Origin of the sequence: Cognatiyoonia sp. IB215446 (genome assembly GCF_033963825.1) — a bacterium.
In the GTDB taxonomy this organism is placed as follows: domain Bacteria; phylum Pseudomonadota; class Alphaproteobacteria; order Rhodobacterales; family Rhodobacteraceae; genus Yoonia.
In genome coordinates this window covers 1,394,608-1,449,605 of sequence record NZ_JAXBMD010000001.1, presented here as the reverse complement: position 1 = coordinate 1,449,605, position 54,998 = coordinate 1,394,608, and the positions used below count along the sequence as shown (strand labels likewise).

61 protein-coding genes, 1 tRNA gene, 1 pseudogene and 1 riboswitch (2 of these 64 only partly in view) are annotated in these 54,998 nt (G+C 58.2%); of the genes and pseudogenes, 33 read left to right on the top strand and 30 right to left on the bottom strand.

The window, feature by feature from the left end; translation table 11 throughout:
* Positions 1-971: the 3' portion of an acetate/propionate family kinase gene (locus tag SLH49_RS07320; RefSeq protein WP_320268471.1), read on the top strand. The gene continues 208 nt to the left of window position 1, outside the view; the window shows 971 of its 1,179 coding nt (coding positions 209-1,179); the start codon falls outside the window, past its left edge; its stop codon occupies positions 969-971.
* 493 nt (positions 972-1,464) lie between these two features.
* On the opposite strand, the gene SLH49_RS07315 is transcribed toward SLH49_RS07320, so the two are convergent.
* Positions 1,465-1,540, bottom strand: a tRNA-Thr gene (locus SLH49_RS07315).
* Positions 1,541-1,622: 82 nt separating this feature from the next.
* On the opposite strand from SLH49_RS07315, the gene SLH49_RS07310 reads away from it, so the two are divergent.
* On the top strand, positions 1,623-2,630 hold the full coding sequence (locus SLH49_RS07310; RefSeq protein ID WP_320268470.1) for a hypothetical protein: 1,008 nt from the start codon (positions 1,623-1,625) through the stop codon (positions 2,628-2,630).
* Between the two features lie 2 nt (positions 2,631-2,632).
* Here the strand turns inward: SLH49_RS07310 and SLH49_RS07305 are convergent, their stop codons facing one another.
* Complete coding sequence (locus tag SLH49_RS07305; protein WP_320241772.1) at positions 2,633-2,890, bottom strand: DUF2312 domain-containing protein; 258 nt, start codon at positions 2,888-2,890, stop codon at positions 2,633-2,635.
* A gap of 111 nt (positions 2,891-3,001) precedes the next feature.
* Between SLH49_RS07305 and SLH49_RS07300 the strand changes: the two genes are divergently transcribed.
* Entirely contained in the window at positions 3,002-3,217 is a 216-nt protein-coding gene (locus tag SLH49_RS07300; protein WP_320268469.1) for a hypothetical protein, read from the top strand.
* Here the strand turns inward: SLH49_RS07300 and SLH49_RS07295 are convergent.
* Entirely contained in the window at positions 3,214-4,263 is a 1,050-nt protein-coding gene (locus SLH49_RS07295) for a phosphotransferase (protein ID WP_320268468.1), read from the bottom strand. The two genes, SLH49_RS07300 and SLH49_RS07295, sit on opposite strands and share 4 nt — an antisense overlap.
* Positions 4,264-4,359: 96 nt before the next feature.
* Here SLH49_RS07295 and SLH49_RS07290 point away from each other — a divergent pair, with 96 nt between their 5' ends.
* On the top strand, positions 4,360-5,589 hold the full coding sequence (locus SLH49_RS07290) for an acyl-CoA dehydrogenase family protein (protein ID WP_320268467.1): 1,230 nt from the start codon (positions 4,360-4,362) through the stop codon (positions 5,587-5,589).
* Here the strand turns inward: SLH49_RS07290 and SLH49_RS07285 are convergent.
* Positions 5,562-5,879: a metalloregulator ArsR/SmtB family transcription factor gene (locus SLH49_RS07285; RefSeq protein ID WP_320268466.1), complete on the bottom strand. Its 318-nt coding sequence runs from the start codon at positions 5,877-5,879 to the stop codon at positions 5,562-5,564. The two genes, SLH49_RS07290 and SLH49_RS07285, sit on opposite strands and share 28 nt — an antisense overlap.
* Positions 5,880-5,966: 87 nt before the next feature.
* On the opposite strand from SLH49_RS07285, the gene SLH49_RS07280 reads away from it, so the two are divergent.
* Genes SLH49_RS07280 through SLH49_RS07265 form a run of 4 tightly spaced genes read left to right on the top strand, consistent with a single transcriptional unit; the run spans position 5,967 to position 8,132 of the window.
* Entirely contained in the window at positions 5,967-6,830 is an 864-nt protein-coding gene (locus SLH49_RS07280; protein ID WP_320268465.1) for an MBL fold metallo-hydrolase, read from the top strand.
* Between the two features lie 9 nt (positions 6,831-6,839).
* Positions 6,840-7,265, top strand: a complete 426-nt coding sequence (locus SLH49_RS07275) for a YeeE/YedE family protein (protein WP_320268464.1) — start codon at positions 6,840-6,842, stop codon at positions 7,263-7,265.
* On the top strand, positions 7,265-7,696 hold the full coding sequence (locus SLH49_RS07270) for a DUF6691 family protein (protein WP_320268463.1): 432 nt from the start codon (positions 7,265-7,267) through the stop codon (positions 7,694-7,696). Before SLH49_RS07275 ends, SLH49_RS07270 begins: the two co-directional genes overlap by 1 nt.
* Before the next feature lie 10 nt (positions 7,697-7,706).
* On the top strand, positions 7,707-8,132 hold the full coding sequence (locus SLH49_RS07265) for a TIGR01244 family sulfur transferase (protein ID WP_320268462.1): 426 nt from the start codon (positions 7,707-7,709) through the stop codon (positions 8,130-8,132).
* Positions 8,133-8,292: 160 nt separating this feature from the next.
* Here SLH49_RS07265 and SLH49_RS07260 read toward each other — a convergent pair whose 3' ends face one another.
* The 5 genes from SLH49_RS07260 to SLH49_RS07240 all read right to left on the bottom strand — a co-directional run bounded on the left by SLH49_RS07260 (position 8,293) and on the right by SLH49_RS07240 (position 14,177).
* Positions 8,293-9,417, bottom strand: a complete 1,125-nt coding sequence (locus SLH49_RS07260; protein ID WP_320268461.1) for a FliM/FliN family flagellar motor switch protein — start codon at positions 9,415-9,417, stop codon at positions 8,293-8,295.
* Positions 9,418-9,461: 44 nt separating this feature from the next.
* The gene (locus SLH49_RS07255; protein ID WP_320268460.1) at positions 9,462-12,158 is read right to left on the bottom strand and encodes an ATP-binding protein; all 2,697 of its coding nucleotides are present in this window, start codon (positions 12,156-12,158) and stop codon (positions 9,462-9,464) included.
* Positions 12,158-12,430, bottom strand: coding sequence for a hypothetical protein (locus SLH49_RS07250; RefSeq protein ID WP_320268459.1), 273 nt, complete (start codon positions 12,428-12,430; stop codon positions 12,158-12,160). Before SLH49_RS07250 ends, SLH49_RS07255 begins: the two co-directional genes overlap by 1 nt.
* Positions 12,427-12,795 carry a response regulator gene (locus tag SLH49_RS07245; RefSeq protein ID WP_320268458.1) on the bottom strand — a complete coding sequence of 123 codons (369 nt, stop codon included), beginning with the start codon at positions 12,793-12,795 and terminating at the stop codon, positions 12,427-12,429. The genes SLH49_RS07250 and SLH49_RS07245 overlap by 4 nt, the downstream gene beginning before the upstream one ends.
* A 77-nt stretch (positions 12,796-12,872) precedes the next feature.
* Positions 12,873-14,177: a short-chain fatty acyl-CoA regulator family protein gene (locus tag SLH49_RS07240; protein ID WP_320268457.1), complete on the bottom strand. Its 1,305-nt coding sequence runs from the start codon at positions 14,175-14,177 to the stop codon at positions 12,873-12,875.
* A 220-nt stretch (positions 14,178-14,397) separates the two neighbouring features.
* On the opposite strand from SLH49_RS07240, the gene SLH49_RS07235 reads away from it, so the two are divergent.
* The 10 genes and pseudogenes from SLH49_RS07235 (at position 14,398) to aat (ending at position 23,008) form a co-directional block, all read left to right on the top strand.
* Positions 14,398-15,744, top strand: coding sequence for a substrate-binding protein (locus SLH49_RS07235; RefSeq protein WP_320268456.1), 1,347 nt, complete (start codon positions 14,398-14,400; stop codon positions 15,742-15,744).
* A gap of 122 nt (positions 15,745-15,866) precedes the next feature.
* Positions 15,867-16,898: a branched-chain amino acid ABC transporter permease gene (locus tag SLH49_RS07230; protein ID WP_320268455.1), complete on the top strand. Its 1,032-nt coding sequence runs from the start codon at positions 15,867-15,869 to the stop codon at positions 16,896-16,898.
* Between the two features lie 3 nt (positions 16,899-16,901).
* Positions 16,902-18,101: a branched-chain amino acid ABC transporter permease gene (locus SLH49_RS07225; protein WP_320268454.1), complete on the top strand. Its 1,200-nt coding sequence runs from the start codon at positions 16,902-16,904 to the stop codon at positions 18,099-18,101.
* Between the two features lie 11 nt (positions 18,102-18,112).
* A pseudogene (locus tag SLH49_RS07220) lies at positions 18,113-18,631 on the top strand (ABC transporter ATP-binding protein); the annotation flags it as partial.
* A 15-nt stretch (positions 18,632-18,646) separates the two neighbouring features.
* A complete protein-coding gene (locus SLH49_RS22320; protein ID WP_413785274.1) occupies positions 18,647-18,871 on the top strand; it encodes a hypothetical protein in 225 nt (74 codons plus the stop codon).
* 69 nt (positions 18,872-18,940) lie between these two features.
* Positions 18,941-19,690: an ABC transporter ATP-binding protein gene (locus SLH49_RS07215; RefSeq protein WP_320241740.1), complete on the top strand. Its 750-nt coding sequence runs from the start codon at positions 18,941-18,943 to the stop codon at positions 19,688-19,690.
* Between the two features lie 111 nt (positions 19,691-19,801).
* Positions 19,802-20,248: a hypothetical protein gene (locus SLH49_RS07210; RefSeq protein ID WP_320268452.1), complete on the top strand. Its 447-nt coding sequence runs from the start codon at positions 19,802-19,804 to the stop codon at positions 20,246-20,248.
* 227 nt (positions 20,249-20,475) lie between these two features.
* Entirely contained in the window at positions 20,476-20,985 is a 510-nt protein-coding gene (accB, locus tag SLH49_RS07205) for an acetyl-CoA carboxylase biotin carboxyl carrier protein (protein WP_320268451.1), read from the top strand.
* Positions 20,986-20,996: 11 nt separating this feature from the next.
* Entirely contained in the window at positions 20,997-22,343 is a 1,347-nt protein-coding gene (accC, locus tag SLH49_RS07200) for an acetyl-CoA carboxylase biotin carboxylase subunit (RefSeq protein ID WP_320268450.1), read from the top strand.
* A gap of 5 nt (positions 22,344-22,348) precedes the next feature.
* Positions 22,349-23,008, top strand: a complete 660-nt coding sequence (gene aat, locus SLH49_RS07195) for a leucyl/phenylalanyl-tRNA--protein transferase (RefSeq protein WP_320268449.1) — start codon at positions 22,349-22,351, stop codon at positions 23,006-23,008.
* Here the strand turns inward: aat and SLH49_RS07190 are convergent.
* The 5 genes from SLH49_RS07190 to SLH49_RS07170 all read right to left on the bottom strand — a co-directional run bounded on the left by SLH49_RS07190 (position 22,963) and on the right by SLH49_RS07170 (position 26,199).
* Complete coding sequence (locus tag SLH49_RS07190) at positions 22,963-23,325, bottom strand: DUF2155 domain-containing protein (protein ID WP_320268448.1); 363 nt, start codon at positions 23,323-23,325, stop codon at positions 22,963-22,965. The two genes, aat and SLH49_RS07190, sit on opposite strands and share 46 nt — an antisense overlap.
* A gap of 9 nt (positions 23,326-23,334) precedes the next feature.
* On the bottom strand, positions 23,335-23,718 hold the full coding sequence (locus SLH49_RS07185) for an NADH:ubiquinone oxidoreductase subunit NDUFA12 (RefSeq protein WP_320268447.1): 384 nt from the start codon (positions 23,716-23,718) through the stop codon (positions 23,335-23,337).
* Between the two features lie 62 nt (positions 23,719-23,780).
* The gene (locus tag SLH49_RS07180; protein ID WP_320268446.1) at positions 23,781-24,164 is read right to left on the bottom strand and encodes a RidA family protein; all 384 of its coding nucleotides are present in this window, start codon (positions 24,162-24,164) and stop codon (positions 23,781-23,783) included.
* Between the two features lie 24 nt (positions 24,165-24,188).
* The gene (gene clpX / locus SLH49_RS07175; protein WP_320268445.1) at positions 24,189-25,454 is read right to left on the bottom strand and encodes an ATP-dependent Clp protease ATP-binding subunit ClpX; all 1,266 of its coding nucleotides are present in this window, start codon (positions 25,452-25,454) and stop codon (positions 24,189-24,191) included.
* A 124-nt stretch (positions 25,455-25,578) separates the two neighbouring features.
* Positions 25,579-26,199, bottom strand: coding sequence for an ATP-dependent Clp protease proteolytic subunit (locus SLH49_RS07170; protein ID WP_320268444.1), 621 nt, complete (start codon positions 26,197-26,199; stop codon positions 25,579-25,581).
* A gap of 132 nt (positions 26,200-26,331) precedes the next feature.
* On the opposite strand from SLH49_RS07170, the gene SLH49_RS07165 reads away from it, so the two are divergent.
* The 3 genes from SLH49_RS07165 to SLH49_RS07155 all read left to right on the top strand — a co-directional run bounded on the left by SLH49_RS07165 (position 26,332) and on the right by SLH49_RS07155 (position 27,927).
* Positions 26,332-26,649, top strand: a complete 318-nt coding sequence (locus SLH49_RS07165; RefSeq protein WP_320268443.1) for a metalloregulator ArsR/SmtB family transcription factor — start codon at positions 26,332-26,334, stop codon at positions 26,647-26,649.
* Positions 26,646-27,095 carry an SRPBCC family protein gene (locus SLH49_RS07160; RefSeq protein WP_320268442.1) on the top strand — a complete coding sequence of 150 codons (450 nt, stop codon included), beginning with the start codon at positions 26,646-26,648 and terminating at the stop codon, positions 27,093-27,095. The genes SLH49_RS07165 and SLH49_RS07160 overlap by 4 nt, the downstream gene beginning before the upstream one ends.
* A gap of 70 nt (positions 27,096-27,165) precedes the next feature.
* The gene (locus SLH49_RS07155; protein WP_320268441.1) at positions 27,166-27,927 is read left to right on the top strand and encodes a fumarylacetoacetate hydrolase family protein; all 762 of its coding nucleotides are present in this window, start codon (positions 27,166-27,168) and stop codon (positions 27,925-27,927) included.
* Position 27,928: 1 nt separating this feature from the next.
* On the opposite strand, the gene folE2 is transcribed toward SLH49_RS07155, so the two are convergent.
* Together folE2 and metZ are read right to left on the bottom strand one after the other, a co-directional pair.
* Positions 27,929-29,032, bottom strand: coding sequence for a GTP cyclohydrolase FolE2 (gene folE2 / locus SLH49_RS07150; protein ID WP_320268533.1), 1,104 nt, complete (start codon positions 29,030-29,032; stop codon positions 27,929-27,931).
* Positions 29,033-29,206: 174 nt separating this feature from the next.
* Positions 29,207-30,382 carry an O-succinylhomoserine sulfhydrylase gene (gene metZ / locus SLH49_RS07145; RefSeq protein ID WP_320268440.1) on the bottom strand — a complete coding sequence of 392 codons (1,176 nt, stop codon included), beginning with the start codon at positions 30,380-30,382 and terminating at the stop codon, positions 29,207-29,209.
* A 62-nt stretch (positions 30,383-30,444) separates the two neighbouring features.
* Positions 30,445-30,522: riboswitch (SAM riboswitch) on the bottom strand.
* 84 nt (positions 30,523-30,606) lie between these two features.
* Here metZ and SLH49_RS07140 point away from each other — a divergent pair.
* Together SLH49_RS07140 and SLH49_RS07135 are read left to right on the top strand one after the other, a co-directional pair.
* Positions 30,607-31,314 carry a glutathione S-transferase N-terminal domain-containing protein gene (locus SLH49_RS07140; RefSeq protein ID WP_320268439.1) on the top strand — a complete coding sequence of 236 codons (708 nt, stop codon included), beginning with the start codon at positions 30,607-30,609 and terminating at the stop codon, positions 31,312-31,314.
* A 59-nt stretch (positions 31,315-31,373) separates the two neighbouring features.
* Entirely contained in the window at positions 31,374-31,700 is a 327-nt protein-coding gene (locus SLH49_RS07135) for a PilZ domain-containing protein (RefSeq protein ID WP_320268438.1), read from the top strand.
* Between the two features lie 101 nt (positions 31,701-31,801).
* Here the strand turns inward: SLH49_RS07135 and SLH49_RS07130 are convergent, their stop codons facing one another.
* The 4 genes from SLH49_RS07130 to SLH49_RS07115 all read right to left on the bottom strand — a co-directional run bounded on the left by SLH49_RS07130 (position 31,802) and on the right by SLH49_RS07115 (position 36,403).
* On the bottom strand, positions 31,802-32,431 hold the full coding sequence (locus SLH49_RS07130) for an inner membrane-spanning protein YciB (RefSeq protein WP_413785270.1): 630 nt from the start codon (positions 32,429-32,431) through the stop codon (positions 31,802-31,804).
* A 69-nt stretch (positions 32,432-32,500) separates the two neighbouring features.
* Positions 32,501-33,427: a hypothetical protein gene (locus tag SLH49_RS07125; protein WP_320268437.1), complete on the bottom strand. Its 927-nt coding sequence runs from the start codon at positions 33,425-33,427 to the stop codon at positions 32,501-32,503.
* Positions 33,424-34,638: a signal recognition particle-docking protein FtsY gene (gene ftsY, locus SLH49_RS07120; RefSeq protein WP_320268436.1), complete on the bottom strand. Its 1,215-nt coding sequence runs from the start codon at positions 34,636-34,638 to the stop codon at positions 33,424-33,426. The genes SLH49_RS07125 and ftsY overlap by 4 nt, the downstream gene beginning before the upstream one ends.
* A 79-nt stretch (positions 34,639-34,717) precedes the next feature.
* Complete coding sequence (locus SLH49_RS07115) at positions 34,718-36,403, bottom strand: NAD(P)H-dependent oxidoreductase subunit E (protein ID WP_320268435.1); 1,686 nt, start codon at positions 36,401-36,403, stop codon at positions 34,718-34,720.
* Between the two features lie 153 nt (positions 36,404-36,556).
* Between SLH49_RS07115 and SLH49_RS07110 the strand changes: the two genes are divergently transcribed.
* From SLH49_RS07110 to SLH49_RS07095, 4 genes are read left to right on the top strand one after another with little or no spacing between them, the layout of a single operon-like run.
* The gene (locus SLH49_RS07110) at positions 36,557-37,561 is read left to right on the top strand and encodes an alkane 1-monooxygenase (protein ID WP_320268434.1); all 1,005 of its coding nucleotides are present in this window, start codon (positions 36,557-36,559) and stop codon (positions 37,559-37,561) included.
* A complete protein-coding gene (locus SLH49_RS07105; protein WP_320268433.1) occupies positions 37,554-37,940 on the top strand; it encodes a hypothetical protein in 387 nt (128 codons plus the stop codon). Before SLH49_RS07110 ends, SLH49_RS07105 begins: the two co-directional genes overlap by 8 nt.
* The gene (locus SLH49_RS07100) at positions 37,937-38,329 is read left to right on the top strand and encodes a hypothetical protein (protein WP_320268432.1); all 393 of its coding nucleotides are present in this window, start codon (positions 37,937-37,939) and stop codon (positions 38,327-38,329) included. Before SLH49_RS07105 ends, SLH49_RS07100 begins: the two co-directional genes overlap by 4 nt.
* On the top strand, positions 38,313-39,155 hold the full coding sequence (locus SLH49_RS07095; RefSeq protein WP_320268431.1) for an aminoglycoside phosphotransferase family protein: 843 nt from the start codon (positions 38,313-38,315) through the stop codon (positions 39,153-39,155). Before SLH49_RS07100 ends, SLH49_RS07095 begins: the two co-directional genes overlap by 17 nt.
* Here SLH49_RS07095 and xseA read toward each other — a convergent pair.
* Complete coding sequence (gene xseA, locus SLH49_RS07090; protein ID WP_320268430.1) at positions 39,147-40,649, bottom strand: exodeoxyribonuclease VII large subunit; 1,503 nt, start codon at positions 40,647-40,649, stop codon at positions 39,147-39,149. The genes SLH49_RS07095 and xseA overlap by 9 nt on opposite strands.
* Positions 40,650-41,240 (bottom strand): hypothetical protein, encoded by a 591-nt coding sequence (locus tag SLH49_RS07085; RefSeq protein WP_320241696.1) that lies wholly within the window; start codon positions 41,238-41,240, stop codon positions 40,650-40,652.
* A 144-nt stretch (positions 41,241-41,384) separates the two neighbouring features.
* On the opposite strand from SLH49_RS07085, the gene purD reads away from it, so the two are divergent.
* Entirely contained in the window at positions 41,385-42,647 is a 1,263-nt protein-coding gene (gene purD / locus SLH49_RS07080; protein WP_320268429.1) for a phosphoribosylamine--glycine ligase, read from the top strand.
* 45 nt (positions 42,648-42,692) lie between these two features.
* On the opposite strand, the gene SLH49_RS07075 is transcribed toward purD, so the two are convergent.
* The 3 genes from SLH49_RS07075 to fdxA all read right to left on the bottom strand — a co-directional run bounded on the left by SLH49_RS07075 (position 42,693) and on the right by fdxA (position 44,328).
* Positions 42,693-43,160: a hypothetical protein gene (locus SLH49_RS07075; protein ID WP_320268428.1), complete on the bottom strand. Its 468-nt coding sequence runs from the start codon at positions 43,158-43,160 to the stop codon at positions 42,693-42,695.
* Positions 43,161-43,278: 118 nt separating this feature from the next.
* The gene (locus SLH49_RS07070; RefSeq protein ID WP_320268427.1) at positions 43,279-43,785 is read right to left on the bottom strand and encodes a CarD family transcriptional regulator; all 507 of its coding nucleotides are present in this window, start codon (positions 43,783-43,785) and stop codon (positions 43,279-43,281) included.
* Between the two features lie 207 nt (positions 43,786-43,992).
* Entirely contained in the window at positions 43,993-44,328 is a 336-nt protein-coding gene (fdxA, locus tag SLH49_RS07065; RefSeq protein WP_320241693.1) for a ferredoxin FdxA, read from the bottom strand.
* Positions 44,329-44,537: 209 nt separating this feature from the next.
* On the opposite strand from fdxA, the gene SLH49_RS07060 reads away from it, so the two are divergent.
* From SLH49_RS07060 to SLH49_RS07050, 3 genes are all read left to right on the top strand, one after another.
* A complete protein-coding gene (locus SLH49_RS07060; protein WP_320268426.1) occupies positions 44,538-46,160 on the top strand; it encodes a putative bifunctional diguanylate cyclase/phosphodiesterase in 1,623 nt (540 codons plus the stop codon).
* Between the two features lie 122 nt (positions 46,161-46,282).
* Complete coding sequence (locus SLH49_RS07055) at positions 46,283-47,005, top strand: DUF533 domain-containing protein (RefSeq protein ID WP_320268425.1); 723 nt, start codon at positions 46,283-46,285, stop codon at positions 47,003-47,005.
* Between the two features lie 261 nt (positions 47,006-47,266).
* Positions 47,267-47,680, top strand: coding sequence for a cupin domain-containing protein (locus SLH49_RS07050; RefSeq protein ID WP_320268424.1), 414 nt, complete (start codon positions 47,267-47,269; stop codon positions 47,678-47,680).
* A gap of 40 nt (positions 47,681-47,720) precedes the next feature.
* Here SLH49_RS07050 and SLH49_RS07045 read toward each other — a convergent pair whose 3' ends face one another.
* The 3 genes from SLH49_RS07045 to SLH49_RS07035 are packed head-to-tail and all read right to left on the bottom strand — an operon-like array spanning position 47,721 to position 51,331.
* Positions 47,721-48,092, bottom strand: coding sequence for an RNA-binding S4 domain-containing protein (locus SLH49_RS07045; protein WP_320268423.1), 372 nt, complete (start codon positions 48,090-48,092; stop codon positions 47,721-47,723).
* A complete protein-coding gene (locus SLH49_RS07040) occupies positions 48,089-50,836 on the bottom strand; it encodes a helicase-related protein (RefSeq protein ID WP_320268422.1) in 2,748 nt (915 codons plus the stop codon). The genes SLH49_RS07045 and SLH49_RS07040 overlap by 4 nt, the downstream gene beginning before the upstream one ends.
* A 27-nt stretch (positions 50,837-50,863) precedes the next feature.
* A complete protein-coding gene (locus tag SLH49_RS07035; protein WP_320268421.1) occupies positions 50,864-51,331 on the bottom strand; it encodes a tetratricopeptide repeat protein in 468 nt (155 codons plus the stop codon).
* A 168-nt stretch (positions 51,332-51,499) separates the two neighbouring features.
* Between SLH49_RS07035 and SLH49_RS07030 the strand changes: the two genes are divergently transcribed.
* Positions 51,500-51,790, top strand: a complete 291-nt coding sequence (locus tag SLH49_RS07030; protein ID WP_320268420.1) for an SCP2 sterol-binding domain-containing protein — start codon at positions 51,500-51,502, stop codon at positions 51,788-51,790.
* 6 nt (positions 51,791-51,796) lie between these two features.
* Positions 51,797-52,750, top strand: a complete 954-nt coding sequence (locus tag SLH49_RS07025) for an alpha/beta hydrolase (protein ID WP_320268419.1) — start codon at positions 51,797-51,799, stop codon at positions 52,748-52,750.
* On the opposite strand, the gene SLH49_RS07020 is transcribed toward SLH49_RS07025, so the two are convergent.
* Together SLH49_RS07020 and SLH49_RS07015 are read right to left on the bottom strand one after the other, a co-directional pair.
* A complete protein-coding gene (locus SLH49_RS07020; protein WP_320268418.1) occupies positions 52,747-53,865 on the bottom strand; it encodes an aminotransferase class I/II-fold pyridoxal phosphate-dependent enzyme in 1,119 nt (372 codons plus the stop codon). The two genes, SLH49_RS07025 and SLH49_RS07020, sit on opposite strands and share 4 nt — an antisense overlap.
* A 3-nt stretch (positions 53,866-53,868) precedes the next feature.
* A protein-coding gene (locus SLH49_RS07015) for a threonine ammonia-lyase (protein WP_320268417.1) crosses the window boundary here: on the bottom strand, positions 53,869-54,998 show its 3' portion. Its footprint extends 85 nt past the window's final position; the window shows 1,130 of its 1,215 coding nt (coding positions 86-1,215); its start codon lies beyond the right edge, outside the window; it ends in the stop codon at positions 53,869-53,871.

The following is a 54,998-nucleotide window of genomic DNA, read 5'->3' as shown; positions in this document are numbered from 1 at the left end:
CCTTACGTGCTCTGATGCCGGGCTTGAACATTAGTGGGGTCGGCCACCGCATCGTCCATGGCGGGCCCGATTTTGCCGATCCGATGGTGCTGACCCCCGCAGTGTTGGAGAAACTGCAAGACTTTACGCCGCTCGCCCCATTGCACCAACCACATAACCTTGCGGGTGTGGAAGCCGCTCAGGCAGCATTTCCCGACGCGGTGCAGATCGGTTGTTTTGACACCGCTTTTCACCGTGGCCACCCTTGGGCCAACGATACTTTCGCGATCCCACGTCGCTTCTACGATCAGGGTGTGCGCCGATACGGCTTTCACGGGCTGAGTTACGACTACATCACCGGCGTTGTTGAACGGCTACATCCCGACCTCCATGCCGGCCGGATCGTTATTGCACATCTCGGCAACGGGGCGTCAATGTGTGCGGTTCGGAACGGCAAAAGCGTTGGCTCCAGCATGGGCTTTTCGGCGCTGGACGGTCTGCCCATGGGCACCCGTTGCGGACAGATCGACCCCGGTGTGCTGCTCTATCTGATCGAACAGAAAGGCATGGATCCGCGCGATGTTTTGCACATGCTTTACAAGGATAGCGGGCTCTTGGGCCTTTCGGGCATATCGAGCGATATGCGCAGCCTTCTGGCCTCCGATGCGCCAGAAGCGGCAGAGGCGATTGACTACTACGTCTTTCGCGCACGGCGAGAGGTGGGGGCAATGACGGCCGTCTTGGGGGGCATTGATGCGCTGGTTTTCTGCGGCGGCATCGGCGAAAACGCGGCGCCCATCCGGCAAAGGATTATCGAAGGTCTGGGCTATCTCGGCTTGTCGGTCAACGATAGAGCCAACGAAGCGAATGCTCTGGAGATTGGACAAGGCGCAACCCGTGTCATGGTGGTCCCAACGGACGAGGAAAGGATCATCGCACGGGCGGTCAACCGCGCCCTTGAAAAGCGAGAGCAAACCCGCCGCGCATCATGACGCCAACAACGGCGAAGCACTTCGCTTATAGAAAGTAATTCGTCAATAAAGCACCGGCTTGCCGACGTTGGACGTGGGGGCGAAGTCGACGAGGCTGGTGCCTTCGTGCAAGTCGCGAAGCAAGTCGTCGCGACCATGCACATCTCTTCAGCCGAAGAGTGTCTGTGCGTCTTGCGTTTGATGTCTTTAACCAGCTTGTCAGCAGCATCTTTCGGTGCTCCGGACTTCTTGTTCATCTTCGCTCCATATTGGCTCGAGCTCTGGCATGTCTTCTAGTTCCTCGCTTATCGCTTCGATTTCGTCGAGCGCTGCACGCAGATGCACCATGATTGCCGCAGCTATAGGTCGCCTTAACCGCCGGTTGATTCAATCGACATGCGCTTAGCGTAACATAAGGGCACATGACATCGCGGCAGAAAAGGTGGACTAAACGGGGGTCTGAGAATTTCTTGCCGAATTTTTATGTTTTTTATCAGCATTTTATGGGATTTACTGGTGCCCCCACACGGACTCGAACCGCGGACCTACTGATTACAAATCAGTTGCTCTACCAGCTGAGCTATAGGGGCACTGTGCATTGCTGCAATGCTGACTCGTCAGCTTGGCGGCGTATAGCAGGCGAAGAGTCGTTAGTGCAATGCCGATTGTGGTTTGTCTGAGAAAAAACGCGGCGTCCGCAGTACGTTCAATCCTGATGGCTTGCGCAAATCCGGTTTCGCTGCCGTCGAAACCGATTATGTTGGCGCGACGCTCACGAAGACAGGCCAAGCCCGCATCATGCAGATCGCATTTCATATTGGCGCCAATTGCACCGACGAAGACCGCCTGTTGAAGTCGATCCTCAAGAATGCCGATACGCTTCTGCAACAAGGTATATCGGTTCCAGGGCCGAGCCGTTACCGTCGGCTGCTGAGAGAAACGATCCAAAACCTCGGTGCCGACCGCCCTGCCCCGGATACGCGCGATATCCTGATAGATGCCATTGTTGAAGATGACAGCGTCAGCCGCATCGTGCTGAGCAATGACAATTTCATCTGCATCCCGAAGCGCATTTTCGACCACGGAATGGTTTATCCGCAGGCCGAACATAAGGTGCGCGGGCTGCACCGCCTGTTTCCTGATGACGAGATCGCGCTGTTTCTGAGCATCCGAAATCCGGTCACCTTCCTGCAGGAAACCTTTCAGCGGGCTCAGGCCGCGGATCTCGAAACGTATCTGGGCTTCCAACAACCCAGCGACTTGAACTGGTCAGACGTCATCGCCCGCATCAAGTCGGGCGCACCGGACTCGCCGCTGACTGTCTGGTGCCACGAAGACAGTCCGCTTTTATGGGAGGATCTGATCCGGGCGCAATCAGGCGTCGCTCTCGACACTCAGATGCTCGGCGGACTGGATCAGATTGGGGATTTGCTGAGCCCTGACGGACAGGCGAAATTGCGTGAAGCGCTCAACAATACAGCGACAACTGAGACCCTAACGCGCCAAGAAATTATCGCCAATATCTGGGAGCAGCACGGGCTTGACGATGCCGTGGATTATGAAATCGAGCTACCGGGGTTCACACCGTCCGTCATCACGGCGCTGACCGAGCAATACGAGCGCGATCTTGAAAAGATTGACGCGATGGAGGGCGTCGAACTGCTGCTGCCGTTTCGGTAGCCCTACATGCCCAAAGCCGCTTTATACATGTCCAGAACCGCCTCTTCTTCAGCCAGATCATTGGCGTCGCGCTTGCGTAAAGCCACGACTTTGCGAAGCACTTTCGTGTCGTAGCCACGCCCTTTGGCTTCGGCCATCACCTCTTTCTGGGCGTCGGTGATGTCTTTCTTTTCCGCCTCCAGCCGCTCGAACCGTTCAACAAATTGACGCAACTCCTGTGCTGCAACATTTGTTGGGGCGTCGGTGACGGAATCGGTCATGAAAGCTCTCCTTATTGGGCGTGCCTTTCCCTATCGCCGGACCCTGGGGGCTGCAAGTCTTGCAGTTGCCTCTGTCGCAGGGTACGTCCCCGCGCGAAGTGGAGATATGTGATGGAAAGCGTTGTCTGGATTGGGGCGGGCCTGTCATTTCTGGGCCTGATCGGGATTGTCTACAGTATCGTCGCCGTCTCTCGTGCGAAGCGCGCTAACCTGTCTGATGAAGAATTGCGCGCCCGTATCTCTGCCATTTTGCCGATCAATCTAGGGGCGCTTTTGGTCTCGGTCATCGGATTGATGGCCGTGGTGATTGGCATCATGCTGGGCTAATCGTCCGGGCCTTCCTGAATGACGATCATGGCCATCGCGGCCAAGGCGGGTACGGCCGCGCCGTATTTGCGGGCCATTTGCGGGTTTGATGCGTTCCCGGCAGCCGCGCGTGCGGCGACACCAGCCAGAATGGCCGCTAGCCGGAAGAACGCAAAGACCAGATAGAACGGCCAATGGTCGATCCCAGCAAGGCCGCGTCTGCGCGCATAGTCGGCGATGTAGTCCGCCTCACTCGGCAGCCCGAAATCGGCGCGGTCAATGCCTGCAAGGCCCCGCATATCGCCCTGATTGGGCAGGCGCCATTGCATGCATTGATAGGCCAGATCAGCCATGGGATGGCCCAAGGTGGATAACTCCCAATCAAGCACTCCCGCGATTTCTGGGGCGTGAGGCGCAAAGATCATGTTGTCCAGACGCCAATCGCCGTGAACCAGCGACACGGCCCCATCATCCGGGGGCATCTGTGCACCGAGCCAGTCAATGATCTCAACCATTGCATCCGAGGGGGCATCGACCGAGGCAAGGTATTGCTTGCTCCACCGGTCCAGTTGGCGGGCGAAGTAATTGCCCGGTTTGCCGAAGTCGGACAATCCCACGGCATCGACATCAACATCATGCAAGGCGGCCAGTGCTGCATTCATCGCATCATAGATCGCCGTCCGCTCCTCCGCCTGAAGATCGGGCAAGGCGGGATCCCAAAAGATACGGCCCGGCAGATAGCGCATGACAAAGAAAGCGCGGCGGCTGGGTGAGGTTTGGGGCGCGGCCAGATGCAGGACTTCGGGCACGGGCACATCCGTGCCTGCCAGCGCCTGCATCACCCGAAACTCACGGTCTACCGCATGCGCGGACGGCAGAAGCTTGCCGGGCGGTTTGCTGCGCAAGACGTAGGCCCCGCTTGCAGCCTCCAACCGATATGTCGGGTTGGATTGGCCGGTGCCAAATTTGGTCACGCTGTGCAGTGTCTCAAACTCGGGGATCACATCGCTCAGATATGCCTCGAGCGCTGCGTGGCTGACCCCTATTCCTGTCGCGGCTTCCTTCATGGCGCCATTAGTGGGCAACCACGGACCGGGCGCAAGCCATTGATTGACATCCGACAAAGCCGATGCGCCAATGCGCCAAAATCTGGGAGGCACAAGATGGATCTGGGACAAACCGCGCGGCTGAAACCTGTTCTAGAAGCCGTGAAGACCATGATCGCGGATGAGATCGCACCCCTTGATGACGAATTTCTGGCGGAGGTTGCGGTGGGCGACCGCTGGACCTTTACCGACCGGCAGACAGAGATCCTGGAAGGTCTGAAAGCCAAGGCCAAGGCGCGACAGCTATGGAATTTCTGGGACACGTTTCGTGACGGACCACAGTTCAACACGGTCGAATATGCCTATCTCGCCGAGGAGATGGGCAAAAGCCATCTCGCCGCCGAGGTGTTCAATTGCAACGCGCCGGATACCGGAAATATGGAGGTCTTTGCCCGCTATGGCACCGAGGCGATGCAGAAAGACTGGCTGGCACCGCTAATGGATGGCACCATCCGTTCAGCCTATCTGATGACCGAACCGGACGTGGCGAGTTCCGATGCCACCAACATCGCCATGCGTTGCGAACGCGACGGTGACAGCTATGTGCTCAACGGGCAAAAGTGGTGGGCCACTGGTGCGGGCGACCCGCGCTGTGCGGTACATATCGTGATGGTACGCACTGCCTATGATGGCCCGAAACATGGCCAGCACTCCATGATCGTTGTTCCTGCCGATACGCCCGGTATCCAAAAACTGCGCGCGATGGAGGTCTATGGCCACGACGACGCTCCCCACGGCCATATCCATTTCCGCTATGATAACGTCCGCGTTCCGGCTGAAAACATGTTGCTTGGTGAGGGACGCGGCTTTGAAATTGCGCAAGGTAGGCTGGGGCCAGGCCGCATCCATCATTGTATGCGCGCGATTGGTCAGGCCGAAAAGGCGCTTGAACTGCTCTGTCGGCGTGCTGTCAGCCGCGAAGCGTTCGGCAAACCATTGGCGCAGTTGGGCGAAAACTTCGATCTGATCGCAGCGGCCCGGATGGAGATCGAACAGGCGCGCCTATTGTGCCTGAAAGCGGCCTGGATGATGGATCAGGGCGACAAGCGCGCGGCAGCGCCATGGATCAGCCAGATCAAGGTTGTCGCCCCGCAGGTCGCGCTGAAGGTGACGGATATGGCGATCCAGATGCATGGGGCTGCAGGTGTCTCACAAGACACGCCGCTTGCGCGGCAATGGACGCATCTGCGCACGCTGCGGCTGGCCGATGGGCCCGATGCGGTCCATCGCAGGCAGGTCGCGCGGGCCGAATTGGCGCCCTACATGTCTGGGCAGAACAGCTCGTAAATCCGTTCCAGCAGCGGGCGCACCCGCGGGTCGGCCAACGAATAGCACATGCTGCGCCCTTGCCTGACGCATTGCACCAATCCTTCATTGCGCAAACGCAAAAGCTGACCGGACACGTACGACTGGCTCGCGCCCAGATGCGCCTCAAGCTCACCCACCGTTTTGTCGCCGGGAACGAGCGCGCATAAGAGCCGCAATCGACCGGGGTTCGAGAGTGCCTTGAGCAAGGCCGCCGCCTCGTTCGCGGCGGCATCCATCGGGTCAGGCAGATTTGTTGCTTGGTCAACCATGGCGCCACCATAGCAGGTAGCCAAATACATTCCAATATTGAAATGTATTTCCGACTTCCCTATCTTCGATCGCAGAGGAGATTCGCCATGACACCTGATGTAAATGCGTTCTTTGACCAAGCGACCAACACCGTCTCTTACGTGGTGCGCGAACCGCAGGGCCGCGCCTGTGCAATCATCGACAGCGTGCTTGACTACGATCCGGCTGCTGGGCGTACGGACACTTCATCCGCTGACGCCGTCATGGCCTGGGTCAGGGCCGAAGGTTTGCAAGTGGCCTGGATTCTCGAAAGTCACGTCCATGCAGACCATCTGTCTGCCGCCCCTTATCTGCAAGAGCATCTGGGCGGCAAAATCGGCATCGGGAAGAACATCACGATCGTCCAGAACACTTTCGGCAAGATCTTCAACGAAGGCACAGAGTTTCAACGTGACGGATCGCAGTTCGACGCGCTTTTCGAAGACGGCGACAGCTTTCATATTGGGCAAATGCGCGCTGACGTCCTCCATACACCCGGTCATACGCCCGCCTGCCTGACCTATGTGATCGGCGATGCGGCCTTTGTGGGAGATACACTCTTCATGCCGGATTTTGGGACCGCCCGATGCGATTTCCCCGGTGGATCGGCCGAAGACCTCTATGCCTCGATCCAGAAGATTCTATCCCTGCCGGATGAGACGAGGATTTTCGTCGGTCACGACTACAAGGCACCCGGACGGGATGAATTCGCTTGGGAAACGACCGTGGGTGAGCAAAAGGCCCTGAATATCCACGTTGGCGCCGGACGTCCGATGGAGGATTTTGTCGCGATGCGCGAAAAGCGTGATGAGGGGCTCGGCATGCCGCGCCTGATCTTGCCTTCGCTCCAGACAAACATGCGCGCCGGGCACTTTCCTGCGCCAGAGGATAACGGCCAGCGCTATTTCAAAGTGCCGATCAACGGCCTGTAAGGAACATCTATGCAAAACGATTGGATCATGGGCCTTCTTGGTGGAGGGCTGATTGGGCTGGCCGGAGCGATCCTGCTTCTGGTCAACGGGCGGGTTATGGGCGCGTCAGGCATCATCGGTGGATTGGTTGATGGGTCGGGTCGGCATGACTGGACCGAGCGCGTCGCGTTTCTGGCAGGTTTGGCGCTTCTTCCCGGCTTGGCTGCGTTGATGACAGGGGGTGCGGCGACGCATCTGACGGAAAACTGGATCACCATTGCTTTCGCCGGGCTTCTTGTTGGCGTAGGCACACGGCTGGCAAATGGATGTACGTCGGGCCATGGAGTTTGCGGCATCTCACGTCTTTCGCCACGCGGGATTGTCGCGAGCATCACCTATATTATCGCTGGAGCCGTCACGGTGCTGATCTTCAAACACCTGTTGGGGGCGATCTGATGCGGGTTTTGGTATCATTCCTTGTCGGGTCTCTCTTCGGTTTGGGTCTGTTGATCTCCGGGATGACGGACACCACAAAGGTGCAAGGCTGGCTCGACCTTTTTGGCGACTGGGATCCGACGCTGGCCTTCGTCATGGGCGGTGCAATCGTGCCCATGGCCATCGCGTGGCAGGTGACGCGGGGGCGCAGACCAGTCCTGGCTGCGGCTTTTCCCACGCGACCAGGTTCGAGTCTGGACCGACCTTTGATCATCGGCTCAACTCTTTTCGGCATGGGCTGGGGGCTGTCGGGGCTGTGCCCGGGGCCTGCCATCGCCTCGCTCGGCTTCGGCGGGTTTGGAGGCGCGCTTTTTGTGGTCGCGATGATCAGCGGCATGTTGGTCGCGCCAAAACTCCGGCCCCGTCTGGACCAGCGCACCGTCGCTGTCTAAAAGGTCGGTCATGGACATCAGACAACTTAGCCCGACCCACGCCGTATCGCCGCAGATCGCGGTTGAGGATATTCCCGCGATTGCCGAGGCCGGTTTCACGACCATCATCTGCAACCGCCCCGATGCCGAGGTGCCGCCAAGCCACCAGTCCGCTACGATTGAGACTGCCGCACAGGCCGCCGGGTTGAATTTCGTGGTCAACCCGGTCACGCATCAAAGCCTGAATATGGATATGGTTGCAGCGCAGAAGGCAGCGATCGATGCGGCGGACGGGCCGACGCTTGCCTATTGCGCGTCAGGCACTCGATGCTCGATTGTTTGGTCACTGACGCAGGCCGGTTCGATACCCACCGACGAGATCATCAACGCGACGGCTGCCGCCGGATATGATCTGGGCGGCATGCGCGGACAACTTGACGCGCTGGCTCAAGGTTAAGTGCAGGAGGCAATTCGCCTCGCAACTAAAGTATGGGCCGCCGTCAAAGGCTAACGGACTCGGATTACCACGCTGCATGAGCAACGCGTCCTCGCTTCAACCGTATCGCGCGGGTTCACCATATCTGAACATTGTCTCAGGCGCCGGATAGCAGGTCAGATCACCCCGCGATATCAATCATCGACGCCTCAGCGGGCGCAAAATCCAGTTCATCTCCTTCGTCCAAAGCGGTCATCGCCATCTCTGGCATTTCGGTATCCTCCAACGCATCATCGAGTTCGCTGCCGAGGTCCATTGCGGCGTCCGTGGGTGCGGCAAGCAAGGCATCTTCACTAGCAATATCGGCTGCAAAGTCGGGCGGCTGATCAGCTTGCATACCAACAGATGCGGCAGACAATTCATGCATATCGGACACTGGTGCTGCGGCAATGCGCACCGCCCGCTTGCCATTGGATTGCCCAAGCCGTGCATGGCGGACGGAAACACCGTCAAGCGATCGCAATTTGACCGAAGCCACGGTGCAGCCCGGCAAAGGAATAAGATCACCGATAGCAAGGTTCTCGGCCTGACCGATAGGCATCTGGAACCGGCACAGTTCGGCATCGAACGCCGCGGGCGCATCCGAAACGGTCGCCCGAAACAGCTTGGGCCAATCCGCTACAGGCTCTGCCGTGGCGTGCTGCGCGGCGTCGTCTGTGGCAACGGGCAGTGCCAGTGCAATCATGCCCTCTCGCTCGCCCGTGCCTAGGCTGACCCGCATCCGCACGATCCGATAGCTCTGATCCCGCAACAAAAGCCCTGCCGCGCGCGCCGAGGGCAGCAGATCGCCGGAAGTGGTCCCGTCAAGCCAACCCGAAAACTCCGTGCCGACCACGGCGTGCGGCAACGCTTTCAACAGACTGACCAAAAGCGGATCACACATCCGCTTGTCGGTTTTCGTCGCATTGCGAAACTCAGCCGGTTTTTCGCCGATGATTTGCGCGGTTTGCATTTCCACAACTGCCGCGCGCAACTGCATGTCCACGCCCAAAAGCCCGGCAAGATCGCCACCGCGATGTACGCCAACCAGCATCAATTCGTCCGACAGGCCCGTCAGCAGATCATCAAGTGGCAGCGTCTCTTCCTCAATTGCCTGAACCGTGATGGTAAGGCCAACACTGTCCTGCGCCACCTTGGTAAGCGCAATGCGTACCGCCCGCGATGATGTCAGCGGGCTATCCGCCACGTCCGTTTGCGGCTGCCCCGCCATGCGGCGCAGGATATGCGTATGTTGTTGATCAGCCATTGATCTGTCACCCGAGCTACGGCGCGACTTTAGCGGCAGATTGGTTACGTTTCCGCTAATGCGCGACCGACTGCCGCCTTGGGCAAGGTCACGCGGAAGGCTACGCCACCTTTCTGGCGGAGATAGGTCACGTCACCGCCCAAACGGTGCATGATCTCGCGACAAATCGCCAGGCCCAGCCCCGCACCACCCGCCTTGGCCTGATCGGAGACGCGCGAAAACTTCTCAAAGATCAGCTGCTCATTTTCCGGCGCAATCCCGCTGCCATTGTCCACAAAATCAATGTGACAGGCCCCGCCCTGTTGGCTGACGGAAATACGCAATTCCGGCTCTGGCGCGTCGCAATACTTCCGCGCGTTTGAGATCAGGTTGATAAAGACCTGCACGAGCCGATCCAAATCGGCAAAGAGCGGCACCTCTTCGCTTTCGCGGTCGCGGATGACCTTCAGGCCCGCGTCATGCAAACCGGCCGCGCCAACGGCACGGTCCAACAAATCGCTCAGCTTTCCTTGCTGTTCATTCAGTACGACCTGACCGTTTTCGAGCACGGACAGGTCCAGTAAATCATCGAGCAGCCGGGTCAGCCGCAGCGCCTCCGCATGGATGATCCCGGCATACCGCCCCTGCTCATCACTCGACATATCGCCATCGCGGAGGATTTCCGAGAATGACCGGATTGAGGTCATCGGTGTGCGCAATTCATGGCTGATCTGGCTGAGAAACGCGTCTTTCTGGATCGAAAGCGCGGTCAGTTTCGCATTGGCCTCGCGCAAAGCGCGGGCGGTCCGTTCTTGCTCAGCCGATTTGGCCTTGAGGCGGTTGGAATATTCCAGGATTTGCGCCGCCTCGTCGGCCACGGCGATCAGGTCTTCAACGGACACAACGCTGCCGCCGGTCAATTGGCCTATCATCGCATGTGCAGTGGCGGCACCCACCGACCCGGCGAGTTCCCGTTCCAGCTTTTCGATGAATTGCGGTGTCGCCTCTGGCAAGGCGCCGGGCGAACCCTGCTGTGCCGCCTCGCGTTCAAAGATCGCCTGCGCCTCCCCGCTGCCCAAGATGCGTTGTGACATCACCAACAGATCTTCAGCGCCCGCCGCCGCGCGTGTCCAGGACGGTGCGGCGACCGAACGTTCGAAGACATTCACAAACTGCGCGCCCTGCAAACGCTCCAGCGGTGCGGGAAAGCTGCAAAGCGAGCCGAGGATGAACATGCCCGCGTTCAGGATCATCGACCAAAGGATGCCGTGAACAAGCGGGTCCATCCCCTCAATCCCAAAAAGCGCATGTGGACGCAGCCATGCCGTGCCATAAGGGCCCGCCTCCATCACCGTTTGGCTGATCACGGCTCCTGCACCAAAGCTGGGCAGGAAAAGCGTCCACGTCCAGATCACAAGACCCGTGACAAGGCCACAAGCCGCGCCAATCCGCGTCGCTCCACGCCAGAACATGCCGCCGATCAGTGCCGGCAGAACTTGAACCGTGCCAGTGAACGAGATCAGGCCAATGGCGGCCAGCGCCGTCCCCCCGCCGGACATCCGGTAATAGATAAAGCCTAAGGCAAGCACCCCCGCGATGGATAGGCGCCGCGCAAGCAGGATGACGTGGCGCACATCGCCCGACATCATCGCCCCTTGATCCCCGTTCAATCGCAACCAGATCGGGACAACGATGTGGTTCGATACCATCGTCGCCAAAGCAATTGCGGCGACAATGACCATGGACGTTGCGGACGAAAACCCCCCCAGAAAGGACAAGACCGCCAGTCCGTCCTGCCCTTGGGCAAGGGGCACCGTCAGAACGAAAAGGTCCGGGTTGCTGCCGGGTGGCAGCAGATCAAGGCCCACGACCGCAATCGGTACGACAAAAAGGCTCATCAGAAACAGATAAAGCGGGAAGGCCCAGCTTGCGACGCGCAGGTGCCTTTCATCGGCATTCTCGACAACCAGCACCTGAAACATCCGCGGCAGGCAAAGGAATGCGGCGGCGGACAGGAAAATCAAACTGATCCAGCGCCCGTGATCCTGATCCCATAAGGTGATGTCAGAGCTTTCGATCCGGCTCAGCATCTCGGTCGGGCCCCCGGACACGCCCCAGACGACGAAGACGCCCACCGCAATCAAGGCGAAAAGTTTGACGACCGCCTCAACGGCAATGGCCATGACGATGCCATGATGCCGCTCGTTCACGTCAAGGTTCCGCGTGCCAAAGAGAATAGTAAAGATGGCCAGTCCGACAGCCACCCACATGGCGGTTGCGTTAAAGTCGGATGCATCCCACGCTTGCACCCCGGATTGAGCGAAAACGGCAAAGGACAATGTCACCGACTGCAATTGCAACGCAATGTAAGGTGTCGCCGCAATGACCGAGATGACGGTCACCACGACCCCCAGCAGGGTCGATTTGCCAAAACGCGATGAGATCATGTCGGCGATTGATGTCAGACGTTGGGAGCGCCCGATCCGCACCATCCGCCGCAAGAGCCACCACCAGCCGACCATTACGAGTGTCGGGCCAAGGTAGATCGTCACGAACTCCAGCCCCGATCGTGCCGCATACCCCACTGCGCCATAGAATGTCCAAGCGGTGCAATAGATGCTGAGCGAGAGCGTGTAGATCAGCGGTGATTGCAGCCAATCGGAATGGCCTGCCGCCGCGCGGCGCTCGGCCAGAAACGCCACGGCAAAGAGGATGGCCACATAGCTGAGTGCGGCGAATATCAGGGCGTTGAAGGACAGCATTATTCTGGGTCTTCGACGGGTGGCGCCGCATTCTCACCCCGCAGGCGCGGTACAATCAGCGCGGTCAGGGCAATCAGCGCGACCCACACCCCGAAGACATAAAGCAGTGCGCCCGCATTCGACTTTGGCCCCGCCCCTTCCGCTCCCCACAAAAGCGGGATACCCCACAAGACCAGCCCGAGTACTGGCAAGAGCCTGACCGCATCAGTCAAACGGCGCTGCCGGTAGCTGGCGCGTTCCAGAAAGACCGGGGGCTTTGTTGGGGTATTCATGCCCCGATCAGGCTGCGGACGTGATCACGGACATCCGCGTTTGAGAAAGGTTTGGTGAGAAAATGGTTGGCACCCAGACGACGGGCGAGATCGCGGTCTTTCTCCTGCCCGCGGGCCGTCAGCATCATCACCGGGATATCCTTTGACGCGCTGTTGCTGCGCAAATCCCGCAGGATATCAAAGCCGCTGCGCCCCGGCAGCATCACATCCAGGATGATCATATCCGGCGGCATGCTCGCGATTTTTTCCATGGCAGTTTCACCATCTTCATGGGTGTGCACGGTCCAGCCATCGCGCGACAAGATGAAACTGATCGCCTCGATGATGTTCGGCTCATCCTCGATCAGAAGGACACGCTTGCCCATCTCATCGCCTCCCTTGTCCTTTACCGTTGCGCCAACGGCCTCCCTGCTTCGGACTATCAAGGCAATCTGGCAATCTGTCAAAGTGCCGGTTGCAGCGTGACACCGTCAATCACAGGCTCTCGGCGGCTTGAACAGGTCGTTCGCGGGCAGATGCGACACGAAATGCCGACCTCAACGGGCGGCATATCACCTGGCGGCGGGTCCGGAAGCACAAGCATGGTGCTGCGCAATACCGGTGGCGCTTCAAATCGAGACGTCGCGACCGGAATGGATATGGCGTAGCAGAGAAAGCGCGCGCCAGGGACGTTGGGCAATGCCGCCTCAACGCGTAGCGGCTGGTTCGGTCGTGCCAGAGCCCCATAGACCGGCCACAAAGGACAGGCGCCGCCGGTGCGCGGCAGTGCAAAACCGGGAACCTGTTTGGTCAGCAACATCGCACCCGAACTGTCGCATATCATAAGGCCCAAAGGCGGATGACCGGCATCCGGCGGCAAATGCGCCATGCGGCGCAAGACCGCGTCAAACGGCACCTCGAACCGTTGCGCCAATTGTGCGGGGTCATATTCGCTCGTCTGGCAAGCCATCTCGAATGCCGCCAGCGGCATCGCCTCGGCATCCGCCACATATTGCCGTGCAAAGCCCGCAAGCAACTGCCCCGGCGCACCAACAAGGCCGGACCCGGCAACAAATGCGTCAATATCCGGTGCGGTGTTTTCCAGTGCAGCCACATGGAAACCGGTCTGCGCCAGAAACTTTTCGACCGTTTCATGCGCGGTCAGTCCAACATCATCATCCGCATCCGGTGCCTCAAGATAGGCAATCAATGCTTCGCTGCTTGAGGCGAGCCGCACACTGTCATTGTGGATATTCTGGTGAAAACGCCGCTGCCAATCGTCGTCCAGATCCTCTTGGCCGACGAGGATCGACGATGAAGATCTGATGGCGGTCACAGCCGAGATCACCTCGTGCAGCGCGTTCGACAGCTTCGGATCATGTGCCATACGGTCATTCAGTGCCTGCACACGGTCTTCGAGCGCCGCCAGACGGCGGGCCTGCGCCGCGATCAGATGGCTCCAGCCAGGGTAACGTGCGGCCAGTTCATCCGCGCGCGCGACCTCGGCCATATTGCCCGCAAGCGCCGCGGCCGCACGCATCTGATCCAGAAGGTCACTATCGGCCCCATCGGTCAAAAGCGCCGTCTCAACGCCCAGAACGCGGGCGAGGTCTGATAAGAGTTTTCCGCCGATTCTGCGGCGGTTATGCTCGATCAGGTTAAGATAGGAAGGTGAAATTCCAACTGCTTGCGCAACCGCAGCCTGTCTCAAACCTTGATCAAGTCGCTTTTCACGGATACGCGACCCTGTCAGACGGCGATGGGGCACCTTGAAATCCCTTTGCAGTTTCAATCGCTTTCTGCGAGTGCAAGAAAACTGATTTACACATTCACAACCCAACTTGTGCAGAAATTTACAAATAAGTCCAGCACTCTCAATGGGTTGTTGCTGATTTGCTTACGCGTCTCTGACACTGACCGTGCACTGGAGGGTGCAGGCCAGGCGGACGGAGGAGGTCCAAACGGCACAAACACTAGGGAGGATCATAATGTCCAATTCGAAATTCTCGCGCCGCGGCGTGTTGAAAACTGGCATGGTGGCCAGTGCTGGCCTGGCTTTGCCGCAATATCTGCGCGCGGATGCCCATGCCGGTTTCACAAATGCCCCGGGCGAGAGCGAAGTCATTCTCGGCTTTAACGTGCCGCAGACGGGTCCTTATGCCGATGAAGGTGCGGACGAACTGCGCGCCTATGAGCTGGCCGTTGAGCACCTCAATGGCGCCGGCGATGGCGGCATGATGTCGACATTCTCGTCCAAAGCACTGGATGGCACCGGTATCCTGGGCCGCGAAGTGAAATACGTCACCGGCGACACCCAGACCAAGTCGGATGCCGCACGCGCCTCTGCACGGTCGATGATCGAAAAAGACGGCGCTGTGATGATTACCGGTGGGTCGTCTTCTGGCGTGGCCGTGGCTGTGCAAGCACTCTGCCAGGAGGCTGGCATCATCTTCATGGCGGGCCTAACCCATTCCAACGACACGACCGGCAAGGACAAGCGAGCTAACGGCTTCCGTCACTTCTTCAACTCTTACATGTCAGGTGCTGCATTGGCGCCGGTGCTTGAGGCCAATTACGGCAATGACCGGAAGGCTTATCACCTGACGGCGGACTATAACTGGGGCTACACGACCCAGGAGGCCGTGCAATCCTCGACCGAGGCTATGGGTTGGGAAACCGTCAACACTGTGCTGACGCCGCTGACACAGACAGACTTCTCGTCCTATATCGCCCCCGTTCTGAACTCTGGCGCGGACGTGTTGGTGCTCAACCACTATGGCGGGAACATGGTGAACTCGCTGACAAACGCGGTACAGTTCGGCCTGCGGGATGCCGAAGCCAACGGCAAGAACTTCGAAATCGTCGTGCCGCTTTACTCTCGCCTGATGGCCAAGGGTGCGGGAGCAAACGTGAAGGGTATCTTTGGCTCGACCAACTGGCACTGGTCACTACAGGATGCCGGGTCGCAAGCCTTCGTCCGGTCCTTCGGCACAAAGTATGGCTTCCCGCCATCGCAGGCCGCGCATACCTGCTACGTGCAGACGCTGCTTTATGCGGACGCAGTCACACGCGCCGGGTCGTTCAACCCATGCGCGGTCGTCGAAGCACTCAAAGATTTCGAGTTCGACGGTCTGGGCAACGGTCCAACGCTTTACCGTGGCGACGATCACCAGTGCTTCAAGGACGTGCTGGTCGTGAAGGGCAAGGAAAACCCAGACAACGAATTCGACCTTCTCGAAATCGTTGAAGTCACGCCTGTTGAGCAGGTCACCTACGCACCTGATCATCCGCAATTCGCGGGCGGTGCATTGGGCTCCTGCAACCCGGGCGCCTAAACCAAATCTGGGCCATCGGACATCCCGGTGGCCCTTACTACCATCCGATCATCTGTCGCAGGGGATTTGCGGCATGTGCAATGGGCTGTCTGCCCAGTCTCTAACCGATCAGAGGTCACAACATGGACCAGTTTATTCTGCAAATCCTGAACGGGCTTGATAAGGGCTCGGCCTATGCGCTGATCGCGTTGGGCCTGACACTCATCTTCGGCACGTTGGGTGTTGTGAACTTTGCACACGGAGCTTTGTTCATGCTGGGCGCCTTTGTGGCCGTGACGCTCAGCAACATCCTCACGCTCAGCCACAAGGTAGTGGATGAGACGCGGACAGACTTTCTGGGCAATCCGCTGCAGGTGGATGTGCCTTACGTCTATGATTTCTTCGGTGAGGCGGCAGGCAATGTCATCATAGACTGGGCCGTGCCGCTCGCCATCCTTGTGGCCATCCCGATCATGGTTCTGATCGGCTTTGCGATGGAGCGCGGCCTTATCAAGCACTTCTACAAGCGCCCACATGCTGACCAGATCCTTGTCACCTTTGGCCTTGCCATCGTGATCCAGGAAATCGTGAAGTATTTCTATGGCGCGAACCCGATCCCCACACCGGCACCAGAGGCTTTTGTTGGCAGTTTCGATTTCGGCGTCGCCTTCGGCTTTGATCCCAATGCGATCATTTATCCCTACTGGCGTCTGGTCTACTTCTTCTTTGCCATCACCATCATCGCCGCTGTCTTTGCCTTTTTGCAATTCACCACATTCGGGATGGTCGTGCGGGCCGGCATGGCCGACCGCGAGACGGTTGGTATCCTCGGCATCGATATCGACAAGCGCTTTACGGTCATGTTCGGCATCGCGGCAGCGGTCGCGGGTCTCGCCGGGGTCATGTACGCGCCGATCAGTTCGCCGAACTATCACATGGGGATGGATTTCCTTGTCCTAAGCTTTGTGGTGGTGGTCGTGGGCGGCATGGGATCCCTGCCCGGCGCTGTCGCTGCAGGCTTCCTGCTCGGCATTCTGGAAAGCTTTGCCTCGGTCCCTGCCGTGATCGACCTGCTGCCCGGCATCAACCAAATCATCATTTACCTTGTTGCCATCATCATTCTGTTGACGCGTCCGCGTGGCCTGATGGGCCGCAAAGGCGTGATGGAGGAATAAGCCATGCTCGGACTTGAGAAAAAAGACTTCCGCCTCCTGATAATCGTCATCGGACTGACGCTGTTTGCGCCCTTCATCTTGAATCCCTTCCCCGAAGGATCGGAAATGGCGCAGTTCAATGCGGGTTATCCGGACCTGATGCAGCGTTTTGTGATCTTCGGCATCTTTGCAATCGGGTTCAACATCCTCTTCGGGCTGACGGGTTATCTGTCCTTCGGACATGCCGCTTTCCTTGGCGTCGGATCATACGCCGCCGTCTGGATGTTCAAACTACTCAGCATGAATGTGCTGCCCGCCATCATCCTGAGCGTCATCATCGCGGGGCTCTTCTCGCTCATCATCGGGTTCATCTCGCTGCGGCGGTCGGGCATCTACTTTTCGATCCTAACGCTGGCTTTTGCCCAGATGTCCTTCGCCCTTGCCTATTCGGTCCTAACACCGATCACCGGCGGAGAGACGGGTTTACAACTTGCGCTTGATGATCCGCGCATCCTCGGCGTGTCACAGACCGAGAGCGGAAACATCCCCGTTCCCGCGCTCTTCGGGCTGGAAATGCGGTCAAGCTATGAGTTGGAGGTTGGTGCATGGCTTTTCACCTTCAACGCAGGCTACTACCTTGCCGCCTTCTTTATGATCCTGTCCTTCTATCTGGCGATCCGCATCTTCCGCTCACCTTTCGGGATGATGCTGCGGGCCATCAAATCGAACCAGACGAGGATGAGCTACACAGGCCTCAACGCCAAACCGTACACGTTGGCCGCCTTCGTGATTTCCGGCATGTATGCCGGGTTGGCCGGTGGCCTGATGGCCTCCATGGACCCGTTGGCCGGGGCCGAGCGGATGCAATGGACCGCCTCGGGCGAAGTTGTTCTGATGACCATTCTCGGCGGCGCAGGCACGCTCATTGGGCCGGTTCTGGGCGCAGGTATGATCAAGTATTTTGAGAACATCTTCTCAAAGATCAACGAAACGATCCTGCATGGCTGGTTCGCCTTCCTGCCGGACGGGTTGGAGAATTTCGTGGTCGCCATGATTTACCCCTTCATCGGCAAAGGCTGGCACCTGACCTTGGGGATCGTGTTCATGCTTGTGGTGATCTTCCTGCCCGGCGGCCTTGTCCAAGGTGGGCAGAAAATCATGAGCCTCTTCCGGCGCAAGAAGCCGGAACCCGCCAAACCAAACGCCACCGAACCGGCTGAGTAAGGAGAAACGATATGGGTATCCTTGAAGTCAAAGGCATCAACAAACGGTTCGGCGGGCTGCAAGCGCTGGGGGATGTGAACCTCAGCGTGGCCGAGAACACCACACATGCGATCATCGGGCCAAACGGAGCGGGAAAATCAACTCTGCTGAATGTGCTTGTGGGCAAACTGATCCCTGACAGTGGGTCGGTCATGTTCGACGGCCAATCCGTGCTGGGGCGTAAACCGCATGAGATCAATCAGATGGGTATCAGCCGGGTATTCCAGACGCCCGAGATCTTCGGCGATCTGAGCGTGCTGGAAAACGTCATGATCCCCTGCTTTGCCAAGCGCGACGGCGCGTTCCGCATGCATGCCATTGAGAGCATCTTCGCCGAACGCGGGATCCAGGAACAAGCCAAGACGATCCTGGACGACGTGAATATGCTTGAGAAACAGGACATGATCGCCTCAAGTCTCTCGCGTGGCGACAAACGGCGCTTGGAAATGGCGATGTGTTTGGTGCAAGATCCGCGGCTTTTGCTGTTGGACGAACCCACCGCAGGAATGGCGCGGGCCGACACGCAGAACACGATCAGTCTCTTGAAGGAAATCCGCGAAAAGCGCGGGATTACGATGGCGATCATCGAACATGATATGAACGTGGTCTTCTCGCTTGCCGAACGGATCACGGTGCTGGCCCAGGGCACGCCACTGGTCGAAGACACGCCCGACAATATCAAAGGGCACCCTAAAGTCCGAGAAGCCTATCTGGGCGAAGCGCAAGTCTGACACGCCAATTCTTGGCACAAAAATTGTCCCCAAACTTTCTGCGAAAGTTTGTCACCGCCGGAGGCAAAAATGAACGCACCTTTCAACAAGCACGCCAATAACGCGGCCACCCATCCCGCCTATCTGAGCATCTGGGAAATCGAGGCCTACTATGGCGAAAGCTACATCGTTCAGAACATCAGCTTTAACATCCACGAGGGTGAAATTCTTGCACTTTTGGGGCGCAATGGTGCTGGTAAGACATCTACGTTGCGGACGATCGCGCGGCTTGATGACCCCAACCTGACACATGGCGAGATCTGGCTTGATCACAAACCTCTGCACGAAATGAAGTCTCATGAAGCCGCCCAGAACGGCATAGCGCTGGTGCCCGAAGATCGGCGGATCATCCCCGGCCTGACAGTTGAGGAAAACCTGCAACTCGCGCAAATCGCGCCACCCCATGGCTGGTCGCTCGACCGGCTTTATGATCTGTTCCCGCGCTTGGGTGAACGGCGCAAGCAAGAGGGTGTGACGCTTTCCGGTGGTGAACAGCAGATGCTGTCCATCGCGCGCGCTTTGGCGCGCGACATCAAGGTTTTGCTTCTGGATGAACCCTATGAAGGTCTGGCACCGGTCATCGTACAAGAGATTGCGCAGACCTTGGGCATGATCCGTGACCAAGGCATAACGACGGTCATTGTGGAACAGAACGCTGTCGCCGCGCTCAAATTGGCAGACCGCGCCGTTATCCTGGACACCGGCACTGTCGTGTTCGATGGATCCGCGCAAGAGGTTCTCGATGATGAAGCGCTGCGCGCGCAGTATCTGGCAATCTGACCACCTCGATTTAGCTAAAATCCAAGATGTTTCGCGGATGCGCCTTTACGAACTGTTAGGGCGCATTTGCGATTCTTAATGCAAGTTAATCGTGGATTGGAGCTTGAGCAGATGGATACAACACTCACCTTCGCCCCAAAGACTGTTGCCGGCATGCCTTATGTGGCAGAACGTGAAATTCCGCGGGATACGAAAGTGCCCGTGGTCAAAGGGTTCGAAGGAGCGGCGACCCTACCAGCGAACAAACCCTTCGTGGCGCAGGTTGTAAATGCGCGGCTGTCTGGAACCGATTTTCCTGAACAACCCGCTGAAATTGCACCATCCGAGCGGACATTGCGCCCCTATGGCACACCAATGCTGCCCTCGGAAGAGCGGCCTCAACCCGTCGCGGCGGAAGAGCCCGCTGACGTCGCAGCTGAACGCGTGGCGGCGGCTGAGGCGAGAGAGAAAGCTGACGAAACTGCACAGGCTGATAGGGCTGAAACCCGCGGTTCCGATCAATCCGATGATGAGAGAGTTGTTGACGACAACGAAACTAAGGTGAATGGCGACACCTAGCGTCGTATCGGCCTTGCCTCCACGACAGGTCTTCTCGAGATAGATTGGGGTCGGGCTCTAGCCTGTCATGAAATCTAAATGCCTGAGCCCGCTTTTCAGATTTCGCTCAGGCGTCACTTTTCAATCCCCTGCTGCTTCCCACCCTCGCAGGCTTGCCCTATAAGCGAACGGCGTGTGTGACGTTGCGTCGCAAACGCCAGGCAAAAGGGCAACGGGCCGAGGACAAGATGAGCAAAACCACCCCCCACGACAGTGACGTCAGCTTTATTCAGGCTTTGGCAGAGCTGTTGCGCGAAAACGACCTGACCGAATTGCAGGTCAAGCGGGATTACGGCGAAAACGACAGCTTGAATGTGCGGGTAAGTCGGCAATCTCAGACGGTGGTTCAGACAAGCGTGCCTGCGGTCGCTCCCGTCGCGGCACCGGCGGCTCCAGCAGCAGCCCCAGCACCGGCAGCCACTCCAGCATCTGCGCCCGGCGAACCTTCTGACCCTGCGAACCATCCCGGCGCTGTGACATCGCCGATGGTCGGCACGGTCTACGTGGCACCGGAACCGGGCGCGCCACCCTTCATCACCACGGGTGCCACCGTCAAGGAGGGCGACACGCTGGTGATTATCGAAGCGATGAAAACCATGAACCATATCCCTGCCCCACGCGCTGGCACGATCAAACGGATCATGGTCGAAGACGGTGGCGCCGTCGAATTTGGCGCACCACTTGTGATCATCGAATAGGCGCGGGGCATATGTTCGAGAAGATCCTGATCGCAAACCGGGGCGAAATCGCCCTTCGCGTGGTGCGCGCCTGCCGCGAAATGGGCATCAAATCCGTGGCTGTCCATTCGACCGCCGACGCCGATGCGATGCATGTGCGCATGGCGGATGAGGCGATCTGCATTGGCCCGCCCTCCTCCTCGCAAAGCTATCTGTCATTCCCGTCCATCATCTCGGCTTGTGAAATCACCGGTGCGCAGGCGATCCATCCCGGCTACGGCTTCTTGTCAGAGAACGCGTCCTTCGTGCAGGTGGTCGAGGATCACGACATCACATTCATCGGCCCGACGGCCGAGCATATCCGCATCATGGGTGACAAGATCACCGCCAAGGACACGATGAAGGAACTCGGTGTGCCTTGCGTACCCGGCTCGGACGGTGGCGTGCCGACGTTGGATGACGCCAAACGCATCGGCGAAGAAATCGGCTATCCGGTGATCATCAAGGCCACGGCTGGCGGCGGCGGACGCGGCATGAAAGTGGCACAGACGGCCGAGGATATGGAACAGGCCTTCATGTCTGCCCGGGCGGAGGGCAAAGCCGCGTTTGGCAATGACGAAGTCTATATCGAAAAGTACCTCACCACGCCCCGCCATATCGAAATTCAGGTCTTTGGTGACGGCAAGGGCAATGCCGTGCATCTGGGCGAGCGCGATTGTTCGCTCCAACGGCGCCACCAGAAGGTGTTTGAAGAGGCCCCTGGCCCCTGCATCACGCCCGAACTGCGCGCTAGGATCGGCAAGGTCTGCGCCGATGCCGTCGCCAAGATCAACTATATCGGCGCGGGTACAATCGAATTTCTGTTCGAAAATGATGAGTTCTACTTCATCGAGATGAATACCCGCCTGCAGGTCGAACACCCGGTGACGGAAAGCATCTTTGGCGTCGATCTGGTGCGTGAGCAGTTGCGTGTCGCTGCCGGTATGCCGCTGTCATTAGCTCAGGATGATCTTCAGATCAACGGTCATTCGATTGAGGTGCGCATCAACGCGGAAAAGCTGCCAAATTTCGCGCCCTGCCCCGGCACGATTACGCAATATCACGCACCCGGCGGTTTGGGTGTGCGTATGGATAGCGCGCTTTATGACGGCTACCGCATTCCGCCCTATTACGACAGCCTGATCGGCAAACTGATCGTGCATGGTCGCGACCGACCCGAAGCGCTCGCGCGGCTGGGGCGAGCGCTGGGTGAGTTGATTGTCGATGGTGTGGATACCACCGTGCCTCTTTTTCATGCGCTTTTGGCGGAAGAGGCCGTCCAAACCGGGGACTACAATATTCACTGGCTTGAACACTGGCTGGAACAAAACCTAAGCTAGGTGGCGTGAAAGACCTTGATCCACCGCTGACGCCAGAGCTTTTGTTGCAGGCCTATCAGGTCGGCATCTTCCCCATGTCTGAGGGGCGCAACGACCCGGAAGTGTTCTGGGTCGACCCGAAGATGCGCGGCGTGTTCCCACTTGACGGCTTCCGTATATCGCGCAGCTTGGCGAAAACCATGCGACGGGGCCATTTCACGATCACCGCTGATGCCGCATTTCTTGATGTGATGCGCGGCTGTGCGGATCGTGATGAGACCTGGATCAACGATACGATCATCGGGCTTTACTCGGCGCTTTTTGCCGAAGGATATGCCCATTCGGTTGAGGTCTGGGAGGACGGCGCACTTGTTGGCGGCGTTTACGGTGTGTCGATCAATGCCGCCTTCTTCGGTGAAAGCATGTTCAGCAAGGCGACCGATGCATCAAAAGTGGCGCTAGCCTATCTTGTCGACCGTCTGCGAGTCGGTGGATTTCAGCTGTTTGATACCCAATTCCTGACACCCCATCTTGCCTCGTTGGGCGCGGTTGAGATACCGCGCGCGGCGTTCCAGAAACGTTTGAGTGAGGCATTGTCGGTCGAGGCGTCGTTTTCAGCGCAGGGTCCGACCCCCGCGGCTCAGGATGTCATACAGCGCAATGCCCAGATGTCGTATCGGGGATGATCCATCGCTTCCAGTGCGGGGGATGAGGCCAGCATCCATCCGTTGAAAATCGGCGTGGGCTCATCGCGATAGGTCACCAAAATCTCGACGTAGGCGTCACCAGATGGGTTTACCGCGGGATAGCGACACTGCCGCAAGGTCACCGATAGAAATCCAAGGCGACTGGTTTCCCCGCTTTGCAGTGAAAGATCGGTCACTTCTCCGGTCAATTTGTCGAGCACGCGCAACTCGCCGCCCGGCGCAGTCACGGCCTCGTCTTGAGCCAAAGCGACTGTCGCAGTTCCCAGCGAAAGGATCAGCGCGAAAAAACGCAGCATCACTTGCCCCTATTCAGGTGACCATGCCTCGTAGTCGGACCGTTCGACAGGTGCCGCCTTGCGGATCGAGCCTGCAGGTGCATAGGCCGCCATCGTGCCGGTCAGGTTTTCCTGATGCGGTTGCTCCCAGGACTTACGGCGCAGATTCGCTTCAGTCGGTGGTTCATCCCAGGTGTGGTGCAACCAGCCATGCCATTCCGGGCTCACACGCGAGGCTTCGTTTTCGCCATCATAAATGACCCAGCGGCGTGTGTCGTCGGCATTGCGATAATAGACGTTTCCCTGATCATCCTCGCCCACCTTTTCACCATGGCGGCGGGTCCAGATCTGGGTGCCAAAGGATTGCCCATCCCACCATGTAAAAATGCGTTTGATGTTGTGACCAAGGCCCATGGCACGTCTCCGGTTATCGCTGGTTTATCCATGCACCAATGGATGCGAAAGGTCCAGAGCGGTCACGGGACGACGCGCGCCGTCACCTCAATCTCGATCTTCATTTCGGAGTTTTGCAGGCCCGCCGAAATCATTGTCGCCGCAGGTTTGGCTTTGGCAAAGGCTGTGGACGTGATCGGCCAGCATTTATGCCATTCAGAAGGATCCGGCACGATATAATTCACCCTGACCACATGATCGAGCCCGCTTCCCGCTTCCTCAAGCGCCGCGGCAATCGTTGCTAGGGCGTTCTTGCACTGCGTCTCGATGCTGTCAGGCATGGTCATGGTGGCGTAGTCATAGCCGGTTGTCCCGGCGACAAATACCCAGCCATCTGCCACAACGGCGCGGCTATAGCCGATCTGCTCTTCAAACGGCGAACCGGTTGAGATGTGGCGGACGCTCATGACGAGTTACTCAAGCAACGCATGCTAGCTTGCGGTCGCAGGCTCTTTCTTCTTGCCATCATCGTGGATCATCAGTGGTGCGACGTCCGAGGTCACCGCCTCTTCATTCACGACCACTTCGGTCACAGTATCCATACCCGGCAGATCAAACATCGTATCAAGCAGGATGTCTTCCATGATGGACCGCAGGCCTCGTGCACCGGTCTTGCGCTCAATCGCGCGTTTGGCAATCGCGCCCAATGCGTCATCGGTGAATGTCAGTTTGGTGTCTTCAAGCTCAAACAGGCGCTGATACTGCTTGACCAGCGCATTCTTGGGCTGGGTCAGGATCGTGATCAACGCTTCCTCGTCCAGATCGGTCAAGGTGGCGATCACTGGCAGACGGCCCACAAATTCGGGGATGAGGCCGAATTTCAGCAGGTCCTCAGGCTCAAGATCAGTGAAAATTTCGCCGATACCGCGCTCGTCATCCTCGCGCACATCTGCGCCAAAGCCCATGGCCGAGCCCTTTCCGCGTTGCGCGATGATCTTGTCGAGGCCCGCAAAAGCACCACCGCAAATGAAGAGGATGTTTGTCGTGTCCACCTGCAGGAATTCCTGCTGAGGATGCTTGCGACCACCTTGGGGCGGCACGGAAGCGACGGTGCCTTCCATAATCTTCAAGAGCGCCTGCTGCACGCCTTCGCCCGATACATCGCGTGTGATGGAGGGGTTGTCGGACTTGCGTGTGATCTTGTCGACCTCGTCGATATAGACGATGCCGCGCTGTGCACGTTCAACATTGTATTCTGAGGCCTGTAGAAGCTTGAGGATAATGTTTTCGACATCCTCCCCCACATAGCCAGCTTCGGTCAGGGTCGTCGCGTCGGCCATGGTGAAAGGCACATCAAGGATGCGCGCCAATGTCTGTGCCAGCAGCGTCTTGCCGCAGCCTGTCGGCCCGATCAGCATGATGTTCGATTTCGCCAACTCGATATCGGACTTATCGGCATGGTTCAGGCGCTTGTAATGATTATGCACCGCAACAGAGAGCACGCGCTTGGCATGCAGTTGACCGATCACATAATCGTCAAGCACCTGACAAATCTCGGTTGGGGTCGGCACACCGTCGCCGGATTTCAGGCCAGCGGTCTTTGTCTCTTCCCGTATGATGTCCATACAAAGCTCAACACATTCATCGCAGATGAACACTGTTGGCCCGGCAATGAGCTTGCGCACCTCGTGCTGGCTTTTGCCACAAAAGCTGCAATACAAGGTGTTCTTGCTGTCGTTACCGGATGTATTCGCCATCTAAAACCTCTTCGCCAACTTGGCGGGTCAAACATAATTCGGGCTGCCCTGCCGTAACACTAGGACAGCCCGCCGAGGTCCACAATGTCAAAATGATTATGTGGACGGGGCGTAAATAAACCGTTTACTCATCAGATTTCGGACGATTTTCGACGATTTCGTCGATAAGGCCCCATTCCTTGGCTTCTTCGGGCGACATGAAGTTGTCGCGCTCCAACCCGGCTTCGACCTTTTTGAGGGTATTTCCGGTATGTTTGACGTAGATTTCGTTCAGCCGCGTCTTGAGCTTTTGCGTCTCAGCCGCGTGGATCATGATGTCAGTCGCCTGACCCTGATAGCCGCCGGATGGCTGGTGCACCATCACGCGTGAATTGGGCAACGAAAACCGCATGCCAGGTTCACCGGCAGTCAACAAAAGTGAGCCCATTGAGGCCGCCTGACCAATCACCAGCGTGCTGACCTTCGGCTTGATGTATTGCATCGTGTCATAGATCGACAGGCCCGAAGTTACGACACCACCGGGGCTGTTGATATACATGCTGATCTCTTTCTTCGGATTCTCCGATTCCAGATGCAGCAACTGAGCCACGATCAGCTGGCTCATTCCGTCATGTACGGGGCCATTGACGAACACGATCCGCTCTTTGAGCAGTCTTGAGAAAATATCATATGCCCGCTCACCACGTGCGGTCTGCTCAACCACCATGGGAACAAGGTTCATATAAGTATCAGCGGGATCTTGCATATTTACTGCCTCACATTTGGACGAGTGCCGTCCTACTTCAAATATCCTGACAGAGTCTTAGTGTTGGGGGTCAGGGGCTTCAAGGGGACACGAAACCTTTGACGAATCGTAAGTCACGACTTACGGTAAGTCATGGCTTATCAGGATGCAATCGTCGCACTTGCGGACCCCACACGCCGGGTTATTATCGAAAAACTGCGCCGTGGGCCTTTGCCCGTTGGCGCCATCGCAGCCGGTATGGATGTGAGCCGCCCCGCCGTCAGCCAACATTTGCGTGTCCTGTCGGATGCGGGCCTGCTTGATGTGAAGCCAGAGGGCAACCGGCGGCTTTATGCGATTGCGCCGGATGGCGTTGATGAATTGCGGCGGTATCTCGACACACTTTGGGATGACGCCCTGGCCGCATTCGCCCGCGCGGCCGAGGAAAAAGCGAAAGGAAACGCCAAATGAAAGACCCGATCAAGAAGACCCTGACCGTGCCGCTCAGTGCTGCGGACGCATTCGCACTTTTCACCACCGAGATGGACACCTGGTGGCCGAAAGATCCGTTTTCCGTCAAGGGGGCGAAGTCCACAGTAACTTTCCCTGATCACAAGAACGGCGACATTGTCGAAACGGGCGAAGATGGGTCCAAGAATGTCTGGGGCACGCTCATCGCTTATGAGCCGGGCAAGTACCTCGCCTTCTCATGGCATCCCGGTCGCGCGCCTGAAGAGGCGACGATGGTCACCGTCTCATTCACCGAAACAGAGGATGGCACGCGCTGTGATCTGACCCATGGCGGGTTTAATACTCTGGGCGACACCGCCGATGCCGTCAGTACCAGCTACCTGCGCGGATGGGACATGGTGCTTGGCTGCTATGCCAGCGCGGCCAAGATACCTGCCGTTGCGTAAGCAACAGCCCTTGCGGTGGTTTCGCTAAAGTTGCACGGTCCCGGCCAAAAGCATGGCCGGGAGACAATAAATGGAATGGGCGCGCATTCGGACTGATAATGGCACTGAAATAATAGGTGTTGTTGAGGATGGCATGCTCCATCCTCGCGCGACCTTGGGATCAGACGAAAGCACGGGCAACCCAATCCCGCTGGCAGGTGCAACACTCCTGCCCCCCTGCATTCCCGGCAAATTCATTGGCCTCTGGAACAATTTCAAAGCGGCGGCAGAGCGAAATGGCTGGGACACCCCCGAACACCCGCTCTACTTCCTCAAACCGCTGTCATCGCTTGCAGGGCCGGGGGCAACGGTCACGCTAGTGCCCGATTTGGGCCGAGTCCTGTTCGAGGGTGAATTGGGTATCGTCATCGGCAAAACCTGCAGCAATATCAGCCCGGAAGAGGCCAAGGAGGCTATCTTTGGCTATACATGCGTCAACGACATCACTGCTCTGGATATACTCAACGCCGACCCATCCTTCCCGCAATGGACGCGTGCGAAAGGCTTCGACGGTTTCGGCGTGATCGGTCCGGTGATCCAGACCGATGTGAACTGGGAAGACCTCACCGTCAAAGTCATGGTCGGCGAGCGAGAGCGTCAGTCGTATCCTGCCAATGACATGATCATGTCACCGGCTCAGATCACCAGCAAACTGTCCGCTGACATGACCTTAGAACCTGGTGACGTGATTGCCTGCGGCACATCTATCGGCGCTCGCCCAATTAAGGCCGGGCAGGAAGTCACGGTTGTCATCGACGGGATCGGCGCATTACCGGTCACAATTGCAGACTGACTTATCCGACGTGGAACAGTGACTGGAACAGTCGCGGATCAAGGCTTTCTGCGGCGAAGGTTTCGCCTTCCGTCAGCACCGACACCGCATCGTGGCTGTGCAGGCTTTCCTGATGGCTCGCGATAACACGGAAATCCGATATCCGGGTATCCAGCTGTAGTTGCTCGGTAAACAGACGCGCTGCATCCTCCACAAAGATCGGGTTCGCGGCATTCAGTTCTGCAAAGGCCTGCTCGTCCTCGCGCTTGACCATCACTTGCGTCTCAGTCGGGACAGCGGCCCGGGCACGATCGATCAGGTCCTCGAACCACAAGACCTCAGCACCCTCCTCAAGCAACACCGAAATCCGGGCGACGGAGCGCTGCGAATGCGGCGTAGCCAGCTGGCCGCGGAACTGGCGCGCATGTTCGGACAACTCCAGTGAACACGGGCATGTCGACGAATACACATAGTCGAGGTGCACGATCTTCTTGCGGACGCCCGCACTCTCGACCAGTTCAAGTGCGATGTCATAATACTGGTAGCCTGACAGGCCGGACCGCAGGCTTTCGACTTTCATCGGAAAGCTGAACCGCATCTGAATGCGGGCATCGAAGCTCTCAAGATCAGTCTTGTAGGAATCCAGCGCCTTTTCGATCACCGCAAAGCTGAACGTCTCTTCCGCGTGTTTGTAGAACGTGCGCATGATCCGGGACATGTTGATGCCCTTCTTCTCCGCCTCAAGCGACACCGTCCCGGTCACCGAAGTCTCAAGCGTCAGATCACCGTTGTCGCGCGTGTGAAAGCGGATCGGCAGGCGGAAATTCGAAATGCCGACGTGCTGGATTTGCTGTTGCGCGCCGCGGATCAGGCTTGCAGGTCCGTTCTGCAGATCGGGCATCGACGCTTTGTAAGCGTCATCGACCTCAAAATCCTCTGGGTATGCCCGCGCCAAAGCAGGATAGTTCGACACTTCCTGTCCGGGGATCAAACGGGAGACCAGCGGGGCCAGCGTTGCAACCTCCTCTGCCGTGACATCAACAGCCCAGCGCCGCAGCAGGGCGAGCGCCGCCTCAGCCTCGGCCCGGGTTGGTTCACGGTCCATATCAGGTGCGTGGATATTCATCTCTGGCCCCCCAGTCGGTGCGTTAGAACACGCTAGATGGGGCGCCTCTTCGGTATTTCCAATGATATCTTTGTAAATGCGCAATAATTCGGGCCGTGGGTCGGTCATCTTTACCACCTTCTCCGGGGCTAAGTCACTTTCATTTAACCACTTTCCCGCCCCGAGGTCACCCGGTCAAAGCGCGCTGATAGCTCCGCGCAAGTCTGTCAGCAGGTCATCCGAGTCTTCCAGACCCACGCTCAGGCGGATCAGGCCCGGCGTGATGCCAAGCGTCTCTTTGACGTCATCGGCAAGGCGCTGATGCGTTGTGGTGGCCGGATGGGTGGCAATGGATTTCGCGTCACCAAGATTGTTGGAAATGGTCACGATCTCCAGCGCGTTCAACAGCTTGAACGCAGCCGCTTGCGATCCTGCATCCAGCGCCAAAACAGTGCCGCCGACACCCATTTGACGTGTCGTCAGATCATGCTGCGGGTGGTCAGACAGTCCGGGATAGATCACCTGTTGCAATCGGCCATCGGACTGCAGCGATTGCGCCAAGTGCAACGCCGTTGCCGCCTGCGCCCTCACCCGCAGATCCATCGTCTCGAGCCCCTTGAGCATTATCCACGCGTTAAAGGGCGACATCGCCCCGCCGGTATGCTTCAGGTAAGGCTCAACCGTGCCACGGATGAACTCCCGCGTGCCGAGGATCACCCCGCCCAAGGCACGGCCCTGCCCGTCGATATGCTTGGTTGCTGAATAGACGACGACATCAGCCCCCTGCGCGACCGCATCCGAAAAGACCGGTGTCGCAAAAACGTTGTCCACCACAACTGTCGCACCAACGGCGTGAGCGAGCGTCGAGACTGCCGCGATATCAATCACCTCCAACGTCGGGTTCGAGATGCTTTCGAAGAACACCGCCTTCGTGTCCGGTCTGATCGCCACCTCCCACGCAGCAAGATCAGTGCCGTCGACAAATGTCACCTCAACACCGTAGCGGGTCAGCACCTCTTCCAGGATGTAGAGACAGGACCCGAACAAAGCCCGTGCCGAGACCACATGATCACCCGCCCGTAGCATCGATGTCAGCGCACCATTCACTGCAGCCATGCCGGACGCGGTGGCAAAGCCATCCTCGGTACCTTCAAGCGCTGCAATCCTGTCTTCAAACATCGCAACAGTCGGATTGCCGTAGCGGGCATAGATGAACTCGTCCTGACCTGCGTTGACAAACCGCGCCTCGGCATCCTCGGCAGTGTCGTAGACGAACCCTTGGGTCAGGTAGATCGCCTCGCTGACCTCGTTATACTGACTGCGGCGGGTGCCCGCATGAACGGCCTTGGTGCGCTTGTTCCACGTCTTCATTCTCATTCCCTCGCGCGCCATCGCGCATCAAAAAACCCCGATACCGGGCAAAGGTATCGAGGTTAAAAAACCTACAATCCTCTTTAGCGGCATCTTTAACGTGGCCCGCAATCCGGTAACAAATCGCCACGTTCATTGCATAGGCCCGCCCCGCGACAAGGTCAAGTATTCGGACTTGCGCTTTGGCCGATCATCGCGATGCTGATCTGAAAAAGGAGGCTGGCATGGCACAACCCATTGATCTGTATTTCTGGCCCACACCCAACGGCTGGAAGGTCTCTATCGCGCTCGAAGAGATGGCATTGCCGTATCAACTCCACCTTGTGAACATAGGCGCCGGTGATCAGTTCAAACCGGATTTTCTGAAAATCGCGCCGAACAATCGCATGCCCGCCATCGTCGATCATGATGGCCCGGATGGCGCCCCGATTTCGATCTTTGAATCAGGTGCCATCTTGCAATATCTGGCCCGTAAGACCGGGCGGTTTTATGGTGATACTGAACGAGACCGGGTCAGCGTCGATCAATGGCTGATGTGGCAGATGGGCGGGCTGGGGCCGATGGCAGGACAGGCGCACCATTTCCTGAAATATGCCCCAGCAATGAACCCGCCGAACGACTTGCCCTATGCCAAGGACCGCTATCGCAACGAAACCGCGCGTCTTTACGGGGTGCTGGATCGGCAATTGGCCAATTATGAATGGGTTGCGGGCGATTTCTTTTCGATTGCTGACATGTCGATCTGGGGTTGGGCATCGCTTTGGGAAGGTCAGCAGCAAACGCTTGATGACAAGCCACATATGGCGCGCTGGCTTGAGACGATGGGCGCGCGTCCCGGCGTGCAGCGCGGACGCGCCGTAGCTGCAGAAAAGCGCGGCGACTTTCGCAAAGACAGTGCGGCACAGAACGTCCTCTTTGCCAAAAAATCGTAACGATTTATTAGCGTTGCATCCCTATCCTCTTCCCGTGTAGCACGAGTGAAGGTCTTGAGATGCAGTACCGCCCACACCGTTATCTGACGCAGTATCCGGCAAATCTGCGGACACCTGCGGGACCGCAAAAAGGACACGTCATCGACGTCAACAATGCTGGCGCACGCATGCAGGGCCTACGCGATCTCCGTCGTGGCGATAAGGTGGAAATCGAGATACTGAACTGCCGGGCTGCGGCCGTCGTGCAATGGGCCGCGAATGGCTATATCGGCATCACATTCCGCCCGCAGATCACAGATGATCAGGTCGACACACTGCGCTACCGCCGCGACGCGCGCGCCGGTCGACGCCCATCGCACATGCATGGTTTTGCGGAGATGCAGTAAGCTGCCGGTTACACCGCTCGCGCGCTTGTTGGCTAGACCTTCACAGAGCCCGGATCCGTTTCCACCGCCAGCACAGCGTTTTATGGCTGCTGACGGCAGGGCTAGTCTTTGGCCGTATCTGGCTCTTCGATCAGGTATTTTTGCAAGCCAATGATCTGCACCCACAAGAACACAAAAAGTACCGCCGGAAAGGCGAAGGTTTCCAGCTTTACCCACGTCTCGGTGCTTTGCGTGCGCCAAATGACCTCATTTGCAATCGCGAGACCCGCAAACATCAGAGTCAGCCGCCGAGTGAAGATCATCCAACCTTCGGGCTGCATGGGCAGGAATTCCTCCATCACATATTGCAAGTAACTCTGCCCCCGCACGAGGCCTATGCCCAAGAGCGCCGCCATGAACCCGTAAACGATCGTGGTCTTCATCTTGAAAAACCGCTCGTCGTTGAAATACGCGGTCAATGCCCCGAAAAAGATGACCATGAAGGCAGTAAACACCTGCATCCGGCTGAGTTTGCCGGTCATCATCCATAAGAGCCCCATCGCGACCAGCAGGATCGGCACAAAGATCAGCGCGGCCACAATGAAACCGGTATATTCGGTTCCACCAATCGTGAACGTGTCATCCTTGATCCGCAGGTAGATCAGGAAAAAAGCCAGCGTTGGCCCAAGCTCAAGGACCTGTTTCAGAACCGGACTGATCTGTCTCTCCGCCACGCGGATCTCCTTATACATTGACGGCCACCAAACCGCTCAGTACCCACTGATATAGGCGAAAACTGCCGCAGTACCACGGAAGCCGCCTCACAAGGGCCCCTCCTCGTAATTCAACGCCACTTCAAGATCCGGCAGGGAGTCCCAAAGATCCGACATCATGTTCGGACCGCTGAGCACCGCAAAACCGAAAAGGTTCAATGGACCGATCCCGCTTTCGCTACGCGCGGCCATGCTGATCCGACCTTGGGGATGCGGCATGTCACGGATCAATGCCGCCAGGTTAGCGGCACTTTGCGCATCCAGAATCCGTTCTGGCACAGAGTCGATGATCGCCACGCCCTCTTGCTTGAGCTGTTCGACCGCTGCGGCAGGGTCCGGTGCACCATCAAGCAGGCCAAAGATGATTGCCGGCACCACATATTCTTCGAACAAACCATAAGTCTGGATAGTGGCGTTAACTTCGGTCATCTTTCCGCTGCCCAGCGATTGCGCCAGTGCGACCTCATCACTTATGTCGACGTCTTCAAAGATGCCTGACAAAGCAACCATATTGCCGTGGGCAAACCCCAAACGTGCTTCAATCAATGACATACGCCTCTCAGCGGCATCCCAATAAGCATCAAAGGTGATATCGATTTGTCGGTTCACCGATTGAACCCGCATCAAATACTCAAGAAGTGGGTCACCAATCAGATCCAGATATTGCAGATCTGTGATCTGCATCTGTAGAGCCGTTGGCGGAAGCCCCTCATCCAGGCGCGCATGACCTGCGCTGCGCCAGCGCAATTTTTCAATGCGAATTTCCGTCGAGTTCTCGACCTGAACCTGCAAACCCGTGACTTCGCACCAACCGTCGATGGCTACAGGCCCCTCCTGCAATGCGATGGGCATGATGGAAAATGCCGATGCTGACGCATAACTGGCAGCGCAGGCCACATCATCCATCGCCGGTGCCGGCTGCGCAAATGCGTGAAAAGGCAGTAGGGCCAGCGCGGCGCAACAAAGCCTTATCACGTGTCTATCCCCACCAATGCCGCCGCAAATTCTTCCGGGTCAAACGGGGCCAGATCATCGATTTGCTCGCCCACACCAATCGCGTGGATAGGAAGGCCAAACTTGTCAGCAAGTGCGACCAGAACGCCGCCCTTTGCTGTACCATCCAGCTTGGTCATAACCAGCCCCGACACATCGGCCAATTCCTGAAAGACCTTCACTTGGTTCAGCGCGTTCTGACCTGTCGTCGCGTCTAGTACCAGCAGCGTGTTGTGCGGCGCATCGGGGTCCTTTTTGCGAATGACACGAACGATCTTGGCGAGCTCTTCCATCAAATCAGCACGGTTTTGCAAACGTCCGGCGGTATCAATCATCAAAAGGTCGGCGTTTTCCTCTTGCGCCTGCGTCATCGCGTCAAAGGCAAGGCTCGCCGGATCAGACCCTTCCGGCGCTGTCAAAACGGGTACACCCGCGCGATCACCCCAGACCTGCAATTGTTCCACGGCGGCGGCGCGAAAGGTGTCACCTGCCGCGATCACGACCTTCTTGCCTGCGGCCCGGAACTGGCTGGCGAGCTTGCCAATTGTGGTGGTCTTACCCGCCCCATTCACCCCGACAACCAGCACCACTTGAGGCTTTTTCGCATATAGCGGCATGGGGCGCGCCACAGATTCCATGATCTGTGCAACCTCGCGTGCCATCAGCGCCTTGATCTCTGCCACGGAGAGTTTCCGCCCCAAGCGTCCTTCGGCCATATTGGCCGTCACGCGCAAGGCCGTATCGACGCCCATGTCTGCGGTGATCAGCAGTTCCTCCAACTGTTCGAGCATGTCATCGTCAAGCGTACGGCGCGCGACTGCCTGACCTTCCGAGCGGCCAAACATCCGACCCAGAAGGCCACCCTTTTCAGGTGCCGGAGGGGGCGCCTCTGACAACGGGGCTGTCAAATCGACATCCAGCTTCACCGGTTCAATCGGCGTCAGAGCGGCCTCTTCTGGTGGCTCTTCGTCTGAAAGTGACGTATTCGCCGCCTCGGCCGCATCCTCGCGCATCACCTCCGGGGCGGGTTCGGGCTTCGTCGTCGTTTCAAGCGTCTCGACCGTGTCTTCGACAATGCTACCAAGATGAGTTTCCGCTTCGTCGGCGCCGTCCTGCACAATCGCGTCCAGGCCTTCATCAATTTTGGATGAAGATCGGAACATCCGCTCTTTGAGCTTTTTGAAAAACGCCATATGCGACCGCCTTAGATCATTGTCACAAATGACCTAATCGCTGGTTGGCCAATTGAAAAGGCCGTAGCATGTGTCGCCGTTAAACCTCATCCTTGAAATGCTGCATGACAAGCTTGATGGGATTCGGGGCCGCCTGCCCCAATCCGCAGATCGACGCGTCTGCCATCGCCGTGCACAAATCCTCAAGCAACGGTTGATCCCAACGATCTGCCTGCATCAGCTTCACCGCCTTTTCGCAGCCCACCCGGCATGGCGTACATTGACCGCAGCTTTCATCCTCAAAAAACCGCAACATATTCAGCGCCGCATCCCGCGCGCAGTCTTGATCTGAGAGGACGACAACTGCCGCAGAACCAATAAATGTACCCAAGGGTTGGAGCGTGTCGAAATCAAGCGGGACATCATCAATTGATGCAGGCAACAGACCCGATGAGGGTCCGCCGGGCTGGTAGGCCTTGAATGCATGGCCTTCTGCCATCCCACCTGCGGCGTCAATGATATCCAGAATGTTTGAGCCTGCGGGCAACAGATAGACACCCGGTTGCGCGACCCGCCCTGACACAGAATATGACCGCAGCCCGATCCGACCGTTCTTTTCGGTCGCATTTAGCACCTCCGGCCCCTCGCGACAGACCCGCGCAACCCACAAAAGCGTTTCGACATTGTGCACCAGGGTCGGCTGATCAAAGATACCAACCTGCGCGACGAAGGGTGGGCGGTGTCGCGGCAGGCCGCGCTTGCCCTCGATACTTTCGATCATCGCGGATTCTTCCCCGCAGATGTAAGCACCCGCACCGCGACGCAGATCGACATAACCCTCAGCAACGATATCCGCGTCTTCCAACGCCTTGATTTCACGCCGCAAAATCTCAAGCACTGCTGGATATTCGTCACGCATATAGATGTAACAGGTCTCGGCCTCGACAGCCCAAGCAGCGATCAGCATACCTTCAAGGAACAGATGCGGTGTGCGTTCCAGATAGTAGCGGTCCTTGAACGTGCCGGGCTCCCCCTCATCGCCGTTCACCGCAAGATACCGTGGTCCGGGATTGGCACGCACAAAGCCCCATTTCTTGCCGGACGGGAAGCCCGCACCGCCGAGCCCCCGCAAGCCGGACGCAAGCACCTGCTCCTGCACCGCTTCCCAATCTCCACCCGCACGCAGAGAGGCAAGGGTGGCATAGCCACCTGCCGCCCGATAAGCACCAAGATCCTCATAGTCCGGGATCTGCGCATGGGTCGCACCCGCTGCAATTGCTGCATCGACCTTTTCCGGTGTGGCGTGGTCGATATGATTATGCCCAAGCTCCAAAACAGGCGCGGTATCACACCGCCCCATGCAGGGTGCCCGCAACACACGTACGTGTGCCGGATCGAGCCCCCCTTCCAGTGCGGCCTTCAGTTGTTGCGCGCCCGCGAGTTCGCATGACAGGGAATCACATACCCGGATTGTCAGGGCGGGAGGTGGTGTTTCACCTTCTTTGACCACGTCAAAATGGGCATAGAAGGTTGCCACCTCGTAAACTTCTGCCTGACTCAGCCGCATCTCTTCGGCAAGTGCCCGCAGATGGGCGGCTGACAAACACCCGTACTTGTCCTGGATCAGGTGGAGAAATTCAATCAGCAGATCTCGCCTGCGTGGTGCGTCGCCCAGCAGTGCCTTCACCTCGCCGCAGGCCGCATCCTCCAGCTGACGACCCTTGGGCGTGTGTCGGCCCTTGCCCTTCCCGGATTTCCAGATGCCCTCACGATTGTCCAACGCCATGGTCCGCCCCTATGAAAAACACCGCCAAACTATCGTGCGCGCTGGCGACAAACCAATCAAAAGCGACACGTTGCGCCGCCAATGCGTTTCTGATCGCATTTGGTCTTATCAATCGCGAAACCGATGCTAACTATACGAAACATGAGATCGGGCATGCCACTTTTTGCGGTCGCAACACTCCTGCCAGCCGCGCTGATCGGTATTGGCGCCATGATGGGTGGCGCCTGGATTGCGCTTGCGGTCATTTCGCTGACAATCGTGGTGACTATACTGGACCGCGCCGTTCCAGATGCTCCCGCCGAGAGCGTGGTTTCAAACGAAACCTTGCTCAATATCACATTGGCCATCGTTCATTTGGCCCTCTTGCCCCTGTGCGTCGTAGCCCTGAGCGGCGACTGGTTGGGAACGACCGAAAAAGTCGGACTTTTCTTCGCTGCCGGGCTCTATTTCGGACAGGTGAGTAATGCGAATGCGCATGAACTGATCCATCGTCCTCAACGCGGGCTGCATCGCCTTGGCATGTGGGTTTATATCTCGCTGCTCTTTGGCCATCACACCTCTGCCCATGTGCTCGTGCATCACAGACATGTGGCTACGCGCTCCGATCCAAACACATCGCGCAAGGGCGAGAGCCTTTATCGCTATATCCCCCGCGCATGGATCGGATCTTTCTGCGCAGGCTACAAGGCTGAAGCCGTGCGCCTTGGCAACATCGGTCGACCCGCCTGGCGCAATCCATACGTGGTTTACGTGGGCGGGGCTGCCGCATTGATCACGCTGGCCTTTCTCTTGGGCGGACCAGCGGCAGGCATCGCCTACATAATCCTTGCTGCCTACACCCAGATACAGCTTTTGATGTCGGATTATGTGCAGCATTATGGGCTTGAGAGACCTGCAAGGCCCGGAGGCAAACCGGTCCCTGTAGGGCATGAACACAGCTGGAACAGCCCCCATTTTCTGTCCTCGGCACTGATGCTGAATGCTACACGGCATTCAGATCACCACGCGCATCCGTCTCGGGCTTATCCGGCCCTCAGCCTGCCCGACGATGCACCGATGCTGCCCAAACCATTGCCTTTGATGGCAAGCATCGCGCTCATCCCGCCACTATGGAGACGGATGATGGATCCGCTTGTCGACAGGTGGCACCATGCGTAGCGTGCTGGCCCTATGTTTCATAGCGAGCACCGCGCAGGCGCAAGACGCCATGAACGCAAACGAGTTCGAGGACTACGCCGAAGGCCGCACTTTGGGCTATAGCGTCGGTCGCGCTGCGCCCTATGGCACCGAAAGGTATCTGCCGAACCGCAGAGTGATCTGGACCACCATCGATGGACGTTGCAGCACTGGGTCATGGTACCCGGTCGAAGACCAGATCTGCTTTCTCTACGATGACGATCCGGACGAGAAATGCTGGTACTTCTTTCCGAATGGCGACGACCTTATGGGCATCTTTGAGCAGGAGATCGGGCAACCCTATCGGGTCAGCGTCATTGACCCCAATGATCTGTTTGCCTGCGACCGGTTCACGTCATGACGGCGTGCCTGGCGGCCCTGATCGCCATGATCGGCCTGCCCGCCTTGGCGCAAGAGCCGATGGATGCCGCCGAGTTTGATGCCTATGCCACTGGCCGCACGATCACCTTTCGTACCGAACTCAACCCCACTTACGGCGTTGAACGATACCTGCCCGGCCGCCGAGTGATGTGGTCGGCCTTTGACGGCACCTGCCGATATGGCGTGTGGTTTGAAAGCAAGGGCGACATCTGCTTTCGCTATGACCATGATCCGGAGCACAAATGCTGGACCATCTATCTTGATCCCGAGGGGCTGCGCGGCATCTACACGACTCGCGCGCCACACACCGTTATTTTTGAGGTGCCGGACCGAACCGATCCCTTGATCTGCAATGACCTGTCCTCCTGAGCCCAGCGCTTCGCTGCTGCAGGCCTTTGCTGTTCACCAACCTGTCTTTGTGACCCGAACCACACTTGCAACGGTCTGGAAAGTTACGCGGGAGGACGGACAACCGGCCGCTTTGAAGTGCTACCACGACCCAGCCATCCCGGACGAACGCCCCGGATTTGATCTGCTTGATGCGTGGCAGGGCGAGGGTGCTGCCCGGCTCGATGGCCTCCACCATGGTGCCGCACTTCTAGAATGGTTGGAGGGTCCGACGCTGGGCGATCTCGCGCGGGAGGGCCAATTGGAACAAGCGGACGGGCGGCTTGCGGCGACGGCCGCGCGGCTACACACGGAACCGGTGCGCGTTAATAAAGACATGCGGCATCTGGCCGACTGGTGCCGTGCACTCCGCGAACCTCTGCCCGCAACAGACACCCCCGACGAAACCCGACACAACATAAATCGCGCGCGCGCTCTGGCCGACACACTGATCGCAGGACAGAGGGATATTCGACCTCTTCATGGCGATCTGCATCACGACAATATCATCTGCAGCCCGCGCGGCGATCTGGCCTTTGATGCAAAGGGTATCGTCGGAGACCGGGCCTACGAACTTGCGACCGCTTTTCTCAACCCGGTGGGCGGGCCGCACATCATCAAAAGCCCGGACTACATCAGGCGACGTTCGGCGAAGTGGGGACAAGAATTGGGCGTCTCGCCAGAACGGCTCCTTGATTGGGCAGCGGTGCACGCCGCCCTTTCGGCGGTTTGGCATCTGCGCGATGGCGGTACGCCGAATTTCGCAATGCTCAATGTGCTTTGGGCTGTGCGTGACGCGTCAGAATAGACGACCTTGCGGATCAGCACTGACCGTAATGCGGCCATCAGCAAACTCGATCTGCAGATCCCGCGCCGCCTTGGCCCCAGCCACATCGGTCACCACTGCCTTTTCATCCCGCACCACCGCATAGCCGCGCTTCAGCGTTGCGACATAGCCCAACGTCTCGCGCACGCGATCCAGTGCTGCCAGACGGGCCACGCGGTCTGCTTGGCCACGTAGGGCCTGATCGCTCAGCCGGCGCGAAACTGCTTCGAAGAGCTCACGCTGGCGGTCGGTACGGGCGCGCAGAGCGGTGCTCCGCAAACCACGCGCGGTACTTTCCAGCGCGCGCGCCGCATCGCGCGACCGGCGTTGCAGTGCCGGTGTGAGACGTCCCGCCAAACCGTCGAGACGGCGTCGGTCTTCAGCCAGTTTTCGGGTCAGCATCGTCGGACGCAAAGCGGCTTCTGACAGCTTCAGGCGCTTTTGGGTGGCGGTCGCATGCAGGGCGTTGGGCAAACGCTCACCAAGATAGTCGAGCCGCTGGCGTGGCACCTCAACCAGCGTTTCGGCTTGCGGCAAAGCCCGGCCCAGATCACGCAGGCGCTGCCCACGCTGGGAAATGCCGGACGACAAGGCCCGGCTCAACCGCGCGCCCTGTCCGTCAACCCAGGCCAAAAGCTCCATCCGCACTGGCACGGCCAGTTCTGCCGCAGCCGTGGGTGTCGGCGCACGCTGATCGGCGACGTAATCGATCAGCGTTGTATCCGTCTCATGCCCCACAGCCGAGATCAGCGGGATTTCGGATGCTGCCGCTGCACGCGCAACAATCTCTTCGTTAAATCCCCACAAATCCTCCAGCGAGCCGCCACCCCGCGCCACGATCAAAAGATCAGGTCGCGGCAAGGCACCCCCCGGGGTCAGCTTGTTGAACCCAGAGATAGCTGCAGCCACCTCAGGCGCGCATTTCTGCCCCTGAACCGCAACCGGCCAGACAAGCACCTTGCGCGGGAACCGGTCCCGCAGCCGGTGCAAAATGTCCCGGATCACTGCCCCCGAAGGAGAGGTCACAACCCCGATGATCTCTGGCAGGTAGGGCAGCGGCTTTTTGCGTTCCGGCGCAAAGAGGCCCTCAGCCGCCAACTGCGCCTTGCGCTTTTCCAGCATCGCCATCAAGGCGCCCGCACCCGCAGGCGCGATATCCTCGATCACCATCTGATACTTTGACTGCCCCGGAAATGTGGTCAGCTTGCCGGTGGCGACGACCTCCATCCCCTCTTCCGGGCGGTGGGCGAGGCTTTGCGCACGGCCTTTCCAGATGACACCGGCCAGAACCGCGCGGTCATCTTTCAGATCAAGATAAAGATGACCCGACGCGGGCCGTGATACACGGCCCACTTCACCGCGCACGCGCACATGGGAAAAACCGCCCTCAATCGCCTTTTTGACCGCTCCAGAGATTTCGGCAACCGTGAATTCCGGCGTATTGTCGCTGGGTTCATCCTCAAAAAGGTCGTTCAATCACTCTGCCTCGACTTTCAGGTTTTGCAACGGCAGGGACGAGAATTTCCAACGCAGGAACAGCCCACCGCCGACCACAAATGCCCCAAAAGCCGCAAAAAGGACAGAGCCCATCAGAAACGCCAGCGCAAAGGCGGCCATCCCCACGCTCCACATCATGAATTTCGAGACAGTCACCGCCGAGACATCGGGGTCAGGCCAGAATTGCACGTTCGGGCGACCAAATTCTTGTGCATAGTATTCCAGGGTACGCTCATAGGCCGGATCTTCCTCAACAGGATCAGGCACCGGTGTGTGATGGATCGTACGGCCAATAATACGCGGGCAGAAGTCTTCGAAATAGGCCCGCTCATCCTGAATATGAAGTTGCCAGACCAGATCGACAATGGGCGACGGTGCAAGCGTCTCGCCCGTGCTGCCCACAAGATACATGTAGCGACGATATTCCTCGACCAGCGTATAGCAAACATCCACCGAGTGCCCGGTTTCCTCGCCGAGCCGGTCAACCAAGGAACGGGTCAATGGCCGCTCGTGAAAACTATACCCTTCCAGCCGGTGCCAAAGCCGCCGATCCGTCTTCGTACGTTTCATGCCGTGATCTCGCGTTATCACGCCCCCGCGCGGCAGCTTATGCGGAACTGGCCAAATCACCAAGCACCCCTTGGCAAAAAACACGCGCTTGTGGTCCCTGAACCGCAGGCCTAGAACGCGTGCAATGAATTGGCGGAGGCGGGCATGAACATTCTCATTTTGGGTGGCGGCGGACGGGAACACAGCCTCGCCTGGGCAGTGAAGCAAAACCCAAAATGTGACCGCCTGATCGTGGCCCCCGGCAATGCGGGCATCGCGGCCATCGCTGACTGCGCCGATCTTAACATTCTTGATGGCGGTGCTGTTGCCACCTTTGCCGAGGAAAACGCCATTGATTTCGTCATCATAGGGCCAGAGGCGCCTTTGGCAGCAGGCGTTGCGGATCGTCTTCGCGCATCGGGTCTTTTGGTTCTGGGGCCAAGCCAGGCGGCAGCGGAGCTTGAGGCGTCAAAGTCCTTTACCAAAGCGATTTGCGATGCCGCCGGTGCTCCTACGGCATCCTATGCCCGCTTTACCGATGCAGACGAAGCGCGCGCATATATCCGCACCGAAGGTGCACCCATCGTTGTGAAGGCTGATGGATTGGCCGCAGGCAAAGGCGTGACGGTCGCCATGACCGAGGCCGAGGCGCTGGCGGCGATTGACCAGATGTTTGCCTCTGACGCTGGCAACGGCGAAACCATTGTTGTCATTGAAGAATACATGGATGGTGAGGAAGCCTCATTCTTTGTGCTCTGCGACGGTAAGACACTGTTGCCCATCGGAACCGCACAGGATCACAAACGCGCTTTTGACGGCGATACCGGGCCAAATACCGGCGGTATGGGCGCCTATTCCCCCGCCCCCGTCATGAGTGAAGCCGTCACGCAAAAGGCGCTGGATGAGATCATTGCCCCCACCATGGAAGAGATGTCCAAGCGTGGAACGCCATTTCAGGGTGTGTTGTTCTGCGGGTTGATGATCAAAGAGGGGCAACCACGGCTTGTGGAATACAACGTCCGCTTTGGCGACCCGGAATGCCAGTGTCTGATGATGCGCTTGGGCGGACAGATCCTCGACCTCATGCAGGCTTGCGCCGAAGAACGTCTGGATGAGATCCAGGTCAATTGGGCCGATGACCATGCGCTGACCATTGTCATGGCGGCCAATGGCTATCCGGCCGCCTACGAGAAAGGCAGCGTGATCAGAGGGTTGGACAGCCAGCCCGAGGACAGCTTTCACATGGTCTTTCACGCTGGGACCACCGAAAAGAACGGCCAGATCACCGCAACCGGCGGCCGTGTTCTCAACATCACCGCGCGGGGTGCCACCTTGGTCGAGGCGCACGAAAAGGCCTATGCGATGGCGCAAGGTGTCGATTGGGATGAAGGCTTTTACCGATCCGACATCGGCTGGCGAGCGTTGTAGAACCAATTACAGTTCAACAGGCCAAACTGAGGCGACTGACGCGGTTTAGCAATCCAGGAAGCTGATCACCTGAATGTCCGTTCCGTTAGAACGGACTGCTGCATCGCCTGACCAAGAGCAGCCCGCACGCGCAGCAATTGCGGGACTCATTTCGCCTGCACGCTCCGGTGTTACGGGACCGATGTTCGACAAGAAATTGTCCGCCAGGTCAAACACAGAAATCGATCCCGACTTCCCATCGATGCGATACAGATCCCCATAGAGCCCGGATGCTACAAACGGAACACTTGGCTGCGTTCCAACAACTTGTGTACGCGGATTATCAAGGTAGTCCGGTATTGTAAGCCGGGCATAAAGTATACTGTCCCGTTCGTTGACCGCCTCGGAGCTGCTTTGAAATACTGGCACTGGCTGGTTCGCAGCTGACTGCAAAGCAGCACTACGAGCTTCGGCGGAGTTGCTGTCATCACAGCCAATCAGCAGCACCAAAACAGACATCATCGCATAGCGCATATCGTCACCCCAAGGTTGAACCTATCAGCTAGCTAACTGTCGCCTGAAAAAAGAACAACTCATAAAAAAGGGCCACGCCGAATGCGACGCAGCCCTATCGTCTCTGGTTCGGGTCGGCTTAAGCCGCCCGGCTCACCAACACGCTGTCAATCTCCGCTGCAGCCGCGGTTTCGTCGTTACCGGCGACGGCCGCAATTTCGCGGGTCAGCCGCTCCAACGCGGCTTCGTAAAGCTGGCGTTCGGAATAGCTCTGCTCGCGCTGGTCGTCCTGACGGTGCAGGTCGCGGACCACCTCGGCAATCGCGATCAGATCGCCAGAATTGATCTTTTGCTCATATTCTTGCGCCCGGCGCGACCACATGGCCTTTTTCACCTTGGCCTTGCCACGCAGCGTCTTCATCGCGTGGCTCACCACGTCAGGTGTGGCCAGCGCGCGCATGCCCACCTCGGCAGCCTTGTGCGTTGGCACGCGGAGCGTCATCTTGTCTTTCTCAAAAGCGATGACAAACAGCTCCAACTCAAAACCTGCTACTTCCTGTGTCTCAACCGAGACGATCTTGCCCACACCATGTGCCGGGTAGACAACAAACTGCTCTGGGCTGAATTCGTTCTTCTTCTTACTCATGATTGTCCTTTCATCGCGACCCTTCTCCAAGCGACAAAAAACCGGCGGCAACAAATGTCACCGTCGGGCCGAAGCTGTAATGGACTAGGTCAACTCGTTCGCGTCATTGGTGACAGTATATCATAAAACTGTCATGCCCGAAACCCGGCCTCTGCGTTGCAGCAAGCGCCTGAAATTATTTCTCTTTTCGCCCCAGGACCAGACGAATCAACCGCCCTCGCCGGGCGCCTCGGAGAACAGCTCCATCTTGCCCTCTTTGCCGTCCATCTCTTCAGCGGTTGGCAGCGGGTCCTTCTTGGTGATGATAACCGGCCACATCTCCGAATACTTGCGGTTGAACTCAACCCATTTTTCCATGTCCGGTTCGGTGTCGGGACGAATAGCGTCAGCGGGGCATTCCGGCTCACAGACACCACAATCGATGCATTCATCGGGATGGATGACCAACATATTCTCGCCCTCGTAAAAGCAATCGACTGGGCAGACCTCAACACAATCGGTATATTTGCACGCAATACAGTTATCGTTGACGATATAGGTCATAAGGGCATCCGGCTGTTGAACGACCGTTAGCTATGACAGAGATCGCAAACGTTCAAGGTCGAATGGGTCACTGTGACGCAAGTGCGGCAACGTTACCGAAAGGCGCCTCATGAGGCGTCATTTGCCAGAGCTGACAAATCCCTCAGCCTCGTTCACGTTTTCTAAGGCCTTTGTCTACAGATTTGGGCGCGATCGCGACAAGGGGCTGCATGATGGGACGTATCTGGAAAACATTGCGCAGTCGCGTCTCGGCCACTTGGGTCATTCACATCAGCTTCTTTCTTTCGGCGTTTATCGCCTGGCCCATCATGGCCGAGATGGAGCTCTTTGAGCGTTTCTACGACTATAGCCGTGCCCATGAAGATTGGGATCTCGACGAATTCGCCTTGCTCATCGTGAACCTGACGGTTGCCTTGCTTTTTTCGGCATTTTTTCAAAGCGGGCGGCTACGCAAGCTCGTCCGCCAGCGTGATTTCGAACGCGACCGCGCGGAAAAGAACGCAAGGCACGATCCGTTGACCGGATTGATGAACCGGCGGGCCTTCGGGAGCGTGCTGGAACAGACTGCCGAGACGGTGACAGCAGACAAGCCACGCTACATCGCGATGCTCGACCTCGACAGGTTCAAGCCCGTAAACGATATCCACGGGCATGCGGCGGGCGACGCGGCGATCCGCAAGGTGGCGCAGCGGATTGAAGCAGAGGTGGGTGAATTTGCGCAGGTTGGCCGTCTTGGCGGCGATGAGTTTGCAGTCATTTTCAAAGCAGACACAGATGTCCAACAGATTGAGCGCTGCGCGCGGCGTCTGATCCACGCAATCGAACAACCGGTCATTTATCACGGGACGCCGATGCATATCAGCTGCAGCATCGGTTTGACGCAATGGGGCGACGATATCGGCACAACCGAAGCACTGCGTCGTGCAGATAAGTCACTTTATGCCGCCAAGGATGGCGGTCGCGCCCGATTTGCCTGGTACGATGCCGAGCTTGATCAGAAATCGCATGAGCGTGCCCAGCTGGAGGTTGAACTGACCAAAGCCATTGCGGACCGGGCGATAGAGGCATGGTTCCAGCCGATTGTGAATATTGAGACCCAAGGCCTCATCGGCTTTGAGGTACTGGCCCGCTGGACCCATCCGACACGCGGTGCCATTGCGCCAAGTGTTTTCATTGAAATTGCCGAAGATTGCGGGCAGATCGGCAGCCTGGGCTTGAGCATCTTGCGGCAGGCCTGTGAGGCTGCGGCGTCATGGGACCCAACACTAACAATCGCCTTCAACGTCTCGCCCCTGCAGTTTCACGACAGCAAACTTGTCGAGCACATCAAAGACGTTCTGAACGATTGCAAGTTTGATGCAAGACGCCTGACAATTGAAGTCACTGAAAGCTCTATCATCCATGATTTTGCAATTGCCCGCGCAAAGCTTGACGCACTGAAGGAGCTCGGTGTCGCCGTCGCGCTGGATGATTTCGGTACCGGATATTCTAGCCTGGCCAGCCTGCGCCAACTTCCCTTTGATCGCATCAAGATCGACCGCAGCTTCGTGACGAACATCGCAGATGAGCCGCAGAACCAGAAAATCGTCGCAGGTATCATGGCGCTTGCAAAAGGGTTGGATCTTGATGTGACCGCCGAAGGGATCGAAACCAAAGACGATCTGTCTTACTTGCAGGAACTAAGCTGTTCGCTGGGCCAGGGCTTCCTCTTTGAACGCGCGGTGCCGGAGAAGCATGTGCCCTGGTTGATGGAAAGCCAGTCGAATGAATGGCCGCTCAATGCGCAAGAGGCCGAAGACCTGCAAAGGAAGTCGATCAAGGCGGCCTCCTGACACTTTGGCGCGACTGACGGATTGCGAGCTAACGCGGCATCAAACGCTGGACTGCTTGTATTCGATCCCCCATCATCGCTGATATATGTGCGAGCATGACCGGCACTTGTGGGGGAAAGACAATGTCACTGATGAATACCGTAACCAAGATGGCGATGGGTTTTGCCCTGGCCAAAGGGATGGACGCGATCCAAAAGAATGGCGGTCTGGACAACATGCTGTCAGGTTTGACTGGCAGCGCGAGCGGCACTCAACAGACCGGTCTGGGTGGATTGGGCGATATGCTGGGCCAATTGTCGGCACCCGGTGCGGCTGGTGGCGGTCTGGGTGGCATGCTGGGGCAATTGTCGAGCGGCAGCGGCATGGCCACAGCGGGCGGTCTAGGCGGACTTGGCGCGCTTTTGGGCGGCCTCGCTGGCGCGCGCGGCGGTGCGGCAGGAGGAGGCTTGGAGGCGCTGCTCAACCAGGACAATCCCGCCGATGAGCCCGATGAGGATGACGTGGCGCGCCTCATGTTGCGCGCCATGACCCAGGCAGCACGCGCCGATGGTGATCTTGATCAAGGCGAGAAGGCCAAGTTAGTCGAGCTCGTACGCGAGGGCGACCCCGGAACAATGGAGACGTTGCAAGCCATTTTGGACGAACCCGTCGACGCCGCCGCACTGGCCGCAGACACGCCAAAAGGACTGGAAACCCAAGTTTACACGATGTCCGTCAACGCGATCACACCCGACAATCAAGCGGAAGCGCAATTTCTGCACCAACTGGCAACCGGCCTCGGCCTGCCACCAGAGACGGCAAATACCATCCACGATAGCCTGGGCGCGCCGCGCCTATATGCCTAGTGCCGCAGCCGCGTCGTGCCCAATTGGCTCCGTGCAGCGCTTGCCGGAACTCACCGGAACATTCGAGTTAATCGTCGGATGCGCCACAGAATGAATGGGCCGCGACCTCTGTGGGAAACGGGTGAATGTCACGCACGACTACGCTCACACGTACGGCGTCACCGCTTCGGGCAAGACAAAAGGATCAAAACATGAAGCGCACAAGCGAATGGGCCAATGCCTAAAATACCGGCAAAATCCTGGCGAGAGCACACTAGCGGGTTGAATAGGATCACGGGGGAGGATGACGGCCCCTATGCCGATATCTCGCTAGGTGATGCGGTGGGCCTGTCGCAATTTGGTGTCCATCTTGAACGCCTTCCGCCCGGTTCACGCTCATCGCATCGGCATTGGCACGAGGCTGAGGATGAATTCATCTACGTGATCTCGGGCGAATTGATCCTGATCGAGGATGCCGAATCCAAGCTCAGAACAGGCGAAGCGGCAGGCTGGAAGGCGGGCGAACCGATTGCCCATTGCCTCGAAAACCGCTCGGGCGAAGATGCCGTGATCCTCGTTGTCGGGACACGTCTTGATCAGGATGTGGTGCATTATCCCGATCATAACATGATCCTGCATCGCAATGTACATGGCAGGGTCTTTACCCGCGTGGATGGATCGCCGATTGATACGTGATCCTTCGGCGCCCTAAGCGCAGGCGGCTCAACCACAAGACCTAATTCGGCCCCATATCGCGCCGATCTTTTTTGGTCGGGCGACCGCCTTTTTCGTATCTTGGATTGGCACCGCGCGCCTCTGTCGGGCGCGCTTTTGGTGCGGGAGTGAGGTCTTCATAAAGCGCTTGCGCTTCCGCCGCTGGTCCGCGCCTTTCGCCACAGGCAAGGATGCGAACGACCTTCGTCTCGCGGGCCTGAATGAATGTGAGCACATCACCCGGCCCGACCGCACGCGCGGGCTTACTGACCGGCTGGCTGTCCACCCGCACCTTGCCCGCTGTCACCACGCCCGCTGCTATACTGCGCGACTTGAAGAACCGCGCATGCCACAACCACTTATCCAGGCGAATTGTCGGGCGCGGTTCAGTCAATCCTTCTTGAACCCGGCCAAGGCGGCGGCGAAGGGATTGTCAGGATCAATCGGCTTATCTTTCCTGGGTTTCGCGTGATAGCTTTGCAGCTTGTTGCGATCACCCTGCGGCTTGCCGCGCGCTTTCGGCTTGCCCTTACCGCGCGGTTTCTGCTGACCTTGCGGGCGTTGGTTCTGGCGCGCACCGCGCCCGCCCCAGGTAAAGGTGTAGAAAACCTCTGTCTCCGGTCCCATATCCGGCGCCTCAAGCGCAGATTCCTGCGGTGCGGCGTCAGTGAGAGGAGGGACCTCAACAGGGGTTTCGGAAGGCGCTTCGACGGGCGTTGTTTCGGTCGTCACCTCGGTGAGTACGGCCTCCGTCGCCACGGCGCGGACTTTCTCGCGTTCACCTTTTTCAGCCTTGTAGCCCAGACCGGTCATTAGGTCGGCAAACTGCTCCAGCGTCATGCCCGTGATAGAGAGCATGTCTGCAGTCGCCTCAAATCCAGCCCGACTGTCTTTGTCGCGCAACATGTCTGCAAGCCGTTCGAGCATGTCGATCCGGATCGCGCGTTCGCCAGCCGCACGGTAACCAGCCATCGCGTAATAGCCCGGTAACGCATCTTTCGCAGCGGGGACGGTCACAAGGCCCGGCGGCGGGCTTTCAGGAAATTCCTGCAAGCCTTTTGCAAGTGCCCAAAGCACCAATCGCAGCCGTGTGGGTGCGGGTTTCAGCAGCAGGGGTTGAAAGATCGTGAACTGGCCAAACCGCACGCCATGTTTGCGCAGTGACCCGCGCGCATCCTGATCCAGCGCTTTGACAGTATCCGCGACTTCGCCGCGCGGCAGAATGCCAAACCCTTCGGCAAGCTGGTAGGCAAAGCCCTTTGCGGCCCCCGTTAAAGTCTCATCATTCTTGAGCGCGAGCAGGCCCTCAAAACCTGTTGCGATCTTGCGGTCGATGAAGTGTTGCAGGCGGCGCTGCACCTTCGCGGCGACATCCGGTCCGGCTTCCTCATCGACAAATGCTTCAACCCCGGGCTTGAACGGATCCGCGCCAGAGGTTAGCTTACCCACCGCCTGATCACCCCACATCAGCCCGCCTTGTTCGGTGAAATCGATTTCTGGATCCGGTGCGTTGTAAAACCGATCAGCCAGCAGGTGAAAATGTGGAACCAGTGCCGCGACCGAAGCCTGGCGCAGCGTCTTCGCCTCATCGGGGCTTCCGGCCTTGTCCATGCGAAACCGGAAGCCTTCCAGCCGCCCTACAAATTCGCCTTCGACGGTCACTTCGCCCTTGTCATTCACCTCGGCCACAAGGCTCTCCTTCTGTTTGAGCCGGCGAAGCAGAATGCTGGTCCGCCGGTCCACAAATCTTTGCGTCAATGCGCCATGCAGCGCATCTGATAATCGGTCTTCTACAGCGCGCGTTTCCTCGCGCCAACGAGATTCGTCAACCAGCCAACCCTTGCGTTGCGCCACATATGTCCACGTGCGGATATAGGCGAGCCGTTTTGATAGCGTATCAATATCGCCATCATCACGGTCAATGCGTTTCACCTGCAAGGCGAACCAATTGGCATCAACATGCCCAAATTGGTGCAGATCCGTATAAATATGCGTCAGAAGCGATGCATGTTCTGCCGGTGAAATCCCGCGAAAATCGGGTACGCGGCATACATCCCACAAGAGCTTCACCGACGGCCCATCGGTTGCGCGGGCGGTTACTTCTGCGTCATCGGCCAGTGTCTTGAGCGCACGCAGGTCGTCGCTTTCGCGCACCCGCGTCAGCCATTGATCTTCGGTCCGCTGTTCAAGCCCGGCAATCAGACGCTTGAGCGATCCGAATTGCAGATCGCTATTTCGCCATTGCAATTTCTTGACCGGGGCAAACCGATGCGCACAGATCGCCTCGGCCACATGCTCATCAAGCGGTTCGGCCTCGCCAGTCACCCCGAATGTGCCGTTGTCCTTGTACCGCCCTGCCCTGCCCGCAATCTGTGCGAGTTCCTGCGGCTGCAAGTGACGCATGCGGCGCCCGTCGAACTTGCTGAGCGATGAGAATGCGACATGCGAGATATCGAGGTTCAATCCCATCCCAATCGCATCGGTGGCAACCAGATAATCCACATCTCCGTTTTGGTACATCGCCACCTGCGCATTGCGCGTCCGCGGGCTGAGCGCGCCCATGACCACGGCAGCACCCCCTTTGGTTCGCCGCAAAAGCTCTGCAATCGCATAGACATTTTCAACCGAGAACCCCACGATGGCTGATCTTGCGGGCATCCGGCTTATCTTTTTCGAACCTGAATAGGTCAGCTGCGACATCCGCTCGCGACGCAAGAACTGTGCCTCTGGGACCATCGCTGCAATGGCGCCGCGCATTGTCTCGGCGCCCAGAAACAACGTCTCATGCGTACCGCGCGCGTGCAGCAGCCTGTCAGTGAAAACATGGCCACGTTCTGGATCGGCGCAAAGCTGTATCTCATCAATAGCCAGAAAATCGCAACCCATGCCGTCGGGCATTGCCTCGACAGTGCAGACCCAGTAGGCCGCGCGGGGCGGCACGATGCGCTCCTCGCCCGTCACCAATGCCACGACCGATGGGCCGCGTATCGCCACGATCCTGTCATAAACCTCGCGCGCCAACAAACGCAGTGGCAGCCCGATCACACCGGTACGATAGGACAACATACGCTCAATCGCGTAATGCGTCTTACCGGTATTGGTCGGGCCCAATACAGCCGTAATCCGGGCGGGTGTCATAGCGGTCCCCGATCAGAGCAGAAACGCCTAGAGCGCTTGCCCTTCAAGCTGCATTTCCAGAACATTCAGCGCCTCTTGCGCCTCGATCGCATGCGGATTGATTGTCAGGATCAATTCATAAAGCGTGCGTGCATCCTCATCGCGCTCCAACTCCAGCATAATGGTCGCCAAGCCACGCATCGCCTCGAAATGGCGCGGGTTCAGGCGCAGGGTTTGCTGGATATCATCCAGGGCGGGCCCGGTCTTGCCCAGAAGGTAATACGCCGACGCCCGGCCATAATACCCTTCGGCAAATTCCGGCGCATGGTCCACGAGCGCCGTAAAATGCTCGGCCGCAACATCCGGTTGACCTTCCTCCAACGCCTCTTTGCCGCGACGCAAGAGCAGATCCATCGCTGGAGAGCCGCTGCGCTCCCACTCGGTCACAATCTGGCGCTCAATCCGGGCATAGTCTTGCGCATCCGCATCCAAAAGCTGTTGATATAAATCGTCCAAGCGGCTTTCCTGCGCAAAAGCAGGTAGGGAAATCCCCACTGCCACAAAAAGTGCCGCAACGATATATTTGATGGGATGTCTCAACGTAACCATATTCAGCAATGTAGCGCACTGTGCAGCCAACACCAACAGGCGGCACAGTCACATCACTGACAAAGGACGAAAAACATGAGTAACGTTGTGACCGAGGCCGTAGCTGCCCTGAACGCAAAAATGGATGGGGCAGGCTTTGACGGCTCTGCCAAATTCGACATTGAGGGCGAAGGCGCGATCATTATTGACGCAGACGGCGCGCGCGCGGGTGATGACGAAGCTGACGTCACGCTGACCGCCAGCACCGAGACGTTCAAGGCGATCCTTGACGGCGAGCTGAACCCGACAACCGCATTCATGACCGGCAAGCTGACCGTCGATGGCGATATGGGCCAGGCGATGAAGCTGTCAGGCGTACTGGGCTAAGCATTGATGGAGCCCGCACCCTTTCATAGCGATATCGCCGGCGGGCCCGACGGGGGTGCGGCCTATTGGTTGAAAACGGCAGATGGCCTGCGCATTCGCGTGGGCCATTGGACCATTCCTGATGCCAAGGGAACAATCCTGATCTTTCCCGGTCGCACGGAATTTATCGAAAAATATGGTCGCGCCGCCAAGGCCTTTGCCGAGCGCGGCTATGCAAGCCTTGCGATTGATTGGCGCGGTCAGGGGATCGCCGACCGGATGATGGCAAATCGCGCCATTGGCCATGTGGGGCATTTTGATGATTATCAGCGGGACGTTGAGGCGACGCTGGCCCATGCCGCCGCGCTTGACCTTCCTAGACCCTATTTCCTTATAGGACATTCCATGGGTGGCTGTATCGGTCTGCGGTCGCTGATGAACGGGCTCGACGTAAACGCAGCGATGTTCTCGGCACCGATGTGGGGTGTACAGATGAACCCCGCGCTGCGGCCTGTCGCCTGGGGGCTATCGGCGGTGAGCAAACCGTTTGGATTTGACCAGACACTGGCACCTGGCCAATCAGAAGAATCCTATGTTCTGCGCACAACGCTTGAGGAAAACGCGCTGACCGGCGACGCCGAGATGTTCGACATGCTGCAAGAACAGCTGGCGAAACATCCTGATCTTGGCCTTGGCGGGCCATCCTTGCGCTGGCTGAACATGTCACTGCGCGAGATGTTCCAGCTGAGCACCCTGCCCTCACCCGCTGTTCCCTGTCTCACTTTTCTCGGCACCGACGAGGCGATTGTGGACCCGGGCCGCATTCGTGATCGTATGCGCAAGTGGCCGGGCGGCCAATTGCGGGTCATTGATGGTGGACGGCACGAGATGCTGATGGACGCGCCTCAGATGCGCACGGCGATCATCGACGAAACGGTAGCGCTTTTTGACGCTAACAAGACGCTGACCAACGCGGCCTAAGCGCGCGCCAGAAACGCGGACACCTCTGCCAGACCTGCCTGTAAGTCAGCCTTTGGGTTGGCAAAACCGATCCGCACCGTGCCCTCCACCTCAAACACCGCGCCGGGTGCAAGCAGCACGCCCGTCTCTGTCATAAGGCGGGTGCAAAGCTCTTCGGATCCCAGCGGCAGATCGTAATCAAGCAAGGTTACCGTCCCCGATTGCGGCTGCACCCAGCTAATGCCGTGCGTTTGAGACACCCAATCGGCCAAGTACGTCAGGTTTTCCTGCGTAATCTGTCGCGACCGAGCAAGAACGCGGCCCTTGTTTTCCAACGCAAGCGTCGCAAAGTGATCATCCAGTTTGCCGACCGAGATCGTGTCGTAGTCGCGATGATGGGCGACGGCCGAGATAACGTCTTCAGGACCGGCCACCCACCCAAGCCGCAGACCAGCGAGGGCAAATGCCTTGGACATGCCGGCAGTCGAGATACCCTTTTCGTAGATATCGGCAATTGACGCAGTTGTGCCGTCACCCTCCTGATCGGTGCCCCGATAGACCTCATCACACAGGATGTAGGCGCCCACCTCGCGGGCGATTGCGGCAATGCCCTCCAGCACACTGCGATCCATCAAAGCGCCTGTTGGATTGTTTGGATTGGTCAGGGCTATCATCTTCGTGCCCGGTGTCACCGCATCGCGCAGGGCGTCTAGGTCAAGCTGATAATCATCCGCGCGCCGCAGCGGCAGCTTGACGACTTCAGCACCAAGGCTTGCAGGGATTGCGAAATGCTGCTGATAGGTCGGCACAACCGTCACAACCCGGTCACCAGCGCCAATCAGCGCCTTGTACACCAGCATGTTGGCACCGATTGTGCCATGGGTCACGATAATATTCGCGGGATCCTGCCGCTCATAAAGCGCTGAAATCGCATGTAAAAGCCGCGCAGAGCCGCGAATATCGCCATAGGTCATCTTTATCTGCGACAACGCCAAAAGATCGCCGGGCTCCTGACCGGCCAACGCAAGCAAATCGGCAATTGTCAGGCTTTCCACGCACGTCTCGGCCAGGTTGTAGGTGCAGCGTGTCTCCCACGCATCCATCCACAATTCGATCCCGAAAGGTTCAATATACATCGCCTATCCCAGTTCACTGTCGGCGCGGACCTTGAAACCGGCATCGCGCAATTCCTGCACTGTTGCGGCCACATGTGCCTTGTCGCGCGCCTCGATCACGATCTCCAGTTCCGCCTGTTTGAGTGAGACCGATTGCATCATGCGTTGATGGATCACCTCAACCACGTTGGCGCCAGCCTCCCCGATGATGCGCGAGATCTCAGATAGTTGGCCGGGCGTGTCGTCAATCTCAAAAGTCAGGCGCGTGATCCGCCCGTCCCGCACCAGCCCGCGCAGGATCAGGGTGGAGAGCAAGCGCGAGTCGATGTTTCCGCCGCAGATGACGAGGCCGACCTTCCGGCCCTTCAACTCCGGCGCCAGCTTTTCGATCACCGCAAGACCTGCGCCCGGTGCCCCTTCGGCCACGATCTTCTCGTAAGACAAGAGGTCAAAGACCGCGGCTTCGATCTCCTGTTCACTCGCTGTCTCAACGCGATCCACAAATTCCTTGATGACCGCCATATTGGTCGGTGAGGGTTCACGCACTGCAATACCCTCGGCCAGTGTCGCGCCGCCGAAATTGGTGGCCACTGCGTCAAATTGGGCTTTGACCGCGTCGAACCGTTCAGCCTGTGCGCCGATGATTTCGACGGTAGGTTTGGCGGATTTCGCCGCCACCGCCATCCCCGCGATCAACCCGCCGCCACCGATTGGGATGACGATGCAGTCCAGATCCGGCTGATCCTCCAGCATCTCAAGCGCGACGCTCCCCTGCCCCGCAGCCACGACCGGATCGTCAAACGGGTGGATAAAGGTCAGGCCTTTCTCAGCCGCCAAATCGAGCGTGAATTGCACGCTTTCATCAAAACCCTGCCCGTGCAGAACAACCTCCGCGCCGAAATCCTGTGTGCGCTTGATTTTGTTGAACGGCGTTCCTTCAGGCATCACAATCGTAGCGGGGATGCCCAAGCGGCTGGCGTGATACGCCACGCCTTGCGCGTGGTTGCCGGCGCTACAAGCGATGACCCCAGCGGACCTTTCAGCATCAGACAAGGTCAGCAACTTCGCCAGCGCACCGCGCGCCTTGAAGGCGTTGGTATGCTGCAGGTTTTCCAATTTCAGATAGAGATCAATGCCGAGATGCAGCGACAACC

Bases quoted from the DNA above. Each gene is read 5' to 3' on its own strand.
- SLH49_RS07155 (WP_320268441.1), top strand. From the start codon at position 27,166: ATGGAATGGGCGCGCATTCGGACTGATAATGGCACTGAAATAATAGGT.
- SLH49_RS07300 (WP_320268469.1), top strand. From the start codon at position 3,002: ATGGAAAGCGTTGTCTGGATTGGGGCGGGCCTGTCATTTCTGGGCCTG.
- SLH49_RS07110 (WP_320268434.1), top strand. From the start codon at position 36,557: ATGCCACTTTTTGCGGTCGCAACACTCCTGCCAGCCGCGCTGATCGGT.
- SLH49_RS07225 (WP_320268454.1), top strand. From the start codon at position 16,902: ATGCTCGGACTTGAGAAAAAAGACTTCCGCCTCCTGATAATCGTCATC.
- SLH49_RS07040 (WP_320268422.1), bottom strand. From the start codon at position 50,836: ATGACACCCGCCCGGATTACGGCTGTATTGGGCCCGACCAATACCGGT.
- SLH49_RS07030 (WP_320268420.1), top strand. From the start codon at position 51,500: ATGAGTAACGTTGTGACCGAGGCCGTAGCTGCCCTGAACGCAAAAATG.
- SLH49_RS07055 (WP_320268425.1), top strand. From the start codon at position 46,283: ATGTCACTGATGAATACCGTAACCAAGATGGCGATGGGTTTTGCCCTG.
- SLH49_RS07095 (WP_320268431.1), top strand. From the start codon at position 38,313: ATGACCTGTCCTCCTGAGCCCAGCGCTTCGCTGCTGCAGGCCTTTGCT.
- SLH49_RS07130 (WP_413785270.1), bottom strand. From the start codon at position 32,431: ATGTATAAGGAGATCCGCGTGGCGGAGAGACAGATCAGTCCGGTTCTG.
- purD (WP_320268429.1), top strand. From the start codon at position 41,385: ATGAACATTCTCATTTTGGGTGGCGGCGGACGGGAACACAGCCTCGCC.
- SLH49_RS07115 (WP_320268435.1), bottom strand. From the start codon at position 36,403: ATGGCGTTGGACAATCGTGAGGGCATCTGGAAATCCGGGAAGGGCAAG.
- SLH49_RS07190 (WP_320268448.1), bottom strand. From the start codon at position 23,325: ATGCTGCGTTTTTTCGCGCTGATCCTTTCGCTGGGAACTGCGACAGTC.
- SLH49_RS07025 (WP_320268419.1), top strand. From the start codon at position 51,797: ATGGAGCCCGCACCCTTTCATAGCGATATCGCCGGCGGGCCCGACGGG.
- SLH49_RS07165 (WP_320268443.1), top strand. From the start codon at position 26,332: ATGGCTTATCAGGATGCAATCGTCGCACTTGCGGACCCCACACGCCGG.
- accB (WP_320268451.1), top strand. From the start codon at position 20,476: ATGAGCAAAACCACCCCCCACGACAGTGACGTCAGCTTTATTCAGGCT.
- folE2 (WP_320268533.1), bottom strand. From the start codon at position 29,032: ATGAATATCCACGCACCTGATATGGACCGTGAACCAACCCGGGCCGAG.
- fdxA (WP_320241693.1), bottom strand. From the start codon at position 44,328: ATGACCTATATCGTCAACGATAACTGTATTGCGTGCAAATATACCGAT.
- SLH49_RS07100 (WP_320268432.1), top strand. From the start codon at position 37,937: ATGACGGCGTGCCTGGCGGCCCTGATCGCCATGATCGGCCTGCCCGCC.
- SLH49_RS07210 (WP_320268452.1), top strand. From the start codon at position 19,802: ATGGATACAACACTCACCTTCGCCCCAAAGACTGTTGCCGGCATGCCT.
- SLH49_RS07085 (WP_320241696.1), bottom strand. From the start codon at position 41,240: ATGAAACGTACGAAGACGGATCGGCGGCTTTGGCACCGGCTGGAAGGG.
- accC (WP_320268450.1), top strand. From the start codon at position 20,997: ATGTTCGAGAAGATCCTGATCGCAAACCGGGGCGAAATCGCCCTTCGC.
- SLH49_RS07180 (WP_320268446.1), bottom strand. From the start codon at position 24,164: ATGAGCGTCCGCCACATCTCAACCGGTTCGCCGTTTGAAGAGCAGATC.
- SLH49_RS07020 (WP_320268418.1), bottom strand. From the start codon at position 53,865: ATGTATATTGAACCTTTCGGGATCGAATTGTGGATGGATGCGTGGGAG.
- SLH49_RS07290 (WP_320268467.1), top strand. From the start codon at position 4,360: ATGGATCTGGGACAAACCGCGCGGCTGAAACCTGTTCTAGAAGCCGTG.
- SLH49_RS07140 (WP_320268439.1), top strand. From the start codon at position 30,607: ATGGCACAACCCATTGATCTGTATTTCTGGCCCACACCCAACGGCTGG.
- SLH49_RS07105 (WP_320268433.1), top strand. From the start codon at position 37,554: ATGCGTAGCGTGCTGGCCCTATGTTTCATAGCGAGCACCGCGCAGGCG.
- SLH49_RS07270 (WP_320268463.1), top strand. From the start codon at position 7,265: ATGCGGGTTTTGGTATCATTCCTTGTCGGGTCTCTCTTCGGTTTGGGT.
- SLH49_RS07235 (WP_320268456.1), top strand. From the start codon at position 14,398: ATGTCCAATTCGAAATTCTCGCGCCGCGGCGTGTTGAAAACTGGCATG.
- SLH49_RS07260 (WP_320268461.1), bottom strand. From the start codon at position 9,417: ATGGCTGATCAACAACATACGCATATCCTGCGCCGCATGGCGGGGCAG.
- SLH49_RS07060 (WP_320268426.1), top strand. From the start codon at position 44,538: ATGATGGGACGTATCTGGAAAACATTGCGCAGTCGCGTCTCGGCCACT.
- SLH49_RS07305 (WP_320241772.1), bottom strand. From the start codon at position 2,890: ATGACCGATTCCGTCACCGACGCCCCAACAAATGTTGCAGCACAGGAG.
- SLH49_RS07070 (WP_320268427.1), bottom strand. From the start codon at position 43,785: ATGAGTAAGAAGAAGAACGAATTCAGCCCAGAGCAGTTTGTTGTCTAC.
- SLH49_RS07285 (WP_320268466.1), bottom strand. From the start codon at position 5,879: ATGGTTGACCAAGCAACAAATCTGCCTGACCCGATGGATGCCGCCGCG.
- SLH49_RS07075 (WP_320268428.1), bottom strand. From the start codon at position 43,160: ATGCGCTATGCGATGATGTCTGTTTTGGTGCTGCTGATTGGCTGTGAT.
- SLH49_RS07230 (WP_320268455.1), top strand. From the start codon at position 15,867: ATGGACCAGTTTATTCTGCAAATCCTGAACGGGCTTGATAAGGGCTCG.
- SLH49_RS07295 (WP_320268468.1), bottom strand. From the start codon at position 4,263: ATGAAGGAAGCCGCGACAGGAATAGGGGTCAGCCACGCAGCGCTCGAG.
- ftsY (WP_320268436.1), bottom strand. From the start codon at position 34,638: ATGGCGTTTTTCAAAAAGCTCAAAGAGCGGATGTTCCGATCTTCATCC.
- SLH49_RS07135 (WP_320268438.1), top strand. From the start codon at position 31,374: ATGCAGTACCGCCCACACCGTTATCTGACGCAGTATCCGGCAAATCTG.
- SLH49_RS07250 (WP_320268459.1), bottom strand. From the start codon at position 12,430: ATGAATACCCCAACAAAGCCCCCGGTCTTTCTGGAACGCGCCAGCTAC.
- SLH49_RS07170 (WP_320268444.1), bottom strand. From the start codon at position 26,199: ATGCAAGATCCCGCTGATACTTATATGAACCTTGTTCCCATGGTGGTT.
- SLH49_RS07255 (WP_320268460.1), bottom strand. From the start codon at position 12,158: ATGCTGTCCTTCAACGCCCTGATATTCGCCGCACTCAGCTATGTGGCC.
- SLH49_RS07245 (WP_320268458.1), bottom strand. From the start codon at position 12,795: ATGGGCAAGCGTGTCCTTCTGATCGAGGATGAGCCGAACATCATCGAG.
- clpX (WP_320268445.1), bottom strand. From the start codon at position 25,454: ATGGCGAATACATCCGGTAACGACAGCAAGAACACCTTGTATTGCAGC.
- SLH49_RS07185 (WP_320268447.1), bottom strand. From the start codon at position 23,718: ATGGGCCTTGGTCACAACATCAAACGCATTTTTACATGGTGGGATGGG.
- SLH49_RS07215 (WP_320241740.1), top strand. From the start codon at position 18,941: ATGAACGCACCTTTCAACAAGCACGCCAATAACGCGGCCACCCATCCC.
- metZ (WP_320268440.1), bottom strand. From the start codon at position 30,382: ATGAAGACGTGGAACAAGCGCACCAAGGCCGTTCATGCGGGCACCCGC.
- SLH49_RS07280 (WP_320268465.1), top strand. From the start codon at position 5,967: ATGACACCTGATGTAAATGCGTTCTTTGACCAAGCGACCAACACCGTC.
- SLH49_RS07275 (WP_320268464.1), top strand. From the start codon at position 6,840: ATGCAAAACGATTGGATCATGGGCCTTCTTGGTGGAGGGCTGATTGGG.
- SLH49_RS22320 (WP_413785274.1), top strand. From the start codon at position 18,647: ATGGCGCGGGCCGACACGCAGAACACGATCAGTCTCTTGAAGGAAATC.
- SLH49_RS07265 (WP_320268462.1), top strand. From the start codon at position 7,707: ATGGACATCAGACAACTTAGCCCGACCCACGCCGTATCGCCGCAGATC.
- SLH49_RS07160 (WP_320268442.1), top strand. From the start codon at position 26,646: ATGAAAGACCCGATCAAGAAGACCCTGACCGTGCCGCTCAGTGCTGCG.